The 53432-nt window shown below is 39.7% G+C and carries 44 protein-coding genes, 1 rRNA gene and 1 pseudogene; 12 read left to right on the forward strand and 34 right to left on the reverse strand.

Annotated elements, in window-relative coordinates; genetic code table 11:
• The 13 genes from J2S07_RS17070 to J2S07_RS17130 all read right to left on the reverse strand — a co-directional run.
• Positions 1 to 77 (reverse strand): 16S ribosomal RNA (locus J2S07_RS17070); the annotation flags it as partial.
• 376 nt (positions 78 to 453) lie between these two features.
• Positions 454 to 3582: an MMPL family transporter gene (locus J2S07_RS17075; protein WP_307151617.1), complete on the reverse strand. Its 3129-nt coding sequence runs from the start codon at positions 3580 to 3582 to the stop codon at positions 454 to 456.
• 21 nt (positions 3583 to 3603) lie between these two features.
• The gene (locus J2S07_RS17080; RefSeq protein ID WP_307151618.1) at positions 3604 to 4059 is read right to left on the reverse strand and encodes a MarR family winged helix-turn-helix transcriptional regulator; all 456 of its coding nucleotides are present in this window, start codon (positions 4057 to 4059) and stop codon (positions 3604 to 3606) included.
• Positions 4060 to 4217: 158 nt separating this feature from the next.
• Positions 4218 to 5585 carry an MATE family efflux transporter gene (locus tag J2S07_RS17085; RefSeq protein WP_307151619.1) on the reverse strand — a complete coding sequence of 456 codons (1368 nt, stop codon included), beginning with the start codon at positions 5583 to 5585 and terminating at the stop codon, positions 4218 to 4220.
• 141 nt (positions 5586 to 5726) lie between these two features.
• The gene (gene pssA / locus J2S07_RS17090; RefSeq protein ID WP_307151660.1) at positions 5727 to 6422 is read right to left on the reverse strand and encodes a CDP-diacylglycerol--serine O-phosphatidyltransferase; all 696 of its coding nucleotides are present in this window, start codon (positions 6420 to 6422) and stop codon (positions 5727 to 5729) included.
• 39 nt (positions 6423 to 6461) lie between these two features.
• The gene (locus J2S07_RS17095; RefSeq protein WP_307151620.1) at positions 6462 to 7016 is read right to left on the reverse strand and encodes a shikimate kinase; all 555 of its coding nucleotides are present in this window, start codon (positions 7014 to 7016) and stop codon (positions 6462 to 6464) included.
• A gap of 122 nt (positions 7017 to 7138) precedes the next feature.
• A complete protein-coding gene (locus J2S07_RS17100) occupies positions 7139 to 8620 on the reverse strand; it encodes a methyl-accepting chemotaxis protein (RefSeq protein WP_307151621.1) in 1482 nt (493 codons plus the stop codon).
• Positions 8595 to 9113: a PDC sensor domain-containing protein gene (locus J2S07_RS17105; protein WP_307151622.1), complete on the reverse strand. Its 519-nt coding sequence runs from the start codon at positions 9111 to 9113 to the stop codon at positions 8595 to 8597. The genes J2S07_RS17100 and J2S07_RS17105 overlap by 26 nt, the downstream gene beginning before the upstream one ends.
• Positions 9114 to 9151: 38 nt before the next feature.
• Positions 9152 to 10990 (reverse strand): putative bifunctional diguanylate cyclase/phosphodiesterase, encoded by a 1839-nt coding sequence (locus J2S07_RS17110; protein ID WP_307151623.1) that lies wholly within the window; start codon positions 10988 to 10990, stop codon positions 9152 to 9154.
• A 232-nt stretch (positions 10991 to 11222) separates the two neighbouring features.
• Complete coding sequence (locus J2S07_RS17115) at positions 11223 to 12329, reverse strand: GerAB/ArcD/ProY family transporter (protein ID WP_307151624.1); 1107 nt, start codon at positions 12327 to 12329, stop codon at positions 11223 to 11225.
• Positions 12326 to 12550 (reverse strand): hypothetical protein, encoded by a 225-nt coding sequence (locus J2S07_RS17120; RefSeq protein ID WP_307151625.1) that lies wholly within the window; start codon positions 12548 to 12550, stop codon positions 12326 to 12328. Before J2S07_RS17120 ends, J2S07_RS17115 begins: the two co-directional genes overlap by 4 nt.
• 1 nt (position 12551) lies before the next feature.
• Positions 12552 to 13700, reverse strand: coding sequence for a Ger(x)C family spore germination protein (locus J2S07_RS17125; RefSeq protein WP_307151626.1), 1149 nt, complete (start codon positions 13698 to 13700; stop codon positions 12552 to 12554).
• Positions 13701 to 13749: 49 nt separating this feature from the next.
• Positions 13750 to 15291 carry a spore germination protein gene (locus tag J2S07_RS17130; RefSeq protein ID WP_307151627.1) on the reverse strand — a complete coding sequence of 514 codons (1542 nt, stop codon included), beginning with the start codon at positions 15289 to 15291 and terminating at the stop codon, positions 13750 to 13752.
• 161 nt (positions 15292 to 15452) lie between these two features.
• Here J2S07_RS17130 and J2S07_RS17135 point away from each other — a divergent pair.
• Both J2S07_RS17135 and J2S07_RS17140 read left to right on the forward strand, forming a co-directional pair.
• Positions 15453 to 15830 (forward strand): annotated as a pseudogene (locus J2S07_RS17135) (formate/nitrite transporter family protein); the annotation flags it as partial.
• A gap of 41 nt (positions 15831 to 15871) precedes the next feature.
• Positions 15872 to 16060 carry an alpha/beta-type small acid-soluble spore protein gene (locus J2S07_RS17140; protein ID WP_307151628.1) on the forward strand — a complete coding sequence of 63 codons (189 nt, stop codon included), beginning with the start codon at positions 15872 to 15874 and terminating at the stop codon, positions 16058 to 16060.
• Positions 16061 to 16116: 56 nt separating this feature from the next.
• On the opposite strand, the gene J2S07_RS17145 is transcribed toward J2S07_RS17140, so the two are convergent.
• Positions 16117 to 18276, reverse strand: coding sequence for a peptidoglycan D,D-transpeptidase FtsI family protein (locus J2S07_RS17145; protein ID WP_307151629.1), 2160 nt, complete (start codon positions 18274 to 18276; stop codon positions 16117 to 16119).
• A 218-nt stretch (positions 18277 to 18494) separates the two neighbouring features.
• On the opposite strand from J2S07_RS17145, the gene pxpB reads away from it, so the two are divergent.
• The 4 genes from pxpB (at position 18495) to J2S07_RS17165 (ending at position 23070) form a co-directional block, all read left to right on the forward strand.
• A complete protein-coding gene (pxpB, locus tag J2S07_RS17150) occupies positions 18495 to 19193 on the forward strand; it encodes a 5-oxoprolinase subunit PxpB (protein WP_307151630.1) in 699 nt (232 codons plus the stop codon).
• Complete coding sequence (locus J2S07_RS17155) at positions 19177 to 20145, forward strand: 5-oxoprolinase subunit C family protein (RefSeq protein ID WP_307151631.1); 969 nt, start codon at positions 19177 to 19179, stop codon at positions 20143 to 20145. Before pxpB ends, J2S07_RS17155 begins: the two co-directional genes overlap by 17 nt.
• Positions 20146 to 20156: 11 nt before the next feature.
• Positions 20157 to 20924, forward strand: coding sequence for a LamB/YcsF family protein (locus J2S07_RS17160; RefSeq protein WP_307151632.1), 768 nt, complete (start codon positions 20157 to 20159; stop codon positions 20922 to 20924).
• Between the two features lie 76 nt (positions 20925 to 21000).
• Complete coding sequence (locus J2S07_RS17165) at positions 21001 to 23070, forward strand: metallophosphoesterase family protein (RefSeq protein ID WP_307151633.1); 2070 nt, start codon at positions 21001 to 21003, stop codon at positions 23068 to 23070.
• 59 nt (positions 23071 to 23129) lie between these two features.
• On the opposite strand, the gene J2S07_RS17170 is transcribed toward J2S07_RS17165, so the two are convergent.
• The 5 genes from J2S07_RS17170 to J2S07_RS17190 all read right to left on the reverse strand — a co-directional run bounded on the left by J2S07_RS17170 (position 23130) and on the right by J2S07_RS17190 (position 31403).
• Complete coding sequence (locus J2S07_RS17170; RefSeq protein WP_307151634.1) at positions 23130 to 24377, reverse strand: glutamate-5-semialdehyde dehydrogenase; 1248 nt, start codon at positions 24375 to 24377, stop codon at positions 23130 to 23132.
• Complete coding sequence (proB, locus tag J2S07_RS17175; protein ID WP_307151635.1) at positions 24370 to 25494, reverse strand: glutamate 5-kinase; 1125 nt, start codon at positions 25492 to 25494, stop codon at positions 24370 to 24372. Before proB ends, J2S07_RS17170 begins: the two co-directional genes overlap by 8 nt.
• A gap of 317 nt (positions 25495 to 25811) precedes the next feature.
• Positions 25812 to 27272, reverse strand: coding sequence for an aspartate ammonia-lyase (gene aspA, locus J2S07_RS17180; RefSeq protein WP_307151636.1), 1461 nt, complete (start codon positions 27270 to 27272; stop codon positions 25812 to 25814).
• A gap of 37 nt (positions 27273 to 27309) precedes the next feature.
• Positions 27310 to 29028, reverse strand: coding sequence for an ABC transporter ATP-binding protein (locus J2S07_RS17185; protein WP_307151637.1), 1719 nt, complete (start codon positions 29026 to 29028; stop codon positions 27310 to 27312).
• 194 nt (positions 29029 to 29222) lie between these two features.
• Positions 29223 to 31403, reverse strand: a complete 2181-nt coding sequence (locus J2S07_RS17190; protein WP_307151638.1) for a beta-propeller domain-containing protein — start codon at positions 31401 to 31403, stop codon at positions 29223 to 29225.
• A gap of 160 nt (positions 31404 to 31563) precedes the next feature.
• Between J2S07_RS17190 and J2S07_RS17195 the strand changes: the two genes are divergently transcribed.
• The 4 genes from J2S07_RS17195 (at position 31564) to J2S07_RS17210 (ending at position 34687) form a co-directional block, all read left to right on the forward strand.
• Positions 31564 to 32025, forward strand: coding sequence for a DinB family protein (locus J2S07_RS17195; protein WP_307151639.1), 462 nt, complete (start codon positions 31564 to 31566; stop codon positions 32023 to 32025).
• A gap of 98 nt (positions 32026 to 32123) precedes the next feature.
• Entirely contained in the window at positions 32124 to 32804 is a 681-nt protein-coding gene (locus J2S07_RS17200) for a response regulator transcription factor (protein ID WP_307151640.1), read from the forward strand.
• A complete protein-coding gene (locus J2S07_RS17205) occupies positions 32801 to 34180 on the forward strand; it encodes a sensor histidine kinase (RefSeq protein WP_307151641.1) in 1380 nt (459 codons plus the stop codon). Before J2S07_RS17200 ends, J2S07_RS17205 begins: the two co-directional genes overlap by 4 nt.
• A 108-nt stretch (positions 34181 to 34288) precedes the next feature.
• Entirely contained in the window at positions 34289 to 34687 is a 399-nt protein-coding gene (locus J2S07_RS17210; protein ID WP_307151642.1) for a hypothetical protein, read from the forward strand.
• Here J2S07_RS17210 and J2S07_RS17215 read toward each other — a convergent pair.
• Positions 34682 to 35836, reverse strand: coding sequence for an acyl-CoA dehydrogenase family protein (locus tag J2S07_RS17215; protein WP_307151643.1), 1155 nt, complete (start codon positions 35834 to 35836; stop codon positions 34682 to 34684). The two genes, J2S07_RS17210 and J2S07_RS17215, sit on opposite strands and share 6 nt — an antisense overlap.
• A 205-nt stretch (positions 35837 to 36041) precedes the next feature.
• Between J2S07_RS17215 and J2S07_RS17220 the strand changes: the two genes are divergently transcribed.
• Both J2S07_RS17220 and aroD read left to right on the forward strand, forming a co-directional pair.
• Positions 36042 to 36176 carry a YjcZ family sporulation protein gene (locus tag J2S07_RS17220; RefSeq protein WP_370872875.1) on the forward strand — a complete coding sequence of 45 codons (135 nt, stop codon included), beginning with the start codon at positions 36042 to 36044 and terminating at the stop codon, positions 36174 to 36176.
• Between the two features lie 189 nt (positions 36177 to 36365).
• Positions 36366 to 37112: a type I 3-dehydroquinate dehydratase gene (gene aroD / locus J2S07_RS17225; protein ID WP_307151645.1), complete on the forward strand. Its 747-nt coding sequence runs from the start codon at positions 36366 to 36368 to the stop codon at positions 37110 to 37112.
• A gap of 40 nt (positions 37113 to 37152) precedes the next feature.
• On the opposite strand, the gene J2S07_RS17230 is transcribed toward aroD, so the two are convergent.
• The 14 genes from J2S07_RS17230 to J2S07_RS17295 form a co-directional block, all read right to left on the reverse strand.
• The gene (locus J2S07_RS17230) at positions 37153 to 38235 is read right to left on the reverse strand and encodes an AI-2E family transporter (RefSeq protein WP_307151646.1); all 1083 of its coding nucleotides are present in this window, start codon (positions 38233 to 38235) and stop codon (positions 37153 to 37155) included.
• Between the two features lie 328 nt (positions 38236 to 38563).
• Positions 38564 to 39346 carry an HAD family hydrolase gene (locus J2S07_RS17235; protein ID WP_307151647.1) on the reverse strand — a complete coding sequence of 261 codons (783 nt, stop codon included), beginning with the start codon at positions 39344 to 39346 and terminating at the stop codon, positions 38564 to 38566.
• A gap of 447 nt (positions 39347 to 39793) precedes the next feature.
• Positions 39794 to 40696 (reverse strand): shikimate dehydrogenase, encoded by a 903-nt coding sequence (locus J2S07_RS17240; protein ID WP_307151648.1) that lies wholly within the window; start codon positions 40694 to 40696, stop codon positions 39794 to 39796.
• Between the two features lie 105 nt (positions 40697 to 40801).
• The gene (locus J2S07_RS17245; RefSeq protein WP_307151649.1) at positions 40802 to 41866 is read right to left on the reverse strand and encodes a Gfo/Idh/MocA family protein; all 1065 of its coding nucleotides are present in this window, start codon (positions 41864 to 41866) and stop codon (positions 40802 to 40804) included.
• Between the two features lie 15 nt (positions 41867 to 41881).
• The gene (locus J2S07_RS17250) at positions 41882 to 42691 is read right to left on the reverse strand and encodes a sugar phosphate isomerase/epimerase family protein (protein ID WP_307151650.1); all 810 of its coding nucleotides are present in this window, start codon (positions 42689 to 42691) and stop codon (positions 41882 to 41884) included.
• Between the two features lie 39 nt (positions 42692 to 42730).
• A complete protein-coding gene (locus tag J2S07_RS17255) occupies positions 42731 to 43450 on the reverse strand; it encodes a DUF554 domain-containing protein (RefSeq protein WP_307151651.1) in 720 nt (239 codons plus the stop codon).
• 255 nt (positions 43451 to 43705) lie between these two features.
• Positions 43706 to 45223 carry a tripartite tricarboxylate transporter permease gene (locus tag J2S07_RS17260; RefSeq protein WP_307151652.1) on the reverse strand — a complete coding sequence of 506 codons (1518 nt, stop codon included), beginning with the start codon at positions 45221 to 45223 and terminating at the stop codon, positions 43706 to 43708.
• A 78-nt stretch (positions 45224 to 45301) separates the two neighbouring features.
• The gene (locus J2S07_RS17265) at positions 45302 to 45796 is read right to left on the reverse strand and encodes a tripartite tricarboxylate transporter TctB family protein (protein WP_307151653.1); all 495 of its coding nucleotides are present in this window, start codon (positions 45794 to 45796) and stop codon (positions 45302 to 45304) included.
• A gap of 65 nt (positions 45797 to 45861) precedes the next feature.
• Positions 45862 to 46920, reverse strand: coding sequence for a Bug family tripartite tricarboxylate transporter substrate binding protein (locus tag J2S07_RS17270; protein ID WP_307151654.1), 1059 nt, complete (start codon positions 46918 to 46920; stop codon positions 45862 to 45864).
• A gap of 106 nt (positions 46921 to 47026) precedes the next feature.
• Positions 47027 to 47806, reverse strand: a complete 780-nt coding sequence (locus J2S07_RS17275; protein WP_307151655.1) for an SDR family NAD(P)-dependent oxidoreductase — start codon at positions 47804 to 47806, stop codon at positions 47027 to 47029.
• 32 nt (positions 47807 to 47838) lie between these two features.
• Positions 47839 to 48828: a Gfo/Idh/MocA family protein gene (locus J2S07_RS17280; protein WP_307151656.1), complete on the reverse strand. Its 990-nt coding sequence runs from the start codon at positions 48826 to 48828 to the stop codon at positions 47839 to 47841.
• 113 nt (positions 48829 to 48941) lie between these two features.
• Positions 48942 to 50708, reverse strand: coding sequence for a thiamine pyrophosphate-binding protein (locus J2S07_RS17285; RefSeq protein WP_307151657.1), 1767 nt, complete (start codon positions 50706 to 50708; stop codon positions 48942 to 48944).
• Between the two features lie 138 nt (positions 50709 to 50846).
• Entirely contained in the window at positions 50847 to 51632 is a 786-nt protein-coding gene (locus J2S07_RS17290; RefSeq protein ID WP_307151658.1) for an enoyl-CoA hydratase/isomerase family protein, read from the reverse strand.
• A 269-nt stretch (positions 51633 to 51901) separates the two neighbouring features.
• The gene (locus J2S07_RS17295) at positions 51902 to 53326 is read right to left on the reverse strand and encodes an aldehyde dehydrogenase family protein (protein WP_307151659.1); all 1425 of its coding nucleotides are present in this window, start codon (positions 53324 to 53326) and stop codon (positions 51902 to 51904) included.
• Positions 53327 to 53432: the final 106 nt, after the last annotated feature.

Consider the following 53432-nt stretch of genomic DNA (forward strand, 5'->3'; position numbering starts at 1 on the left):
CAAAGATATCGCTCGACTTGCATGTATTAGGCACGCCGCCAGCGTTCGTCCTGAGCCAGGATCAAACTCTCCAATAAAGAGTTGATATAGCTCATTAATAAAAAATTAACGTTGGCATGTTTTGGTTCATACCAAAACAAAATAATTGTTGACGTATGATTTGTTTAGTTTTCAAAGAGCAAATTACCCTTAATTCATTATTCAATGGATAATATCAATATCGCATCAGCGACATTTATAATAATAACAGTTTTATAGAATACCGTCAACCCTTTTTTACTATTTTCTTTGTGAATAACAAATTATTATTATGAAACCCTAATGAGAATTAATATATTAATATAGTTAATCGCAATCGTCAATACCTCCCTGACGATACTTAAGGTTCTCATTAAGCTTACTTTTTCGAACAAAAAAATGCAGGCAACCCATCGCTGCCTGCATTTTTTAACATTAAGCTCTCTTAAACGGCCACCAATTTGCTGCACCAAAATTTTTAACCATAACTGGAATAAATAATGGTAACACAACGAAAGCATAAAGGAATAACCCAACAATGACAATCGAAGCGATTTGGAGCAGGGATAGCATACCTGATGGCATCATTGCTGCAAAGGTTCCACCAAGAATAACAGCGGCAGAAATAATGACTGTGCCCATTTTTTTCATCGCCATGAACATCGCTTGAGCTATCATTAGATCCTTATATTCATTGAAACGATCCATTAGGAAAATACTATAATCTACTCCCAAGGCTACAAGGATAACAAAGGAGAAGAACGGCACGGCCCAGCTGATTCCCCCATAGCCGAGAATATTGACGAAAATCACTTCGTTAATGGCCATCGTTGTAAAATAAGTTAAAATTAATGAGCCAATAATATAGATTGGCATAATGAGAGAGCGGAACAAGAATACAAGTATAATAGAAATCCCTATAAGCATGAGCACAACCGTGCGGGAATAATCTTGAGAAGACATTGTGTCCAGGTCTGCGTTGGTACTTGTAATCCCACCAACTGCGACAACGGCATTTTCTAGCTTCGTCTCCTTTGTCGCTCTTTCAACGGCATTCTTAATGTCATCTACTTTCGCAATCGCCTCATTCGAATATGGATTTGTTTCAAAAATCACATCAAACGTCATAACCTTCCGATCCTTAGACATGTATACGTCTAAAACTTCAGCAAAATCTTCGCTTTCTAATACTTCAGAAGGTAGATAAAAACCGCTAGTACCTTCTGCTTTAGACAGTCCAGCTAAATACTCCTGAGCAGAGCCTAAACCATCTGATACCTGATTCAAGCCGTCCGCACTTTGCTCTAATCCATCTGTTAACTGCGAGAGCTGGCCGCCAATATCACCAAAGCCGTCAAGAAGCTGCTTATGTCCTTCGTTCACACCAGTTAATCCATCTGTTAGCTTTGGCACATTGCTGACAATTTGTCCTTGACCATTGGCTAATTGATTCAGCCCTGCCTGTTGCTTCTCAATGCCCTGTATTAACTGCTCCAAGCCAGCTCCGAGTTCTTTGCCCCCCTGTTGAAGGGCAAAATCAAACCCAGCATTCGCCTTTGTCATCCCGTCATTGATTCCCGCAATCCCATTATTTAATTGCTTCAACGAATCAACTAGGCCCGGTTGCGCATTTGGAACACCATGAAGAATGCCATTGATTGTTCCTTTTAAAATTTGGTACTGCTGATCTCCTGCAAGCTCAGCATAATTTGTATCAAGGTGGTTAAACAAAGCGCCTGTTGAATCTGATAAACCAGAAATTCCCTTGCCGATCTGCTGATAGCCTGCACTTAATTCAGACAACTTCTGCCCCATGAACTGATAATTACTTAATAAATCAGTTCTATATTTGGTTAAAAGCTGTTCAGCACCCGCTTTCGCCTGCTCCAATCCTTTTTTGATTTCTGTTGAGCCAGCTGAACCCTGACGAATGCCATCTTCAATTTTCGCAAGGTTTGTTTGCACTTCGGTTAAGCCCGTTTGTAGCTTACTGGTCCCTGTGATTAATTCATTAATGCCGTCAGTTGCGCTTTTTAATCCAGGTTCAGATTTCGATAATTCACTGCTTGCTTCCTGTAGTCCATCACTGATTTTCGTTAAGCCATCCTTCCCTTCACCTAAACCACTTTCAAGGGTTTCGGCCTGTTTGGCAACTAAAAAGTCTTCAATTGGCTCCCCTGTAGGTCTTGTAACTGAACGAACAGTATCAACTAAATCAACCTTATCAAGCTCTTCACTGATTTTTTCCGCTAAGGCAATATATTCGACGGAATCCATTTTTTCATCATTCTTTAAAACGACTTGCGTTGGCATCGCTTCTCCAGGACTAAAGCTATCTGCGATTGCATTAAAGGCCTTTATGGATCCAACATTTCCACTAATTTCATCTAACGAATCATAGGAAAGTTCCCCATCATAAGTGATTAAGAAAGGGACACAAATGGCTGCTACAACAAGTAGAGATACGAATGGACGACTCAAGGAGAATTTTCCAAAAAGAGTCCACAGCTTACTGTCTCCATGCTCGCCCTTGCTCTTTGATGGCCAAAATAGTTTCTGCCCTAAAACAGCCATAAAGAACGGCACAATCGTAAATAAAGCAACTAGTAAAAGCGCAACCCCAACGGCAACTGCAGCTGCAGATTGATATAAGATGAATTGTGATAAACCGATCGCAGCGAAGCCGATCATGACAGCAATTCCACTAAATAAAACGGTACGTCCTGCATTCCGATACGTTTCAACGATCGCCTCAGCCACCGTTTCTTTTTGTGTCAATTCCTCTTTAAAACGGCTTAATAGAAGGATACAATAGTCCGTACCGATCCCGAATAACACAGCCACAAGGAAAATCTGTGTATATGTAGAGATTGGGAAATCAAATTGATCGACTAAAAACGAAACAATCGATTGCGATCCTAAGTACGTAAACCCAACTGTTACCAGTGGAACGAGTGGTGCAACAAAGGAACGGAATACAAGAAGTAAGACGACGAGGATGAAAACAACAGTAATCCCCTCGGTTTTCTTAAGTCCTTCCTGAGAGCTTAACACCAAATCTTCATTAATAAGCCATTCGCTTGTATAAGCATGCTCCACCTTAACATCCTTTATCGCACCATACAGCTGGTCGCGTAGCTCTGTGCCCTCTCGACCATTCCAGTCAATCGTAATAGAGGCTAGGATGGCCTTGCCATTCTTTGAAACAAGCTGATTCTCTAGATTTTTTTCATTAAAATGGGTAAGAATTTCGGTAATTCCAAGCTCATCCTTTTTCTCCTCAAGAAGTCGAATCGCTCTCTCGGCTTCCTTAACCTCAGAAGATGTTAGCTTCTCCTTGCTATGAAAAACTAATGCGACCTGTGTATCGTCTCCCCCGCCTTCATCCTTCTGAACATCCCTCATAATCTTGCCGGCAAGAGAAGAAGAATATTCATCAGGAACGGTGATTTGCCCTTTTTCACGAACGAGATCCCCCATATTCGGTGCAAGGACAAACATTGTGGCAACAATGACAATCCATGCCAGGAGGACAACCCATTTACGTTTAATAATAAAATTCACTGTTCATTCCCCCAGTTGATATTATTTCTGTTCTTTTAGTTCAATCAACACCTTATTTAACTTCTCGAAGGAGTCGATGAATTGATTAATTTCTTGCTGATCAAACTTTGTAATGAATTGCCTGACCAAATGATGAATTCTTTCTTCCGTATTTTTAAAATATTGTGTTCCTTTTTCCGTTAGCGTCAAATAGACGACCCGTCGATCATTTTCATCACGGGTACGCTGAATAAACCCTTTTTCCCATAATCTTGTAATAATCGCCGTTATGGCACTCTTATTCACTTCAAACACTTCGGCTAATTCCGTAGAAGTACAGGAACCAACTCGATTAATATATCTTAGGATGTAGTGCTGATCAGGAGTTAAATCGCTTCCTATTTGTGCGGTAATCATTGCCTCTGCTTTCTTCGTTACGGAAAAGGACACATCGATGTACCGATTGACCAAATTCTCCACTGTTTGTTCTGTCAACATGTATTCACCTCGCAGCAATTAATTTCATTGTGAAACTGTTCAATTATTTAACTATCTACGACATTAAGTATAATCACAGAAGAAATTGGTGTCAATAAAAACTATTTCAATCTTTAAAAAGAAAACAAGACCAAGAAGATCCCCTGGCCTTGTTTCATTTAACCTACCTTTTCCATTACACTTTGAAACTTTCTTTTTTGAATATAAATCAGTCTTGCTGATAAGGCTACTCCAGCCGCTAGTAAACCAATCGTGAGTCCGATCCAGTAGCCTCTTGCACCGAGATTTGCAAAATGGGCTAGCAGATAGCCGATCGGCAAGCAAACAAGCCAGTATGCAATTAGGGTAATGACGAAGGCGATATTCACATCCTTATACCCCCGTAGTGCTGACTGGGCGGTTGCTTGAACTGCATCAGATATTTGAAAAAACAAAGCATAAATTAAGAAATGTGCTGTCATATTCAAGACAGCCGTCTCGTTTGAATAAAATGCAGCCACATCATAACGGAAGATAATGACTAACGTTCCAGTTATCAATGCAATTAAGACGGATAGAGCAATTCCTAACCAACTGTATACTTGTGCATCCCGATTTCTTTTTGCCCCTACCTCAAACCCTACTAGAACGGTAAGTGCCATAGACATACTCAGCGGAATCATGTATAGGAAGGAAACGATATTAAGAGCTGATTGATAGGCAGCGATCGTCGTTACATCGAATCGACTAATAAGAATGGTGACGACGGCGAACATACTTGTCTCAAAGAAAATCGAAAGTCCCATCGGAACCCCTATTTTCAGAATTTCGGTACATTTCTGCAATGAAAAAGCTCTAAAGCTTGAAAGCTGCACTGTTTTTGAAAACGGCTCCTGGGTGCGAATGACGATGATCGTCATAATCAAGATGAGCCAAAAGGTGCAAGCAGTTGCATAGCCACCTCCAGCCCCACCAAGCTCTGGAAAAATCCATTTCCCGTAAATCAGCATATAGTTAAGAACAAGGTTGACGGGTAAGACAGATAGTAAAAGGAACATCACAACCCGTGTTTTTCCAAGACCGTAAATAAAGGATCGCAGGGCATTAAAGACAAATAAAGGGATAATCCCGATGCTGAGCCCTACTAAATAATCATGGGCAACGCCCTCTACACCCGCATCCAAGTCCATCATGGCAAGCAGCGGCTTCAAAAAGAAAAATCCCACAATTAAAACGATAAGGGCAAGAAATACCGCTAAATAAACCCCATGGGCAACGACCGAGGAAATCTCCTTATGCTCCTGCTTCCCAAAATGCTGGGCCACGATTGGTGAAATTGCGAGGAGAATTCCACTTAAACCTGTAAAAATCGGGTTCCAAATGGATGAACCAATTGCGACGCCTGCCAAATCTACCGAGCTATATTTGCCCGACATAATGGTGTTAAAAAAGACCATAGAAAACATTCCGAGCTGTGTAATAAGGATCGGAATTAACATAATAAATATTTGCGTAATTTTCTCTCTAAGCGTAAAAGTTTGATTCATAATGGTTCTCCCGTTTTCTATTTTTAAACCTAACGACCATTATAACAAAAGATCCCGCTTGAGAGGGATCTTTGCTTAAGAAAGGTTGAACTTCAGTTGCAGAAGACGATCATAGGTCTTCCCTTCAACTATTGTTTACCGTCACGCTTCATGCTCCTTCTTATGTTTTTTTACGAAGCGATAGGCCAAATAAGCGATGTAAAGTGGTACCGCAATATAAATTAAATAAGGAAATTCGTTATATGTACCTTTATAAATAACAAATACTAGACAACCAAGAAAAATAGTTACAATCGTTCCGTATTTCGGAAGTGGAACTTCCTTCAGACTCGGAATTCGAATTCGACTGACCATTAAGAAGCAAAGCGCCGTGTAGACTACTGTAGTAATAATGTTTGGGAGATAGCTTCCAAACAGGGTTAAGAGTGCCAAGATTCCCCCTGCTGCTGTAATAGGGACCCCGACGAAATAGTGCAAGGAAGACTTTGTTGAGCTAATATTAAATCTTGCCAAACGATAGGCGCCAAAAAGAGGGAACAGACCTGCTACTATAAGGCCCAGCAACTCGAAATGATAAAAATAGGTATAGTACACGAGAAAGGATGGAGCAATCCCGAAAGTGACAATGTCCGCCAATGAATCCAATTCTTTTCCTAGTGTACTGTCTGCTTTTAGCATTCTCGCCAAGCGCCCATCCATACTATCGAGCATCATCCCAATCAAAATTAGAATAGCCGCATTATTGTATTGACCGTTTGCTGCAAACCCAATCGACAAAAATCCGCAGTAAAGGTTTCCGAGTGTAAAAGCATTGGGAATGGATTTAATTATTCGTATTTTCAAAGATGATATCACCCCTTGATAAATTTAAAGCTGTTATCGTGGGTCATATAAGTCCCACGCCAGCTTAATGGAATCCACGATATAAGCAGCTGCTTCCTCAATTTCCAGTTCATCTGTAGCTAGTCTCGAATGATGAAGAGCGTAGATTTCTTGCCTTTGATAAAATAACTCCTCAATTTCTTCGATCGTGCGATTTTGTAATACCGGTCGGCTATCAATGATTAAATCAATCCTATCCTTCCATGATTCCCATGAAAGATCGAGAAAAAACACAATGCATTTTTCTAGGCAGATCTCTCTTATTTCTTTTTGGAGAAAAGCGCCTCCTCCGACAGAGATAATATTTAGCCTTTGATTACACAGCTTCGTGATCAGTTCCTTTTCTCTCCTACGGAATTCATTTTCTCCTAGCTGCTTAAAAATTTCGGTTACTGGCATGCCGTATTCTTTTTCAATTTCAACATCGACATCAACGAAATCACGATAAAGTTTTTTGGCAACAAGGCTTCCAATTGTAGTTTTCCCTACTCCCATAAAACCAATAAATACTACACTCTTTTCCCTTAAAGGTATTTCACGATTTTGCATTTCCTACACTCCTCAAACTCATCCCGATCAATAGCCAATAATCTTCATTATAAAGATAACTTTTTAAAAATACTAGAAAAAAAAAGAGCTGCTTATGGAAACAGCCCTAATGAAGATCTTTATTAATGAATTTTGAATTGATTGATCATTTCCTGAAGCTCATGACTTAGCTTTGATAGCTCTACCGCATCATTAGATATATGGACAGCGCTTGCAGCCTGCTGTTCACTAGCGGCGCTTACCTGTTCTGCCCCAGCAGAGGATTCCTCTGTAACGGCAGAAATACTGCTCATATCCTCTGAAATCCCCGCACTAATTTCATCTAACTCCTGAATTGAAGCATTCATCTTTGTCGTTTGTTCCGATACCATGATCACATTGTCTGAAATTCGATTGAATGCTTCACCAGATTCAATCACCTTTGCCATTCCATCCTCAACAACATCCAGACCTTGTTCAATAGACCTAACGGCGCGATGGCTTTCAGATTGTGTTTCACGGATCATTGTGGCAATTTGATCTGCAGATGTACTTGTTTCGGTCGCTAGCTTTCTCACTTCCTCAGCTACCACGGCAAAGCCTTTACCAGCATCCCCGGCACGTGCCGCTTCAATCGAAGCATTCAGTGCAAGCAAATTCGTTTGCTCCGCAATACTGGTGATCATGTTAATAACGTTGCCAATTTCCGAAGAGCGTTTGTCTACCAATTTGATGATCTCTGCCGTATTTTGGACCTGTTGATTCGCTTCCCGGATTGTATTAATGGCTTCGTTGATCAAATGCCCTCCTTTTTCCGATAGGTCTTTACTTTCGAGCGAGGTGTGATTGACCTCATGCGCAAACTGACTCAGCTCTTTCAATGTTTCACTCATATGCTGAACCTTATCCGTCACACTTGTAACAGAGTTGACGATATCGGTTGTACCAGTTGCCAGCTCATTGATCGCTGTAGCCACTTGTTCTGCGGATAATTTGGTTTCTTCACTGGATTCCACCAAAGTAGCCGAAGAATTCCTAACATGTTCTGAAACAGTATTTATTTTAAGAAGAATATTCTGCATCCCCTCGATCATCGCATTAAAATTCTGTCCGAGCAGTCCAACTTCATCCTTACTCTGATGTTCGACCTTTAAGGTCAAATCCCCTTGTGCAACTGAAGAGGTAAGATTGCTCATTTTTTGAATCGGACGAACAAGTCTAGACGAGAAGATAATCACAATAATGACAGCAATAACCAAGACAACCCCCGCCGTCACAAAGGAAAGAATGGCAAGATAGGATAGCTTGCTCGTCGCTTCCTTGACAGGTGCGGTAATGTAGAGCACCCAATCTGTACTCTCAAGTTTCTTATAGAAATTAAACTTCTCAATCCCATCAAATGTATAACGGATCATTCCTGTTTCGCCTTTTTGTGCCTGTTCATGGGCTGTTACCATAGCTGGAATATTTAAATCCTTGATATTTGTTTGGAGGACCATATCTTTTTGCGGATGTCCAATGGTTAAGCCGTCCCCCTGTGTAATAAAGGCATAGCCCGTTTCTCCAACCTTGACATCAGCGACAATGTCCTGAAGACTATCAATTGGAAAAGTGCCCCCGAGCATTCCGAACGTCTGACCGTTGGTATCCTTCAGTGCAACTGCAAAAAACAATAACCGCGGTATTATCGACTTTACTAATTAACGGATCGGAAATTTCCCATTCACTGCCGGACATGATGCTTTGAAAATAATCCCGGTCTGAAACATCTGCATCGGCATCTGCCGAGGTCATTGCTTTCCCATTTTTATCAGCTACATATACGAGTGAATACTCTGGAAGCTCAGCAGCGATTCGAGCAATAAATTGCTTTTGCTGGGCTGGATCTTGGCTAAGCAAGTCAGAACTAAAAGAAAAACCCTTCAACTTTTCTATTTGCACCTTCAATGCGTCGTCAAGCCCTTGCTGGGTCTTCTCTAACTCTGCGTAAGAGATGTCCCTAAAATCTGCCTCGAGAAATTCCTTTGCTTTGTTATGGTTAAGGTATGAGACCACCACCAAGCCAATACAGATAATTGGAATGATAACAACTAATAATTTTGTCTTAATACTGTTCATATTTCTCCCCCAAAAAATAAAAAATTAAGTCTTAGTTGTCAGTCTCCGTTGATTCGCCTTACAATTTTTTCAAATTCTTGCTTTGGTACCGGTCGGCTAACATAATAGCCCTGTACCTCATTGCAGCCTAATTCTCTCAGTAATTCGATAACCTCCTTCGTTTCCGTTCCTTCTGCCACCACCCTTAAATTTAATTCATGGGATAGATAAATCATCGCCCTTACGATAGCAATTTCTTCTTGATTCTCTGCTATCTCCTGGATAAAGGAACGGTCAATTTTTAAAGATGAAATCGGGAATTTCCTTAAATAATTTAAAGAGGAGTACCCAATCCCAAAATCATCAATTGCAACAAACACACCCATATTTCTTAGCTTGGTTAGGCTATTTATGCACTCATCGATATTGTCAATGAAGCTGCTTTCTGTGATTTCGATTTCTAGCAGCTCAGGAGCAAGGCCTGTTTTCTTCAAAGTGTCTTCGACCAGGCTAACAAAATTAGGAAGCCGGAAATGGAGAGCAGAAATGTTCACAGCAATCCGTAAAGGGTCCGTCAAACGAGCGTCATTCCATTCCTTGTTTTGTCTGCGGGCCTGTTCGAGCACCCATTCATCAATCTTAATAATCAACCCTGTCTCTTCAGCAATGGGGATAAATTTATCTGGTTGAACATTGCCTAAGATTGGGTTTTTCCATCGTAGCAACGTTTCCATCGACTTAATTCTCTCACTAGAGAAATCCATTTTCGGCTGAAAATAGATTTCAAATTCATTTTTCTCAATTGCCTGCCGCAAATGTTGCTCGATCGTTAAAGCTTCCCTGTGATGTTCATTCATCCATGCCTCATAAACCTGGTACGTGTTTCTTCCATTGGATTTGGCCACAAACATCGCTGTATCTGCATTTTTTAGAAGGGTATCAAAATCCTGACCATGTTCTGGAAAAATGCTAATGCCGATACTAGGGGTGGTAAAAATTTGATAAGAATTGGCTAGGACAAATACCTCTTCAAATACTGATAAAAGTTCTTCTGACACTTCCTCCATTCCATCCTTCGTACAGCCGGGGAATACAAGAATAAATTCATCACCAGCAAATCGATAAATTCTTCCACGAGAACCGATTCTTTCCTTTAATCGTATGGCTACTTCTTGAATGAGCATATCGCCGATCGTATGCCCTAAAGAATCATTAATTTGCTTAAAGCGATCTAAATCCAAAAACACTACGGCAAAATCTTGACCTACCTGCGATGAATGAGTAATTAATTTCGTCATATCTTCGTTGAACATTCTTTTGTTCGGCAAATTGGTCAAGCTATCATGGTAGGCCATGAATTTGATTTCCTCTTGAGCACTATTGTTAAGCGCTTCAACCAGTTTTTCCTGAGCAACCTTCCCTTCTGTAATATCCGTTCGTAAGGAGATGTACAACGAAGGCTTACCCCGATCATCCAAAATTGGCAGGATCGTTGTTTTTACCCAATAATTGCTCCCATCCTTTGCCCTATTCTTGACCTCCCCCTCCCAGACTTCTCCATGTGCAATCGTTCTCCACATTTCCTTGAAAAAATCCTTCTCATGATATCCAGAATTCACAATTCGATGATTTTGTCCCAATAATTCACTACGGCTATACTTCGAAATTTCACAAAATTTCTCATTTACATACACAATGCAGCCACGCTGATCCGTAATGCCAATGATGATAGAGGCATCAATTGCTTTACTTAGCATCGAGTAATGCTGCTCAAACTTCGATAGCTGTTTAATGTTTTTTTCTAATTCCAAAAAGACTTCTTTATCAGTTGTTTTGTCCAATAGATTGTGAAGAGAATCTAAAGTAGGGGTGAAGTCATTCTTTAAGAATATGTTCATTTTCGTACCTCACTCTGTTGCTCCAACCTTTATTACCATAGGTATAAATACCTATGGGTTCGACAAAAAAATAACTCTTTCTACATTATCAGATACATTCTACAAGATTCCTAGATTGTTATATATAGGAGATTGTTTAAAAATGTGACATTTTTAACAACTTTTCTTATCTTTATGAAAGGTCCTTAAAAACAAACTCCTCCCAGCCCGTATGGTGGAAGGAGTTTTTGTTTTAAGCTTTGACATTTTTTCGATCTTTTGATCCTTTCCCAGACCCAGTCTGTTTTCGCTTAATCCATAGAAATTGCGCGAAAATAATCACCTCTAACAAAAGACCAAGAGTCGGCCAGGTAATAAAGGCAAATTCAAGACCTTCAATATTATCCTTAAATAAATGCATGCATAAAGCAAGTAAGAGGCCCAATGGAAGAAGCGTAAATTTCAGCTCCCTGCCAATGATCGTATTCGAACATTTTTGAATCGCATAGAGTACAAGTGCTAGCTTGCAAAAAACGGTTGGCAGCCATAATAATACGATCACTAAATCAAGGCGGTCCAAAAAATCCGTTAGATGAATTTGTTGAACGACAAGAAAATTCGGATAGGTTGACTCCTTCGCTACCCCAACTCCAAGAACGGTGATATCTAATAAGGAAGAAATGAAGAAGATGGCAAAAAACATACTGATTCCTTTGATGGTCGCTTTCTTGATCTTCTTAAACGGCTTGACGTAATTTAATAGGAAGAACATAACGATCATTTCACCAATACTGGCCCCCATTAAATACATTGATTTCCCTATTTCCCTGACTGAGCCAACTCCTCCAACAGGTAAGAGATTTCCTAGCTGGATTTCGTTTAACAGTATAGGAGGAAGGCCTAAGACTGTTAGAAAAATGATAAAGAAATGAACCACTGTTATTCTTGCGATAACTTCTATTCCCGAATTACTAATATAGATCAAACATAGAATAATGAGGATAGAAATGATATCTAATGGTGTCTTCGGAAGAAGCACACTACTGATAAAATAAATAATCGAGTTAAAATCCCTAATGAATACAAAGAAAAAAAATACAAACAAGCTTCCTGCAAAGTTCTTTTGAATCCAGGAAAGCGACTTGTCATCAAAAATCCCCTCTACCTTTGAGAGATTGTTTTCATTCCCAATGAAGATGGGGATAAGGAGCAAATTTAGACAAAAGGACAGTAATACGACGATCCAGATATTTTGCTTTGATAATTGAATCAGTACTTGTGGCTGAGTGATCAATGTGCTCGAAAAAATAAAATTACCGACTAGCATAGAGAATTGAAAAGGGGATATATGCTGTTTCATACTTTGATCACAAATTTCGTAATTTCTCCAACCGCATGATTAAACCATTTAATTGGGACATGAATCGGCACTGGCAAAATATTGAGAATTGCCATCGCCCCCGTTATGGCAGAGAAAAGATATACCCAATTTTTTTCTTTTTTGTCTGCATCTTTAAGGTCCTTTTGAATGGCAACTAGGTATATTCCCAAAATGATCATGACGATGAATAGTGTTAGCATTCTAATCCTCCCTAATCGATCTAAAATTAATCCTTTCGATTTCTCCCGTTACCTCGGTGGAAACTTTGATTTCCTTCAATAGCTCTCTCCAGCGCGATTCTAAATGTTTCACCCAAAACTCATTATCATAGCGGGAAACTTCCAATCCTAATCCAAAAGGATCCACACCTTCTGCTTTAGCATGATTCAACAATGAACTGACCTGCTGTTCAACCTCCTTTTCCATTTTTCTTGTGACCTTTTTGTATTCCTGAAGATTTTCGAGCTTCACTTTTGGCTCGTTTTGTTGTAATGATGTACTGACGTTTATTTTTACAGTAAATTCAGGTAGATTATTTTTTATCTTGTAATTCGTTTTTAATTTATAGTTCAGCACCTTCACATTGATTTCTGAGTCCTCCTCAATAGGAATAACGAAGGTCTTGTTTTTCATCTTTTTTAACAGCCAGAAAACTCCAAGGGTTTCTTTCCCCTTTGTAATAAATTTTAGCTGATCATCCTCAAATATCCCTACATCACCCATTTGTATTTCTTTTCTTTTATCCTTTCCATTATTTTCTGTATCAACTGGTTTCACAATCGGAAGAACTGGGTCCTTGCCAGGTTTGTAAATATCATCCAGTGCGTTTCTTACGTCCACATGGATGCTTGACAAAGCCATTTCTCTTATCGCTTCAGTTGGGAATTGCTCCAAATGTGGGGAAGAGGTAAGGACGTCGAGTGCCTCCCCTTCTGCAAGCACTAAAAGAGTCGACAGTCTTGAAGCGGGTGTCTCAAGGATCGCATCAAGGGACGGTTTCATTCCTCCTTCTGCAAGCTCTCTCCCGACAACAAAAACCCTCCGGTGAGCATAGAACTGTTCTCTTGACATCCTCCCTTGAAGCCTTTCATAGGCTTCTCCCACATTTCTTCCCGTATCCGAGTCTACATAATAGGGTTTATTACCACTCGTTCCACCCCCACCACCACTAGCAGAGCTCAATGCACTAGGAAGCGGAATCACAAAGGCAACGCGAAACTTATTTTCTGCCTCTTTGTCAATTCCTGTTGAAGTAATAAAGGCCAAATCGTTAATCTCTTTTCGATCCCAACAGCCCGTGAGAAGTAGGATAACAAGCAGTAGAATCGAGCCACTTCTAAAATGCCTCACCCTCACACGCTCCTTTGCAATAGCCAATCTCAGTGGAAAAATAACTTTTTTACCCATTTTTGTTCGCAGATGGTTTAAGATTCTCTGTTTGGCGGGAGAAATCTTCAATAATGGTTTGTGTCGGACGTTGATCCATCGCCCACCAAGGAACACGAACAAAGACATCTTTGAACTCTTTCCAGTTAAGTGGGGCCACAGGCCAGAAATATGGCACCCCAAATGAGCGAAGCTTGCTCAAATGGGTGACAAGCAATAGAGAGCCAATACAAATACCTAGCAAACCAAATGTGCCAGCTAATATCATCATTGGGAATCGCAACAGTCTTATTGAAATCGCCATATTAAATTTTGGAATCGCAAATGAAGAAATACCTGTCATCGACACAACGATTACCATTGGTGCTGATACAATCCCAGCCTCAACTGCTGCCGTTCCGATAACAAGCGCTCCTAATATACTCACTGCCTGCCCTATGACTTTCGGTAATCTTAATCCAGCTTCTCTAAGTGCCTCAAATGCCAGCTCCATAATGATGGCCTCTACAAAGGCTGGAAATGGAATCGCCTCCCTGCTAGCCGCTATACTGAACAAGAGATTGGTTGGAATCATTTCTTGATGATAGGTCGAAACCGCAATGTAAAAGGAAGGAAGAATTAATGCGAGATACAACAAAATCATTCGCAATATGCGAATAAAAATAACTAAGTGAAAGCGATGGTAATAATCCTCATTCGCCTGTAAAAGTTGCCAAAAGGTTGTTGGAAGTACTAAAGTAAAAGGACTCCCATTCGTAAGAATCGCGACCCTTCCTTCTAGAAGATTCCCGACAACCGTATCAGGCCTTTCTGTATTTTGTATTTGCGGAAATAAGCTCCAAGGATCATCCTCAATAAATTCCTCGATATACCCGCTTTCAAGGATCCCATCTATTTTAATACGGTCTATTCGATCCTTGACCTCCTGTATTAAACCAGAGGAAGCCAAATTCTCCATATACATGATTCCAACTAATGTTCTCGTTTCTGTACCAATCTCTTTCGTGACCAATTTCAGATGGGGGGATCTGAGTTTCTGCCGTATCAAGGCAATATTGACCGCAATGTTTTCCACAAAGCCTTCCCTTGGGCCGCGGACAGTTGACTCCGTTTCAGGCTCTGCTACCGTTCTTCTTTCCCCGCCTTTTGCATTAAGAACGATTGCTTTTTCCACCCCATCAACAAGAAGAACTGTGTTTCCATCTAACACCTGCTTGACGATGGCCTCTATTTTGTCAGCTTCGACGACGTCGCTAATCGATACTATTTTTTCTTCAATGATTTCAGTTGTAAGAGAGCCTTGTTTTGTCTCTGCGAGGAGCTCATGGATTGCACTCAATTGAATACTTGTTTCATCAATCATACCATCGACAAAAATTAGGTAGGCTTTTTGTTCCCCTACTTTTAAAGAACGGAATTTAATATCAGAGCAGTCCTGAAAGATTTTTTTCAAAATATCAATATTCGTTTCGACATTTTCTTGAACTGGCTTGTCATTCTTATCCTGTATGTCAATCTTCTCAATTAATTTCCTGGGTTTTTTTACCTTTCTCACGATGACCGCCCTCCATTTGCTTATCTTGTCCAGTATTTGGAATTTTATGAAGGGATCTTCAAAGAAGGTAGGTAAGAATAAATTATCCAATTTATGAAAACAGTAAGTCTTGAATAACTTTTTATCAAACGAATGAACTTAGCTAGAATTGGTGGGTAAATATGGAGGTTAAACCGTTATTAGAGGTTGAAAAATTAGCATTAAAAAAGGTGAGCATATTTCAGGAAAATCCAATCCATTATATATTAAGAGCCGCTTTAGCCAGTATGTTCATTGGCTTTGGAGTCATTGTCGCCTTTAAAACGGGCGGTTATTTCTATAACGAGCATTCTCCTGTCGCTTACCCAATGGCCGCATTTACCTTTGGAGCTGCCATCATCTTAATCGCTTATGGTGGGGGAGATTTATTTACAGGGGATACCTTTTATTTCTCCTTTACTGCATTACGAAAAAAAATGACCTGGTCACAGGTAGGTACTCTTTTAACCCTTAGCTATATTGGTAACATTATCGGAGCAGCCGTTTTTGCTTTTATTATTTAAATCAATAATTGCTCACTACATGCAAGGGAGTGTTGTACATGAGCAGGAACAAACTTTTGGTACCTGGTTCAGAAAATGTTCTCGACCAAATGAAGGAAGAAATCGCCAATGAGTTTGGAGTACAGCTTGGTGCAGATACGACCGCGCGTGCAAATGGTTCGGTTGGGGGAGAAATGACAAAACGACTCGTCCAGCTAGGTGAACAATATTTAAAAAAGAACCAATAGCTTCAAAAGGCCTCCAAAAGATTTCGACTTTTGGAGGCCCTTTTTTTGAGCTTAACCTATTCCTGTTCTTGTTGTTGACTTTGTTCTTGATCTTCATCTATTTGTGACGAAGCATGCCCGTTGAGTTTCAACTCTTCTCTCGTTTTCTTTAGTTCAAAATAAGTATCGAGGACTCTTTCGCCAATACTCAAAGCTGCTTTATGAGACGCTTTCCCAGTGTAAGCCCATGGAACAATGACGGACATCGCCACCTCTGGATCCTTATATGGTGCATAGCCGACAAAGCTTAAATTGGTGACCGATGGTGGTTCTTTGTATTGTGAGCGTTTTGGTCCATCATAAAAGGCCTCAGCAGTTCCAGTCTTACCAGCAGGTAGATAGTCCTTATTGGCAAAAAATTTACTAGCGGTTCCTGATGTTACAACCTCACGAAAACCCCTTTGAACGGTTTCTATCCAGCCCTTCTCTAAATCAAGACGATTGAGGATTTGCGGTTCAATTTCAGCAAACACCGGACCGAGCTGTTCCTTATCTAAAGTTGGCTCGCGAATTTCCTTAACAAGGTGAGCCTGAATCCGATTTCCTCCATTGGCAATAGTGGAAACATATTGAGCTAGCTGCATCGGTGTATATGTATCATACTGTCCGATTGAGAAAAACAAAAGTTGTCCAGGAACTGTTGATTCACCCTTGAACCCTATTTGTTCGTTTGGCAAATCAATGCCTGTTCTCGTTCCAAGCCCAAATTGACTAAACGAATCACGGAATGTATTAAAAGCAGACGATTTAATACGTAGGGGCTGATTATATACATACTTTCCCCCACCGATACGAATCGCTGTTTCAAACATAAAGACGTTCGAGGAAACTCGAAGAGCACCCACCGGATTCAATGTTCCAAGATTGTTGCTATGGGAGCCCATTTGTGGTGTATCCTTAATTTTCAGTGGACGGTCTGTGATATACGTATTCGGTGTGATCACTCCCTGCTGAAAACCAGTTAATATCGTCGCTCCTTTTACAGATGAGCCCACATTATAGGAGGTGGTAATCGTTCCTGCTGCAAAATCCTGCATTTCTGTTTTTCCGGTTTCTTCGTTCTTCGCAAGCAACTTTCCTGCCATCGTTAGAACCTCTCCCGTATTTGGATCCATTAGCACGACAAACGCTCGATCCAAAAAGCCTGTTCCGCCCCCTCTTTTTGCTTTAAGCAATTCCTCTTCAATAATCTTTTCCACTGATAGCTGAAGGTCCATATCAACCGTCAATACGAGGTCTTTTCCACTCTGACCATTTGAGATCACTTCTGTCTTCAAAATATTACCAGCCTTATCTGTAATATTTTTGACCTTCATCTTTTTCCCCTGAAGGACCTCCTCGTATTGAGCCTCTAGATAGCTTTTTCCCACACGATCATTTCGACTATAATCCCGAGATAAAAAGTACTCTAATTTCTCCGCTGGAATTCCTTCTTTTGTATCAGTAACCTTTCCAATAATCGTTCTTAATGTCTTATCAAACGCATAGGTCCTTTCCCAATCTGTCGTCGTATCGACCCCGGGAAGATATTCTAGATTTTCGCTGACCACTGCGAATTCCTCATCGGTTACCCCCTCATTCTTAACAATTTGTGGGGTTAAGGCATAGCCACTCTTAAAAGCGACAAAAATGCTCAAAATCTCCAAGTCTTGTTCAGTTAACTCTTGCAAGTCTGCCTCTGTAATACGTTCGAGCTTCAACTTATAGATTTTCTGATCATATTCCTTGCGGTCAGACTTATCCTTCAGCTTTTCTTTAATCTTCTCCCTCTCTTCGTCGGGCACCTTTTTATCCCCACGTTCAGGATTCCTAATTAGCCAATAGTCCTTTTGATCGCGTTCGCTAATCTTTCTTGGTTCCATTTCTATTAAAAGTGCGAGCCGTTCCGCCACCTCAAGCATTTCCTTCGTACTGACGCCATAATTCGTATATGTAATCGCATTCTTCGGAATATTATCCACGATTAGCTGTCCATTTCGATCAAACATTCGGCCGCGCGGAACAGAGTGGCTGACGACCACATCTTCCGTTTTCTCTACTTCCCTTTTATAGGTCTCTCCTTGTACAATTTGTACAACACCAAGCCTTAGAACCAATAGAGAAAACATTAGAAATACCGCAAAAAAAATAATATTAACACGAAATGGGACATGCGATTTTTTCTTTTCCGGTTGCATGTCTATCCCCCTCTTTCTCCACATCTGCCTATCTATTAGACTGTTTTCTAATGGGAATGGTTTCTATTTTTTAATAAATTTTCTAAATATGAAATTTCTTATTTTCATAATATAATAGTTCTGAATATTTTTGAAGCGAACACCTCGCAAAACTAAACAATGAAAGCAACAACTGGTCACGAAATACCCTTTAAGGAATAGAAAAGGAGTTGCCTGAGATGGATTACCATTTACATCCTTTGGGCGAACGAGGAATTCTAATAGAATTCGGCTCACAAATTGATCCGAAAATTCAACAACAGGTTCAACTTGTTTCCTCATTTCTTGAGAAAAATCAGCCTGAATGGATGATCGAATACATACCTGCTTTTGCGACGATTACCATTCTTTATCGCGTTACGACCCTCACATATCATAAGGTATGCCAAGAGGTCGTGAGCTTACTGGAACATATAAACCCAGCAAATCCCCATCAGCAGCGTGTTGTCCAAATCCCCGTCTGTTATGGAGGGGAACTAGGTCCCGATTTGGATTTTGTCGCAACACATAATCAGCTTACGGCGGACGAGGTTATTCATATACACACTTCGTGTAGCTATCTTGTATATATGATTGGTTTCGCACCTGGATTCCCCTACCTGGGGGGAATGTCAGAAAAAATTGCTGCTCCTAGAAAACAGTCGCCACGATTAAGGATACCTGCTGGGTCTGTTGGAATCGCTGGCATGCAAACGGGGATTTATCCAATCGAAACTCCAGGGGGATGGCAGCTGATCGGAAGAACCCCTGTAGAGCTCTTTCAGCCAAATAGAGAAGAGCCATGTTTGTTAAAACCCGGTGACAGGATTCGTTTTTACCCGATATCCTTTCAGGAATATCACGAATGGGGGCAAAAGCATCATGATTTCAATTCTTAAACCTGGGCTCTTGACAACCATTCAAGACCTTGGGCGGTATGGATATCAAAAGGATGGGGTCGTTGTAGGTGGAGCGATGGACACTTACTCCCACCGTGTAGCCAACATTTTGGTGGGGAACGATGAAAATGCCCCTACAATCGAAATGACTTTAATAGGCGCAACCATTCAATTTTCTCGTGATTCACTTATCGCCATTACCGGTGGGAATCTCTCTCCAACCATTGACAACAAAAGGCTCCCGATGTGGCGACCGATTCTGATTCGAAAAAACCAAATTCTAAGTTTTGGTGAATGTATAGACGGTTGTCGAGCCTACTTAAGCCTTGCTGGAGGAATTTGGATTCCAAAGGTATTGGGCAGTGCCTCTACCTATGCCCGCGCAAAAATGGGGGGATGGCATGGGCGGCCATTGGAAGCAGAGGATCAAATTCCGCTTGGTGACCTGCAGGGGTTGTCTAAGAAAATCATGGAAGTGGTCCATTCAGAAGGGAATCCAAAATGGAGTGTTCCAGCTCAAAATATGACCCCCTTCATTCGCATGATTAAAGGTAGAGAGTTCCACGCATTCACAAGAGAGAGCCAAAATCTGCTCTTTAATTCTGAATTTCAAATCACACCTGCCTCCGATCGAATGGGCTATCGCCTATCCGGTCCCGCTCTGCTCCTTAAGGAGAAAAAGGAGATGCTTTCAGAGGCAGTTGATTTTGGCACGATCCAAGTGACATCAGATGGGAAGCCAGTCATCCTCCTTGCGGATCGGCAAACAACTGGGGGTTATCCAAAGATTGCCCATGTGATTTCTGCCGATCTACCCATTCTTGCTCAAATGAAGCCTGGTGATAGGATTCGCTTTAGGGAGGTTGCCTTAGAAGAGGCTCAAGCGTTGCTGCGAGAACAAGAAAGATATTTTTCCATTCTCAAAAGGTTGATAGAACTAAAATTTAGATAGGAGTAGAACCGATGAATGTAGTAGACTTAAATTGTGATATTGGTGAGGGCTTTGGACCTTATCGAATTGGAAATGATGCGGAGCTCATGAACTTCGTGACAAGCGTAAATATTGCCTGCGGCTTTCATGGCGGGGATCCGCGCATCATGCGAGAAACGGTACAGCTCGCATTGGAGAAAAATATCGGGATTGGCGCCCACCCGGGATTACCAGATTTGAATGGATTCGGCAGAAGGGAAATGAATATTTCTCCGCAGGAGGCTTACGATCTAGTGATCTATCAAATTGGTGCGCTTGATGGATTTGTCAGATCTGAAGGCGGAAAGCTTCAGCATGTGAAGCCCCATGGAGCTCTTTATAATATGGCTGCCAAAAATGGGGCCATCGCAAAAGCAATAGCAGAAGCCGTCTACAAAATTGAGCCAGAACTAATCTTATTTGGATTGTCGGGAAGTGAGCTCATTGGCGCAGGTCAAAAAATTGGCCTTCGAACTGGGAGAGAGGTTTTTGCCGATCGCACTTATTGTGAGGATGGTTCACTAACACCAAGAAGTGAGGCGAACTCCCTGATTCACGATGCAGCCGAGGCGGTCAAGCAAGTAACCCGAATGGTGACCGAAGGAACGGTGAAATCAATACAAGGTGTTGACATCGAGATAAAAGCTGAAACGATTTGCCTGCATGGGGACGGACATCAAGCGGTGTTTTTTGCAAAAAGGGTAGTCGAGGGATTAACCTTAGCGGGAATTAATTTGAAAAGTGCCGGTCATTTTCTATAAGATAACGCCCGCACACAAGCCTTTACCTACATGAATATACTATCACAACCCGATTTTATTGGAGCTGTGATAAACAATGAAATTACCGAAACTTTTAGCAGGGCCGATCGTTCGCCGTGTTGAGCAGAAGCAGGCTTTCATTTGGATCGCAACTAGTATGCCTTACGAGGTTGAAGCAGAGCTATTTGTAGTCAAGGATTCTAACGGGAAGGCAAGCTATGAATACCATCCACTTATAGTCAGCACCGACGCGAATAGGGTTTCGCTCGGTGAGAGCCTACACATCTATTTAATAAGAATAAAACCTCAGCAGGATTCATTCCCGCTTGAAGAACTAATCGGCTACAATCTTCGTTTGATGAATAACACTGAATCATGGGACCTTGAAAGTCTAGACCTACTATCAGACAAAAACCCATTAGCGATTGTCTATAGAGGGTTAAAATACCCAACCTTTTTCCTATCGGACTTGAACGAAAAGCTTCTCTTTGGTTCATGTCGGAAGCTCCATGGAAAAGGAAAGGATGCCCTTGCAAGTGGGGATATAAAATTGAACGAAACCTACTTTGATTTAAAGGAAAGACCTGGAGCATTATTCTTAGTTGGCGATCAAATCTATGCAGACGATGTCGGGGATCCAATCTTTCCGTTCCTATTTCGTCTAGGCAAGTTATTGATCGGCAAGGAAGAACATTTGGAGGAGATAGATGAACGTTTGAAAGCTGCTGACCTGCAAAAGGCATTACGCCAGGTCCGCGGCCGGAAAACAATTATGGAGAAGCTATGCAAATTTACCTCAAGCAAATCCCATAACCATTTGATTTCCTTTGGAGAGTACAGTGCCATGTACCTTCTTAGCTTAAGTCCGGAAATCTGGGGCCCAGAAAATGAAGATTTCCAAACGATGGAAGAGCTGATTTCAAAAGGAGTGTATCATTTTATCTTTCCCGAAAAACCTGGCTATGAGGATGAATTTGCCACAGAACTCATTGAGAATCAAAAACGATATGAGGAGCAGCTTGAAGCCATTCAAAGTTTCCGGCAAACCCTACCCCAAGTCCGTAGATTGCTTGCAAATATCCCTACTTATATGATGTTCGATGACCATGATATAACCGATGATTTTAATATTTCCTTTGAGTGGAAGAAAGACGTAGAAGAAAGACCTCTTGGACGACATGTAATTGCGAATGGTCTAGCGGTGTACTGGGCCTTTCAGGGATGGGGAAATGCTCCAGACCAATACAATCATGCTTTTCTTGAAAAAATGAAAAGTTACTTTCGATTCTTTGATGTTCAGTCAATTCAATACGATGAATGGCAAAATACGCTTCTCCAATTTGAACAGTGGTCATTTGTTTCACCCACAAAGCCAAAAGCCTTATTTCTCGATACACGCACGAAAAGAGCATACCCTCAACAACAAATAGGAAAGAGTATAAAAGAACTCCATGCTGCACCACAGCTCATCGATCAGGATGGCTGGAAGACTTTATCCGATCAGTTAGTTAAAAGTGGCTGGAAAAGTGGCTCCCCACTGATTCTCGTTTCACCCGCCCCCTTTTATGGGATCAGGCTAATTGAAGCCTTCTTATACCAATACGTACTCCCGTTAAAAATACTACGATTACCCGTACAAACTAGATTTGATTTAGAGGCTTGGCATTTTAATGGAAAAGGATATCATGAATTCCACGAGCAAATTTCAAAATGGAACCCATCGAGCTGCATCATTCTGTCAGGTGATGCCCATATGGCCTCAAGCGTGGAAACCATTATAGCTTTCCCAAATGAGGAGCAACGGAAGCTCCAACAGTTCACATCTAGTCCGATGAAAAATGACAGCTTTAGCATACTAACGGCAATGATTCTAAAAGGGATTCTTAGACTACACTCGCTGATATATGACCATAATCACCTTCACCGGAGTTGTAATGATTCCTATCACTTAATGTATGGGAAAAATCCAGATAAAGAAGAATCTTGTTTGTGGAAGGAGTCCATTCACTATCTTTCCCTTCCGAGTGGGTCCATTATTGAGACGGACAACAATTTAGGGATGCTCAGGATAGTCAATGACGAGGCAAAGGTCAACTTGCTACAATGGCGAAATTCTAAACTAGATGAAAAGAGCTTTAAGAGATAAAAACAAAAAGGTAGATGTCCAAATTCCCTATGCTCACTGACATCTACCTTTCATTTATTTTACTCCCTAACCTGTCCATCACCAAAAATAAAAAACTTACTGCTGGTTAATGCATTCAGACCCATTGGACCTCTTGCGTGAAGCTTTTGCGTACTAATGCCAATTTCAGCACCATAACCAAATTCAAAACCATCGGTAAATCTTGTCGAGGCATTATGATAAACGGCGGCTGCATCCACCTTCATCATGTAGAGCTCTGCATTTGCTTTATCTTCTGTCACAATCGCCTCCGAGTGTTTGGTCCCGTAAATATTAACATGTTCGATCGCTTCTTCAACATCTCCAACGACCTTCACACTCACCTTAAAAGCCAAATATTCCGTCGACCAATCTTCTTCTGTTGCTGCCTTTGCCTCTCCAAATGAACGAACTACCTTGTCATCACCGTATATTTCAACTCCTCGCTCGCTCAACTCCTGGAGAAGCTCTACACCGTATTGATTGAACCAATTTTCATGGATTAGGACCGTCTCAATCGCATTGCAAACAGATGGACGTTGGATTTTCCCGTTGAGCACAATTTGCTTGGCCATTTCATACTGCGCCGTCTCATCTACGAACACATGGCAATTACCCGCCCCGGTTTCGAGCACAGGGACCGTAGATTCACGAACGACGGTCTCGATTAGATTCTTTCCGCCTCTTGGGATCAAGACGTCTAAATATTGATTTAAGGTAAAGAGCTCCTTCGCTGTTTCCCTGCTCGTATCCTCAATCAACTGCACGGCATCTTGAGGAATCGCCGTCCCAGCAAGGGCTCGATGGATCGTTTGAACCAATGCCTTGTTGGAATAATAGGCGGATGAGCTCCCTCGTAAAATCACTGCATTTCCTGTTTTCAAGGACAAGGTTGCAGCATCAACGGTCACATTTGGTCTTGCCTCGTAGATCATGCCGACAACCCCAAGAGGAACACGCTGCTTTTGAATGAGCAGGCCATTGTCCTTTTGGATCCTTTCGAGCGTCTCTCCAATTGGGTCCGTCAAATCAACAAGCAAACGGATAGCTTCGGCCATATCCTCAATCCGCTTTTCATTTAACATAATCCGATCGAGGATCGCCGCTGAAAGTCCATTCGCCTTGCCAGCATCCAAATCCTTCTGATTTTCCAAGATGAGAACTTCCTTATCCTCCATTAATTGTGCAGCAATTTTCTCAAGGGTCCTGTTCTTCTCCTCTGTTGTGATCCCTACGAGAGATGCACTCGCTGCTTTGGCCCTCTGACCTTTCAAAACGACTTCACACATCCTTATCTCCTCCTTCATATAATTGCACCCATTGATTGCGGTGAATGACTTCATTTGTGAAAAAGACCCTTTCTCGCTCCAGCTCTTCTCTTCTTTTTCCCATCAGTTTTCTTATCTCGTCAGCTGAGTAGAGAACCTCCCCTCTTCCAAGCAGTCCTCTTCTGCCAAATACCTCCACAACATCCCCTTTTTCAAATACGCCGTCAACTCCGAAAATCCCTGCTGGCAGTAAGCTACTCCCCTTCGTTAGCAGTGCAGTCTCCGCTCCTTCATCGACAAAAAGCTTGCCCGACACGGATGAATGAAGGGAAATCCACTGTTTCTGGTTCTTGACAGAGGTGAGAAATTGTTTGCCAATATATGTTCCATCCCCATCGCCTTGCAAAATTTGGAGGATTTTTATTCGTCCCTGTCCTCGACCGATAAACACTTTAACACCCAAGGACAGTGCTGTTTTTGCAGCGATTAACTTCGATTTCATTCCACCGGTACCAACACTTGACCCTGCACCAGAGGCAAAGCTGAGCATTTCTTCGGTAATGTCATCTAAAATATCCAACCTTTTAGCAGATGGGTTAACTCGTGGATTGCTGTCGTATAATCCGTTAATATCTGTTAAAATGATGAGCTGGTCTGCATGCATGAGTCCGCTGACTAATGCGGAAAGCATGTCATTATCCCCGAAGGTCAGCTCTTCAACTGAAACCGTATCATTCTCATTAATGATTGGTAAAACTCCTCTAGACAGTAGCTCCGAGATCGTGGAGTAAGCATTTCGGTAGCGATCCTTCTTAGAAAAATCATTTCTTGTTAAAAGGATTTGAGCTGGGAATATTCCGTATGGCTCAAGCTCCTTCATATAGGATTGAATTAAAAGACTTTGCCCAACTGCGGCAGCAGCCTGCTTCCCTTTTAATGTAACTGGACGGACTGGATATCCAAGCTTTGTAAAACCGGCAGCTACTGCCCCTGACGAGACGAGGATCAGCTCGTGCCCAGCCTCTCTTGCTGCAACGATCGCTTCAATGTGGTCATTAAATTTCGCCTTATCAATTTCTCCCTTTGCATTCGTTAAAGAGCTACTTCCGATTTTGACAACGATCCGCTTTTTATCCATACAAGAAACCTCCAATACTAAAAAAAGCCCTTCTCGTCCTAGAAATAAGGACGAAAAGGGCTTGCTTTCCGTGGTACCACCTTGCTTGAATGTCGAAACATTCCACTTAACCTTCTAACGCTAAGGATGCGCCTATGTTTGCATAGGACTCCTGAAGGTAGGTTCGGCAAGCTTCCTGTGATGGAGTCTCCCAGCAGCTGACCCCACTCTCTGACACTTCCGTCATGCGTACTAGTCCTTCAGGTTACGTTCAATATTTTAATCTATTATGCTAATGGCTCAAAGATTTGTCAAGACAATCCTTCGAGCCATCCTCTTTAGACTAATTTCAGTTCCTTCATTTCCGTTTGTTTTTTCTTAAGAAGCTCCTTCCCAGCAATTCCAGGTTTGGTCATTTCTAGCGGATGGAGAATCGTATCTAGTTCCTCCCTAGATAGAATGCCTTTCTCGAGTACAATGTCACGAACCGAGCGATTCGTTAAAATTGCTTCCCTCGCTACCTGTGCTGCTGTTTCATAGCCAACATGGGGATTAATCGCGGTAATAATTCCTACACTATTATTCACGTATTCTTCCATTCTCTCCTTGTTGGCCGTAATTCCACTCAAGCAATACTCGCGGAATACTGTAAAGACATTGGTCATAATCTTAATCGATTGGAGCAAATTATACACAATAACCGGCTCCATAACGTTTAATTCAAATTGACCAGCCTCACAGGCCATGCTAATGGTTAAGTCATTTCCAGCCACCTGAAAGGCACTTTGATTAAGAACCTCAGCCATGACAGGATTGACCTTCCCTGGCATAATCGATGAGCCAGGCTGACGTGCAGGAAGATTAATTTCACCGAAGCCGCATCTTGGACCAGAGGTCATCATTCTTAAATCATTGGCAACCTTGGACATATTAAGCATACAAATTTTCAGCGCAGAGGAAACCTCCAAATAGCAATCGGTATTTTGTGTTCCATCAACGAGATTTCTTGTTCCTTTAATAGGATAGCCGCTTAGCTCAGCTAAATATTCATCTGCTTTTTTAATATATTCTGGGTCGGCATTAATTCCTGTTCCTACCGCTGTGGCACCCATATTCACTTCATACAGACTATCCCTCGTCGTACTAATTCTCTTAATATCTCTCTTCAGCACTCTCGCATAGGCTTCAAATTCCTGACCAAGACGAATCGGAACGGCGTCCTGAAGATGGGTCCGCCCCATCTTAATCATTCCATCAAACTCCACTGCTTTGTTCAAAAACTCTTGATGAAGCTCATCCATCACTTGAAGTAATTGATTGAGAGTAGCTAAGGTTGCTAAATGGATCGCTGTAGGAAAAGCATCATTCGTTGATTGTGCCATATTCACATGACTATTCGGACTAATGATGGCGTAATTTCCTTTTTCCTCTCCCAATAATTCCAATGCTCGATTCGCAATAACCTCATTTGCGTTCATATTGATCGACGTACCCGCTCCACCTTGAATCGGATCCACGATGAATTGATCATGTAATTTCCCTGCCAAAATTTCGTCGGCAGCAGTAACGACGGCATCCTTAATTCTTTCATCCAGCTGCCCTACTTCATAGTTTGCAAGAGCAGCAGCCTTTTTGACTGTCGCCATTGCCAATATTAAAGATTGATCTATTTGATAACCGGTAATTGGGAAATTCTCAATCGCACGCATCGTTTGAATGCCATAATAAGCATCCGCTGGAATCTTTTTCTCTCCTAAAAAATCCTTTTCAATTCGATAGTTTTGCGTGTTATCCAACAATTTTGTCAGCTCCTAGTTATTTTTCATACATATATTTTTAGCTTTGCTGGTATTGAACCTGGTGCAGGTTTGCAAATATACCCCCACGGCGGATCAACTCATCGTGTCTACCCTCCTCTGCAATTCCATCCTCCGTCACAACGACAATGCGATCGGCGTTTCGAATTGTAGCGAGTCGATGAGCAATAATTAAGGTTGTTCGATTCCGAGCTAGCTCATTCAAAGCATTTTGAATAATAAGCTCGGTCTCCGTATCGAGTGCCGATGTCGCTTCATCAAGGATCAAGATCGGAGGATTCTTCAAGAACATGCGGGCAATCGCAATTCTTTGCTTCTGTCCACCAGAAAGCTTCAAGCCACGTTCGCCAATTTCTGTTTCGTAGCCATCCGGAAGAGAATGAATGAAATCCTCAAGATGGGCTCTTCTAGCCGCCTCTTTAATTTCTTCATCGGTAGCGTCTAGCTTTCCATAAGCGATATTTTCTCGTAATGTGCCGGTAAAAAGGAAAACATCCTGCTGCACGATTCCAATATTCGAACGAAGGGAGTGCTTTGTCATCTCGCGAATATCAAAGCCATCAATCTTAATGCTTCCCTGATCAACATCATAGAAGCGTGGAATCAAGGAACAGATCGTTGTTTTTCCAGCACCCGATGGACCGACGAAAGCAACCGTTTCGCCTGCATGAATATCGAGATTAATTCCTTCTAGCACTTTTTTGCTTTTATCATAAGCAAAATGGACATCCTTAAAGGCAATATCCCCACGCAGTGCTCCTACTTCAATGGCATCCTTTCGATCCTGAACCTCTGGAATAGAATCTAACAGCTCGGTAAAGCGCTTAAAGCCTGCCATTCCCTTTGGATACAGCTCCATGAGGGCACTAATTTTATCAATTGGTTTAAAAAGAACATTAACATAAAGGACAAACCCGACAAGCTCTCCGTATGAGAGGTCTCCTTTAAAGCTAAGCCAAGCCCCATACACAAGAACAATCAGCACAAATAACCGGGTCATCATGTACATGCCAGATGAAGTATAGGACATAATTTTATAGGCTGCTAGTTTGGCGATGCGGAATCTCTGATTATTCGAAGTAAATCTTGAGATTTCATATTTTTCATTCGTAAAGGACTGGACAACTCGTACACCAGATACGGAATCTTCCACCCTTGCGTTAATATCCGCAATCTCCCCATACATCCTTTTCCAAGCCTTATTCATATGAATATTGCAATAGGTAATCAACCAGACAAGAAAAGGCACAACGAGGAATGTAACTAGCGCAAGCTTGACGTTAATAGTGAGCATAATCCAGAAGGCTCCAACGAACGTCATCACGGCAATAAAGGCATCCTCTGGACCATGGTGAGCTAATTCTCCGATATCAAAAAGATCATTAGTGACACGGCTCATAATATGACCCGTCTTCGTATTATCAAAGAAACGGAAGGATTGCTTTTGGACATGCTGAAACAGCTGCTGCCTCATATCCGTTTCAATATTGATTCCGAGCATATGCCCCCAATAGTTGACAATATATTGTAAGAACATACTTATAAAATATAGAGCGAGAAGCCCAATGCTGACTGAAACGATCATCGACCAGTTCTCATCAGGCAGCAGATCATCGATGAACCATTGGACCGCAAGAGGAAAGGCAAGCTCAAGCAGAGCAACAATGATCGCGCTAAAAAAATCGATCGTAAATAACTTTTTATGTGGTTTGTAGTAGGACATAAATCTGCGAATCATCTTCTAAAAAATCCCTTCTGACAACAATTTATAGTTTTAGGAATAAAATGGTCCCCTTTCCAATTAGCAATTGTTATGAAACAGCCATTTTAAAACATTTCCATGCTACTAAACTATATCATATCTGTGATTAGGAAAATTGTAAATGCAAGCGTATGCAAAAAAAATAGCCAATCATGATGATTGGCCGTAAGTTACTTAATTAAGGAAAGTTCTCCAACTAATTCATAATTTTTCAGCGAGTGGGCTGAGATTTTTGAATTAGACAAAACGTATAAAGTATTGTCCACATAGAGCAGGCGCTGAATTTCGTTCTCCCATTCCTCGTATAATGTTTTCCCTTTCATGTGGGAAATCTTGGACTTAAGGGTGAAGCCATCCTTTAAATCTAAGTTATAAATATAGGCCCCTTGAAATTCAAATTTCGAGTCAAAGTTATCTCCTTCGACGCTTTGATAGACATTTATCGGAAAGGCAAAGAGCTTCTTTTTCTTATCAAATAACATTGCTTTGTGATCGTAATTCAGTGGTGAATAGGTGCCTCTTCCACCGATGATTTCCGTAAACATTTCCTTAGGATTTTTCATATCCGTGATATCGAATATGGAAAGCTTGACACCTTCTGTCAAGATTAATGGCTCCTTTGAATCTTTAGACGCTACTGACTTCGTATGATGACCGAAGCCGATTAGATGATTTTCATCATAGGGATGCAAATAGTTGCTGAACCCTGGAATCTTTAACTCGCCCAGTACCTTTGGCGCTTCTGGGTTCGCCGCATCAATCACAAACAACGGGTCCGTCTCTCTAAAGGTCACAATGTATATGCGATCGCCCATGAATCTGGCCGAGTAAATTCTTTCGCCACGTGCAAGGTCTTCAATTGAACTAACGAGCTTTAAATTCTTGTCATAAATAAATAGATGATTAGCAGATGGTTTTTCCTCATCCCACATATTTCCTTTTGTTACCGCTACCCGGAAATAACCGTTATGCTCATCCATCGAGAATTGATTCAGAATTCGCCCTTCTAGATCAGTTGAGCTGTCAAACTCGACTTTAAGACCGTCAATCGAGAATTTATAAACGGTTGTATTTTCAGTTCCTACTTCACCGTCGGCAAGCGCTCGAATCCCCCAGTCCTGCACAGCCAAATACAAATTCTCTTTTGACATATACATTTGATTACCGCTCCCAAGGTAGGTAGTTATTTTCGCATCCTGGGAAGATTTCTCAAGATCAAATGCGGCGATCATCGTATAATTTGCCTCTTTTGAATCGGGAAAATATTGAATATTATCATAGTCAATGGCGATTTTTTCCTCACTGACATTGCTATCCGAATATCTCGGTCTTAAATCGACATCATCAATCTCTCTCATTATCCAGTATTGTGGATATTGGTTGGTAACTAAATAAACCTTGCTATCGATTTTCCGAGATGAAACCATATGTCCTTCAAGGGAAATACTTCTTTCTTCTTTCGGGTTGTTTGGGTCTGTTATATCGTAAACAATTGCTTTTGTTGAATCATTCACAGGCAAAATTTTCATTTCATCCTTCTTGCTGCTATCTTTCTTTATCTCCTCATAGCTGTGTCCAAGAACGAGGAGTTTATTTTCATGCAGAAAAAGTTGAAATGGATAGAAGGTGTTGGAATAGGAAATCTGCTTTAAGAGCTTCATATTTTTCCCATTCTCGACATCAATGATATTTATCTTTCCGTCCACCACTTGATAAATATGGGTGCCATTTGTTTTGACGATATCTGACTCGTCGACACCCTGCACCTGAATATTTGTCTCTGAATATTCTTGGGACTCCGCCTTATTATTACTTGACCCGGCACTATCCTTCGATTCCTCCACAGAGGTCCCGCTTCTTGCTGTAAAAAAATTTCCACGTTTTTCTTCCTTCATAACCTCATCGAAATAGCTATTCAGATTTTCCTTGGAACCAACAACTGGCAATTTTTCTTTTACAACAAACTTGATTTCCTGAGCTGTACGAAGAGCTCTCCCGTGTACAGACTTAATCTCCTTACTAAGATGAAGCTTATAGTACCTTTTCGATAGATCATAGCCGTCTTTTGGTGGGGTGATCAAAATCGTTTTATGATCCGTACTTAATGACACGTTAACATCGATTTTTTTTCCTTGATCATCAAGAACGTATACGGTCTCTTCATTTACCGTCTTTTCATCAATCTCCTTTGAAAAGGTTAGCTTCCAAGTCTTATGATTCATTACAACGGACTGTCCATTCAATTGATTAAGACCAGTTTCTAGCTTTAATTCAGAAACAAATAAATAGGTTGCAACCGCCATCAATAATACAAAGACTCCAACGAGACTCAGCCACTTCATTTTCATCATGAACCACCTCTTTTCTTTACTTTTCCTTTCTTTCTTGATTTGACTGTTGATACGGAAGTAAAGTTACAGTTTGGTTACAAAATTGTATCAAGTCTTAAATTTGTGATAAAAGGTTGTTTGTTTTAAAATGAAAGGGACAAAGTAAAGGAGAAGTTGTGTTATGTCGAAAGCAGAGCAGTTTCTACCCAATTTCTTGTCACACCGTGAGGTTACAAAAGAACTTGCTAGTAAAATTGGAGAAGAGGATTACAACTTTAAGCCTACTGAAACATCCATGAGCGCCAAAACATTGGTGACCCATATGCTTCATTCTTTTTATAATTTTGCGACTATTGTGAAGACCGGGAACCCTTCCGCCATGGTAAGAAAATTGGAGGATACGGAAACAAACTTGTCGGAGCTAGCCGATAAGTATACAACCTTAACGATCGAAACGATCAAATCCATTACAGATGAAGAATTGGCACGTGAAATCGATATGACAAAGTTTCTCGGCATCAAATGTACAGGACGCCAATTACTAAGACTAGCGTTAGACCACGAGATCAATCACAAAGGAAACCTATTTGTTTATGTCAGAATGCTCGGGCACACCGATCTGCCGATGTTTGTCAAAAAGTAAAATACTTTCCCTTCATAGTAAAATCAATAACCGCCTTGAGAGCCAGGGCGGTTATTTTCACTAGGTTTATTGAGAAAATTTTCACACTGGAGCATGCGATGACAAAGATATTAGTTGTAGATGATGATTTACATATTTTAGAGCTGGTCGGTATCCACTTATCCAATGCAGGGTATCAGGTCTATAAGGCAAAGGATGGGGTCGATGCCTTAAACATTCTAAGCAGTGAATCCTGTGATTTAGCTGTTGTTGATGTGATGATGCCTTTTATGGATGGATATTCCTTAACGAAGGAAATTCGACAAAAATACGATATTCCGATCATCCTACTTACCGCTAAAAGCCAAATCGAAGACAAGGAGCAGGGATATCTATCGGGTACAGATGATTATCTCGTCAAGCCCTTTGAACCAAAGGAGTTGCTTTTTCGCATCAAAGCATTGTTAAGACGTTATGATTTAGAAACAGACGAATCCATTGTCCGATTCGGCAAAACAACCATTAACAAAAAAAGCTATGAGGTAGAAATTGGTAACCGGACCCTTCTCATCCCATTAAAAGAGTTCGAGCTGCTCTATTTTTTGGCGGCTCATCCATTTCAGGTTTTTTCAAGAGAGCAATTGATCGAGCGGATCTGGGGAATCGATTATGAAGGAGACGAACGAACGGTTGATGTCCATATCAAAAGACTGAGAGAGCGTTTTTCATCCATTACAGATGACTTTCAAATCAAAACGATACGTGGTGTAGGGTATTTGCTGGAGGCACGCCAAAAATGAAGTCACTCTATACAAAATTTGTAGTGATTACAATTGGAATTATGGTAATCAGCGGCATAATTGGTTTTATCATTTCCAACACTTATTATCAGCACAAGTTAAAGCCCTATAACGATGAAAAAAATACGAAAATTGCCTTGAATATCGCAGAATTTATAGAGGCACACCCTGAAATTAATCTTCATGAGTACTTCGAACATTTATCATCCATTGGATATCAATTCTACTTATTGGATGACTTTGAAAGAGAAGCTTTCTTTGGCCAACCATTTAGAGATGACACGCTCTCGTCCTCTGCCAAAAAACAAGTCTTGAACGGGGAGATTTATCACGGCATTCTTTATTTCCCACAAGAAACCTTTGTAACAGGCTTCTTCGCTAATGAATTACGAAATACTATTGGTGTCCCTTTTTCCCATCAAGGAAAAAACTATGCGCTATTTCTAAGGCCTGATATTAAGCTACTCTTTAATGAGATGCATCTCCTATTCGGCTGGTTGCTAATCTTAATGATTGCCCTAAGCATCATTCTGGTTGTGATTAGCACGAAATATTTAGTTAAACCAATTTCACAGCTAACAAAGGCAACAAAATCCCTATCTCAAGGAAAATTCAATGTGGACTTAGAGATCAATCGGCGTGACGAGGTAGGTGAGCTCTCGGAAAGCTTCCTAAAAATGGCAAGAAAGCTTGAACAAATGGATGAGATAAGAAAAGAGTTCATCTCAAACATTTCTCATGACATCCAATCCCCCCTGTCCAATATTAAGGGGTACACCAATCTGTTGGAAAATGAGAAACTTCCTCCTGAAGATAGAGACCATTACATATCGATCATCAATAATGAGATTAGAAGATTATCCTCATTAACAAAACAGCTGTTGCTTCTTGCCTCGTTAGATCGAAACGAAGATATTGTGAAAAAGAAGAGATTTAATGTGGGTCTACAGGTTAAAGAATTAATTCGTGTCTATCAATGGTTGATTAGTGAAAAAGGGATAACACTTGGTTACTCCTTGCCTGAAATCGAGTTGACTGGTGATCCAGAGCTCCTAAACACCGTGTGGGACAACCTGTTAACGAACGCGATTAAATACAATCAACCAAATGGTAGAATCGAAATTTCCATTGAAAAGAGCGGAAAATCAGTTATCCTAACCTTTGCAGATACAGGTATTGGTTTGGATGCAAAAGAGAGAGAAAGAGTGTTTGAACCCTTTTATCGCGCAGATACAGCCCGCACACGGACCATTGAAGGGACAGGGCTTGGTCTTTCTATCGCTGCGACCATCGTCCGACTACACGATGGCCTTATTATTGTTCATAGTAAGGAAGGCGAGGGGACTACCTTTACGGTCGAGCTGCCTATCTCCTAAAAAATGATAGCCATTATTTAAGAAAAAGCCGATTTGTAAACTTTTATTCATCCTCCGTTCATATTCCTCTTTTACATTATGTATATACATATAATTGGAGGGATTGAAGTGAATAAAAATAGTCTGCTTTTATTGAGATTTGCAAGCTTGTTTGGCGTGATTGGTGCGATTCTTGGAGCCCATATGGCAGGGTCTGGCTCCTATCTCTTCCGGCCGGTTCATGCCCATATTTTAGTTGTTGGGTGGTTAAGTCTTTTCGCATGGGCTGTCTATTATAAGCTTTTCCAGACTACACAGACAGTCATGACGAAAATTCATGTTTGGAGTGCGATCCTCGGCTCTTGCGGATTAACCATCGGAATGTGGTTGTATATGGTAAAGCCATTCGACCTTCCCGAAGCCTTCACGTTGTCTTTCTATATCGCTGGTGGAGTTGCACTACTAATTAGCTTTATTGTGTTCTTCTTGATGACCCTATTTTATAGGGAGGAAGCTGCTGACCTATAAACGGTCAGCAGCGATTGCTTTTTTTGCAAGTAATTGGATGGTCATGTCATCCATTGGTGGATTGTGAAGCCCTGCTCTCACATCACGATAATAGCGTTGGAGTGGATTCTTCTGCGAAAGGCTTCGTGCTCCCACAATCCTCATAGCCAAATCCACAACCTGAATAGCTTTATTTGTAACAGAATGTTTCACTGCCCCAAGCAAAGGACCGAGTAGTGCTCTTTCATCTTCTGGTGAAGAATCCCACTCTTTTGCAACAGAATAAAGGAAATGCTTTGCTTCCAATAGAAGTAGCTCCATTTCTCCAATCCTTTGTTGGACAGTTGGAATGTCTAGAATGGTGCCTTCAATACTATTTGGCGAATAGCTTTTCGCAAACTCTATTGCGTACTTCTGTGCAGCTGTAGCTATTCCTAGATAGCAGGCAGGAATATGAAGGAGCCAGCCGTTTGCACCCTTTTTTCCTGGAAGGAAGCGCTCAACATAATCCTTATCACTTACCAGCACATCCTTAAGCACGAGATCATGGCTCCCCGTCCCTCTCATCGCTATACTATCCCATGTTTCCTCGATCTCCACCCCAGCAAGCGACCGATGTACAAGGAAATTCCCTACCTCATCACGCTCTGGAACAGAAGCACTTACGATAAAATAATCCAGCATCGGCGACATCGTTGTAAACGTTTTTCTTCCGTTAAGAAGCCAGCCATCTTGAACTTTTGCGGCGGTCGTCGTCGGTTTGCCACCCCTAGTGGGACTTCCTGTCTGGGGTTCACTGGCTGCTCCATTTAATAGAGCACCCTTCTTGACATCCTCGATCACTTTTTCAAAAACTGTTTCATCCCATAGCTTCTTCTCATCAAGATTCTTAATGATCCCCATATGCCATCCAATCGACAAGGCGGTCGCACCATCTCCCATTGCGATTTGTTCCTGCAATCGAACGAGTTCATATAAAGATATTTCTGCCCCGCCATATCTTTTTGGTACTGTTAGCAGGGTATAACCGGTTTCGATTAACTCCTTAATGTTTTCATAAGGAAACGAACCTTCTTCATCCACCTGCGCTGCTCTCTTCAAAAATCCCTCTGATAATTTACTCATTAACTTTAGTTTTTCATCAATTGTTTTCGTGTCTTGGAATTTCAATGGACTAACCTCACTTATCAAAACCAACTAATTTTATAGGAATTCTTTCCTCTTTATTATGGATCAATTGAGTTACTTTCACAATCTTTTCGTCCAAAGATGATTTTCTATCATTAATTGGGCTATTTTCGTAATTTACTTGTCCAATCCCCTTCATCATCTTTTCATATGATGTAGGGACAACAATGATTGAGACATCATTATGTTGTTTAGATATTCAACTGGAGGTGATCGAATGAGCTACCAAGGTGGAGGATACGGCGGCGGAATGGGCTTTGCTTTAATCGTTGTTCTGTTCATTTTGTTGATTATCGTTGGAGCAAGTTACATGGGCTACTAATCTAATATTCGCCATCACCAGTTTGCTTGAGCGCCTTTTTTGGCGCTCTTTTGAATTGATTTAGCCATTTTGATTTAATGCGTTAAATTGGTAAAAACAATATAGATTTTGGCTAGTAACAATGATATGATTTTAGATAATTATTTTATGAGATTTTAACACTTTAATTTAGAGAGAAGAGGGCCAATGATGTTTCAAAGCAAATTAAGAAAAGAATATCCTTACTTGTGTACACCCATCGTTGGAACAACTAGTGAGGAATTACTGGATGAGTTAGAAATAGTCAAAGAAAAAGGACCGGACATGATTGAATGGAGAGTCGATTACTTTCAAGAAATACAGGATTTCGAAAGGGTTGCTGAGGTAGCAAATGCCATAAAGAAAGTAACCCCTGGGACCCCACTGCTTTTTACGATTCGTTCGGTCGCTGAAGGTGGAAATCCGACACCGCTGTCTCCAGCTGAAATCGTAGGGCTCCTTTCCTACATATGTAAACATAGCTGCATCGATATCATAGATTATGAGATAGCGAATCCTGAAGAAGATACCCTTCATTTAAGAAAGGTATCCCGAGAATGTGGAAAGTCATTGATTTTGTCCTATCATGACTTCACTAAAACCCCTTCCGAAGATCAGCTCCTTCAAATATTAAAAAAAGCGGAATCATTAGAAGCCGATATTGCGAAAATTGCTGTTATGCCAAATTCATATTCAGATGTCATTCGCCTGTTAGACATAACAGAACAAGCAAATAGATTAATAAAAATTCCCGTTGCCACCATGTCAATGAACGGACTTGGTACAGTAAGCAGAATGATCGGTTGGATTTTTGGCTCTGCAATTGTTTTTACAGTTGGTGCTAAAAGTTCAGCACCTGGACAAGTACCGATTGAGAAAGTGCGTGAGATCATCAAGACGATTAAAGAATATCAGTAACAAAAACCGATCAAGCATAGCAAGATCGGTTTTTCTTTTGCTATTTACTTTTATACAACTTAACCAAGTTCACCACCAGCACCTTCACAATCGAATAGGCCGGGATAACAAAGATAACACCAATAAGTCCTGCGAGATTTCCCGCTGTTAAAATTAAAACGATAATGGTTAATGGGTGGATATTCAATGATTTTCCCATAATGTTTGGGGAAATGATATTTCCTTCGATTTGCTGCGCAACTAACATGATGATCCCCACATAGAGAACCATAACGGGATCTTGGAATAGCGCAACAAGAATGGCGGGAATGACGGCGATATAAGGCCCTAGGAACGGAATGACATTCGTAAACATTCCAAACACTGCCAACACTAACGAATAATTTAGTCCAATGATGAGGTAGCCGATATATAGCAATATTCCCACGATAAGACTGACAATCATTTGTCCTTGAATGTAAGTGGCAATCGTTTTGTCTATATCCTTTAATATATGAAGAACATTCTCCCGTCTAGCTGTCGGAAAGAACTTCGTAACACTTGGTGCAAATCGCCCGCTATCCTTCAACATGTAAAAGAGAATGAACGGAACAAGAACGAGACCAAACAAAGTATTTATAAAACCGCCGATCACACCAAATACACTTAGAATGCCACTTGCGATATTACCGACATTATTTTGAATGCGCGCCTCGATATCTTCACTTGCTGTTAAGATAGCATCCTGAACGAAATCTGGGAAGGCACTCCGATTTTCTTGTATGTATTTCACCCAATCGATAACCGTTGAAACCATCGCCGGGAGATTGTCAATAAAGGTTTCGAGCTGATCATTGATCGCAGGGGCAACAAGCTTGACAATTCCATATCCGAATAAAATAATCGCAGCATAGGCAGCAAGAATCGCAATCCATCTAGGGGTTTTTCTCTTTTCTAAAAATGTCACCAGAGGGCGACATAAGTAATACAAAATACCCGCTACCACAAATGGTAGAAAGATGGTTTGAATTAAAACGACCACGGGTACTAATAGAAATTGATTTTTATTCAGCAAAAAAACAATGAGCAAAAATAATATGATGGCCACCATGACCTTGAACCATCTTTTTTCCGTAAAAGTCATCAACATCCACATCCTAAACCTGTCCAAATTTTTCCTCTCTTGAATATAGCAAGCTTTTCAGGAAAAATCCATTAAATTTAAAAGGATGTTCACACGTTCTTCAATTATAAAGATAAATGATTCCAGAAAAATAAAGTCTTGCCCAGATTCAATGAACCATGACACAATAATCCAAAAAGGGAGCATGTTATAGACAAACAAGCTCCCCTTTAATCTTAATTTAGCAACTTTTCTTCTTATGCATCACTCCCATCCAAATTTTTCATTGTCATAAGAATAAAAGTTTATGTTTGGAAAAGATACGCTTCCCTTTGTATTCACTTTTAATCTAGGTGATATTTTTGCAAAACTTATTTAGGAAAAATACAATTCCATCATCTTCATTTGATAAAGTAATACAATTTGCATTTTTCTTAACAATAGGTAGTGCATTTGCCATTGCAACTCCAACACCTGCATTTTTCAGTAACTCTATATCATTCATGCCATCTCCAAATGCCACAACTTCACTTTTTGCTATATTAAAATATTTGAGTTGTTTCTGTATACTCTTCCATTTCGATACACATCTAGCCGTTACTTCGAACCAACTTCCCCAGTTTGACACTTTTAGAACTGGACCTAGTTGATGATATATACACTGGGCTGTCTCACAGTCTTTGAAATGTATTTTTATTTTCAAAACCGGCTCATCTTCAATTGGAAATACCTTCGGCTCTTCAACCGGCCAGTTTCTTTCAATTTCTTTTCCTATTAAATTGATTATTTGATAATTTGCTCGATAGGTTTGACAAACCATTGCGATAGCGCTATTAATTACCACACTCTTTACAGTCGACACTAGACTTGATGAAATAGGTGAATAGTCCAGAACCCTATTTGTGAGTCTATCGTACACAAGTGCCCCGTTCAAACAAGTAAGAGGTGTATCAAGCTCCAGTTCTTGGTGAATTGAAACAGTTGTACTGACAGGTCTTCCGGTAGCCAAGAAAACTTTTACTCCATCTTCCATCATATTGAAAAGACATTCTTTTATATATTTTGATATAGTACCATCCCTGTTTAATAATGTACCATCTAGATCAAGTACAATCGCCTTAACTTTCAACATGTTTTGTTCTTCCTGTCCTCTCATATATTGTTAGAATCCTGCCTTAATAATGTTTTGTAGAATGACTAGCCTTGATGCCATTTATCCAACATTTTCATAGAATTATTATTTTATTAAATCTTCCATTAAGTTATTCCTATAAATAGGCAGATAGAGATAGATAGAGTCTAGCCGATTCTTTCCCGTATCCTGCAAATCACTTTACTTCACCAATCGTTAATAAAAGTTACCTATACCTTTCCTGTCTTTAATATTTAGATGGTAAGGTTAGGAATTCGATACTACCAAAGCGTTCAATCCCTTTGCATGCAGAGATTTGCTATTAGTCAAAACCAAGTTACTATGTAAATAAATGTGTCAAGTTTCTTTTTTGTTTGTCTAAAACCACTAGCGAGGTGAAACCCTTTTTGATAACAGGATTTAATTAAGTATGTTCCAAACAGCCTGCTAAGCTTTATTATCAGATAAGCTCATTTCAAACAAATCTTTACGGATTAATTCTATGGGCATAGCTTTTTCAGTCCAAATTTCAAATGCCAACGCACCTTGCCAAAGCATCATCCCAAGACCATTAACTATTTTACAACCATTTTGTTCTGCTAACTGAAGTAATTTGGTTTTTACAGGTTGATATACTGTATCGGTTACTATTAAATTTGGACGTAACCAAGTGCCATCAGGAATTGGACATTCATCTACATGTGGTACCATACCTATCTTAGTAGAATTAGTTAAAATATCACTATTCTCAATTTCTTTTCTTAACATATCATAATCTTGAATATCATATAAACTACACTTACAATCAACTTCCATTTTATTAATAACTTCAACTGTATGCTCAGCTTTAGACCAAAAATCATCTTTACGGTTAAATATGGAAATTCCTTTAAGGCCATTCATTGCTGCTTGAATCGCTATAGCGGTAGCTGCTCCCCCTGCACCTAATAAAGTCATTGTTCTTCCTTTCAGTTGTATTCCTACTTCATTTAGACTTTTTACAAATCCCATTCCATCCGTATTATGTCCAATTAATCTACCTTGAGTATTAACTACAGTGTTTACTGAACCTATCAAAGAGGCAGATGTGGATAGTTCATCCAAAAGCGTAAGAATATTTGTCTTATATGGCATTGTTACATTAAATCCAATAAGTCCTAAACCTCTTAATCCACGTATTACATCCTTCAACTGATCATTTTCTACGTTGAATGCTAGATATGCATAATCCAGTCCTAAGTTTTCAAATGCTAAATTATACATTCTCGGAGAATAACTATGAGATACTGGCGAACCCAATAGTGCAATTAATTTTGTTTTACCGGATATTCTTTCAAATAGACTATTCATATGTAATCCTCCACCATGTCAAAATATTGAAGTAAACAATTATTATTTCTTTTTAAGTAGGATCGGACACGGTTCTTAGGTTTTTGACCTTGATAACTTATATCTTTATATCGTACTAGTTGGAGTTTTTTTTGCGTTAACTTCAATTTTCTGCCTACTATCCGCCGATAATTGAATCGCATTAATCACTTTTAAAGTTTCTAAGGCATCTTCACCCGTTACAAATGGTTCAGCATCTCCTCTTATTATTGAAGCAAAATGAAGAAGCTCGGCAGTCATAGGATCATTATCTTCAACCTCTAATTTTTCTACTTTTAACGGGTGATCCCATCCAAAGTGTTCTTCATCATATGTATACAAAGTAAGACTTGGAAATGAGATACTTCCCTTTGTACCAAATATTTGATAGCAATCAGCATCAGAATGTGAATACTTAGGATTCTCATTTGTCGTTAATTCGTATGACCAAGGTGAAGGAACCCCATCAGAAAGAAAATAATTCGCAATTGGACCTTCTCTTGTTTCCAATAAGACAGAAGCAGAGTCCTCAACTGGATTTTGTCTTATATTATTTCTTTTCACCGCATAAACACTTTGAATTGTTAGGCCTGTGACAAACCTTAAAACATCAATATCATGGATACCGTTAATTAATAATGGCCCACCACTTTGCGTTAATCTCCATTTTTCCGAGAAGTAAGGACGATCCTTTGCTAGTACGAACATCATATTTACCCCAACAGTTTGCCCTATCTTATTTGATGATACGATCTCTCTTAATTTTGTAAGTTTACTAGAAAAACGCCTATGATGTCCTACTAACAGACTTACGTTGTTTTCCTTGCAAATCTTTATGATTGCTTCTCCATCTTCAACTGTATGGGCAATCGGCTTTTCAACTAAAACATGAAGTTTTTTTCTAGCAGCTAATTCTACAGCTTCCCGATGTAAAGCATTTGGCAATGTTATTATGATCCCATCCAGTTTACAATTTTCAATAAGAGCCTTGTAATCTGTGTAGAGAGGTACATTTAATTCTTTTGCTCTTATTTGTGCTAATTCATCATTTCCTGCAACTGCCACAAGCTCGATATCTGGGATATTAATCGCATCTTTAGCAAATTTATATCCTTGATTCATACCTAGTACTGCTATTCTTATATTCTTCATATCCACACCTCTCTATTAATTTTTTTCGAGATAGTCTTTTGCGGTTCTTAAACACTCTTTTACATAATCCAATTTACTCATTTCTCGTGAACGTTTAGCATGCGGTATTTCCAAAGAGTATGGGATTTCTGGCAATTTATTTAGAATATCGGAAATAGGAATTCCACCTTCTCCTAAATAAAACCGTTCTTCACGTGCGGTATGAATAAGTTCTTCCTTAGTAGTAGGAATTTCACCTGGTGCATCACATACGTGTGCATAATGGAACCATTTTGATGGCAGTGCATCTAATTCTTCAAGTTGGACCTTAGAGCGGTGAAAATGCAATGTATCAACTAGAATTCCTGCATTATCTTGTTTTACCGTATTAACAATATCTGCTGCTTCCTTGAGGGTTTTTACGTTGTACCAAGGAAGAAATTCTAAATCAATGGTTAATCCGTATGGCTTTGCCAATTCGCAAATTTCCGAAAAACAATCAAGGGTAAAACTACGATCGTTCGTTAGTACTGTTGTTAGAACGTGACGTCCTCCTAGTTCTGCCGCAACTTCAAAAGCAGGCTCATATATTTTCGGATTTACCTGATCATAGATACGAACCATTTCAATATCTAAAAGTTTCACACCTGTTTTCAGAAGCGCCGCTTTTGTTTCCCTTAACAATCCTTTATTTTCAGCTAAAGGATACTGGGGCTCGTCTACGGTACCAAGGGCAATTGGTCGAAAGCTCACAAAATCATAGCCTGCCTCAGCAGCAATATAAGTCATTTCAGCGGGTGAACATTCAAGTAAAGTAAGGTGAGCAAGAGAAAATTGAGTTGCCATTAATAGAAACCTCCTTCTTGTCTTCCATTCTAAGGTTCATTATCCTAAAAAAATATTCCAGATTGCTGATATTGGCATAACGATTAAGAGTGCCGGTAACATATTAGCTATTGGAAACGATTTGATTCCACTAATTCGAAGACCAGTAGCAATCATAATAATCCCACCCACTGCGGAAAAGTCTCCTATCATAAAAGATGCAGTAAAGGGCATGATGGATCCTGCACAAAAGTATAAAGTAATCATAATAAGGAATTGAGGTATGGCAACAATCATGACTATATATCCTAAGGAGGTTGCAAAAATTGTTGCCGTAAACAAATCAAGAAATGATTTTGATATCAACAAGGATGTATCCCCAGTCATCCCCTCATTTAATGAACCAAATATACCGGTGCCACTTGCAGAAAATAAAACGACGATTCCGACGAATTTTTCCATATAATCAGGGCTCAAATGAGTAGTATCTCTTTTGGAAAAAAGTCTTTCTATTGGCTTTTGAACCTTATTGGCACACCATTCAATTCCTTTTTCTAAGTTTATTAATTCACCTAATGCACTTCCAACTATTAGGGATAAGATGACAGGTGGCAAGGAATCTATTCTTGTAATGGAGCTGATCCCCATTCCTATTGAGGCTACCCCAAATGTTAAGGGCATGGCACTACATAATTTTTTAGGAATCCTATTTTGAAGGAGAGCACCTAAGTAACCTCCTGAAATAATTGCTAGTGAATTTATTATAGGTCCAATTGGCATAAATAAGCTCCTCTATTCAAAACCAAAAATAAATCATATATTAGAATCGTTGGTTCAACGATAATTTAACAACGATGACAAGACAGAACCAAATCTCCCAAACATAATAGCAAAACCGAAGTAGAATGGATTGTTCCTTAATATCTTTGCTGTGATCATGGCAGAAATATTGATAGGGCTGAACCAAACAGCTGTGAGCCCCGTTGTTATCTTTAAATTACTTAAAAGCTGAGCAAGCTCACTCAACTTAAAAGATTAGGCCGCTTTTCCCTTTGTAATTGTTGACCTAAGTTTGAACATCATATTTTTATAGAATGGTGTAGAGGCAAAAATAGAAAACACCACAGCAAGTGTTAATACAAAGCTGATTGGATGCGTTACTAAACTTGCAAGAAATCCGACTAAACCTTCTTCAGAAATAATCGAACGACGGAAATGTGTATCGAGCATTGGTCCAAGAATTATCCCAAGTACCATCGGACCAGATTGGAAATTATAGAGTTTCATAAAATAACCAAGAACCCCAAATCCAATCATCCAATAGACTTCGGTAATACTATAATTTACAGCATAAGCACCTAAAATGGTTAAAAATCCAATGATCGGTAGTAAGATATGTCTAGGAACAAGAGTGATTTTCGTAAATTGTCTTACGGCGGAGAGTCCCCAAATAAAAACAAAAATCATGGAAAGGAAGCCAGCTCCTACTATTACATAGAATAAATCAGGGGTCGTAACCATAAGCATTGGACCTGGTTGTAATCCATGAATCATAAACGCTCCAAGCATAACAGCGGTAACAGCGTCACCAGGAATACCTAGTGTCATCATTGGGATCATCGTTCCACCAGTTGCAGACATATTTGCCGTATCTGGAGCTAATACTCCTTCATATGCTCCTTTTCCAAATGGTCTTGTTGGTTTCTTAACTGATTTTTTAGCATGATCGTAAGCCATAATAGCTGCGATCTCAGGACCTGCCCCTGGAAGTGCACCGATAAGTACACCGATAATAGCCGACCTCAATGTTAATGGTAAGAACTTCAAAATATAGTTAAGAGGAGGTAGTAACTTTCCTACATTATTTGAAACTGCTTTTTTAGCTACTTCACGAAACTGAAACAAAACCTCTGAGAAACCAAATAATCCAAGTAACGCAGCTAGATAATAAATACCACCTTTAAGTTCAAAAAGGCCAAGAGTAAATCTCTCCTCTCCTGTCATGAGATCAATACCAACTAATCCCACAATAACTCCTATCCCAGCCGAGAAAACAGACCTAGCCATTGAACCTTGCCCTAAGCTTCCAACTAACAGCAAACCTAACACCATCAGTAAAAAGTAATCTCTTGAAGCAAAACTTAAAGCAAAATCAGCTAGTAATGGTGATGCAAGTGCAAAAACAATAATACCTAATGTACCACCAATACAAGAGTATATTGTTGCAATTCCGATTGCTCTTCCTGCTTCTCCTTGTTGAGCAAGCGGGTATCCATCAAAGGTCGTAGCAAGTGAAGCCACCGAACCAGGAATGTTCATAAGAATGGCCGTTCTAGACCCCCCATAAATCCCACTAACATAGGCACTTACCATAAATACAATGGCTGCCGTTGTATCCCATGAATAAGTCAATGAAACAAGTAAAGTTACCCCCATTGTTACTGAAAGACCTGGAAGTGCACCTACGATGAATCCAAAAAGTGTACCAACGGCAACGATTAATAATAAATCCCATTGTATAAAGGGTTGCAATATATATTGTAAGTTTTCCATACTTTCCCCCCTGTTTAATTAATCAACCTTTAAGTAGATAAATAAGGTGTTCGCTCTGAATAGCGACCGTCTTCTTTCTTATACTGGAAAAACAATTTTAAAAACGTAAACAAATGAATAATAGATAATTGCACTTGTTACGATAGATGTAATGAAAACCTTTAAGATGCCTTCTCTCTTTATTAAAATCATAGCAATAATTAGGAAAACTATTGACAATATCAAAAAGTTTACGTAATTCATCAAGAATGCAAAGACAAGTGACAGAACCACAAAAAGAGCCATTTGCATATATACAACTTTTTTTGATATTCCCCCAAAAGTCCCATCATTCACCTCGGGTATTTCATTATCTGGGTCAGCTAAATGTTGCCTAGAAGCCTGTGATTTGATCATTTCTTCCTTCCAAATAATAATGGTACAAAGAATCAACACTAGTGAGATAATAGCAGGAAGAAAAGCACCAGAAGATGGATCAAACACACTTTGCTCCTTTATATTAAGAGACTGTATAAGAATAAATAGACTAATGACAAGTAAGAGGATTGGTAAACCATGTTTTGATAATTTCATATATAATGTCCTTTCTTTCTTTAGTAGAGAATAAAGGGGAGGAAATCCCCTTTATTCTTATGATTCTATTTTTCTGGTTTAGGGATATCTAAGACTTCAGGACTTTTCTTTGTTATCCCAGCATCATGTAATAACCAGAGTGTCTTAGAAGCCCAGTCTGTAATAAATTCTTCTGCCTCCTGACCAGAGATACTTAAAGGCACATATTGACTATTTGCTAAGAAATCTTTAAATTCTTGAACTTCTGATGCTTCTTTAAATTTTTCAATTAAGTATTGTTTGATTTCATCTGGTGTGTCTTTCTTAACAAATACACCAGAGAATGGACCCCATGGTAAATATTTTTCCATTTCAGGGATAGCCTCTGTCACAGGAGGAACATCTGGTAAATTATCAATGGGCTCGTCATGAACTATTGCTAAAAATTTAAGCTTTCCACCTTCAACATTTTCAATTCCCATTGCAACACTCGAGATAAATGCATCCACATGTCCTCCAAGGACAGCTGTTAAGGCAGGACCATCTCCATCAAATGGAATCATATTAAATTCAGCACCTGTTGTTTCTCTTAACATAGTGGCAACGATTTGTGATTGACTTCCACTTGAACCTAGGGTTAAACTAATTTTCCCTGGATTTTCCTTGGCATCATTAATTAAGTCCTCTAGGGTGTTGTACTTTGAGTCTGCTTTTACAGCAATAGCACTGTAAGTACGTCCAAAAATATTGATAGCTTCAAAATCTTTGTAACTTCTTTCATTAATATCAAATACAGGGAGTATTGTTAGGTTTGTTTCAGCAGCGAACAATAATGTATGCCCATCCGCCTTTGAGTCATAAACATCCTGTGTCCCTATTCCACCAGATGCACCTGGTTTATTGACCATAATAATAGATTTTCCAATTTTTTGCTCTGCTGCAGCTGCTGCTGCACGTGCCATGGAATCAGTAGGTCCTCCAGCTCCAAAAGGTATAACCCCTGTAATGTTTTTAGTAGGGAAATTAATACTCTTTTCTTTGCCTTCACCATTACTTTTAATTGAACCGCATGCGGTTGCAATCATGAGCATAAATAAGGCTACTAAAGTGAAAATTACTCGAAAAACACTTCTATTTTTTAACATTCCTCTTCCCCCTTAAATTTTCTACTATTAATTTTATGAAATACTTATAAAATGGTAATTATTCAGAATTCAAGATCCATAATTTCAAGAATTGCTAGATTAACGGTTATGCCAATATGCCTTTTGAATCTATTTTTGGCATTGTTGTTACTGAGTAGCCACCGTCCAATTTAATCGAGTCTCCATTGATGTATGCTGCATCAGGCGTAGTTAAGAAATATACAATATTGGCCACCTCATCCGGCATCCCTAATCTTCCCATTGGGATAATACTCTCTCTTTTTCTACGTTCTTCTTCATTTTTAATCATATGGGAAATCATCGGTGTTTCAATGAATCCAGGGCATATAGCATTTGCTCTTATGTTCTTCCCCGCCCATTCAAGTGCTGTTTGTTGTGTTAACATAAGGACAGCTGCCTTGCTTGCACTGTATGCTGCTTTTTTTGGTGAAGGAGCCAACCCAGCCATAGACGCAATGTTAACAATGGATCCACCACCATTAACTAACATCACTCCACCAAATACTTGTGTACAAATAAGCGTGCCTGTCAAATTGACATCGATAATTTTACGCCATTCTTCTATTTCAACTTCCTCAATCGAATTAATAGAAGAAAGAATACCAGCACAATTGACTAATACATCAATTTTTCCAAAATGAGACAGGACGGTGTCACGGGCTTTTTCTACATCAGATTTATTTGTAATATCGCATTCGAGTAAAAGCGATTCTGGTGAGAAATCTTCTATGCTACGTTCCATATTGCTCATTTTTAGATCTAGGAGTACAAGTTTTGCTCCTTCTCTATGAAAACGCCTAACAATACTATTGCCAATCCCCCCACTAGCCCCTGTAATAACGACAACTTGTTGGCTATTACTCATATACATCACTTTCCTTACCCAGAAATAAAGGATTAATTCAATTGCAATTTCGTACCGTGGCTTGCTGATTCATAAATTGCTTCTATTACCTTCATATTCTTAATAGACTCTTCAGGTCCATACCATAATGTTTTACCTGTGAGAATACAGTCTACAAAGTGTATTACTTGTTCTGTATATTCATCAAGTTGGAATTCGAAAACATCCATTATCTCCTTTGCATCCTTTTGAATAACTAAACTAGGGTGTCTAAATGGCCATGAAATTTTAATGCTTCCTTTTGTGCCTGTCACTTCAACAACCTGTTTATGAGTGCTTTCGATTGAACTTGAAAACTGTGCTAGTCGATCACCAGGAAAACGCATTACAACTGAGCTTGTTAAATCAACGATATTATCTGGAGCAAATTTCGAAATCGCATGAACTTCAGTTGGTTCCTCTCCCATAATAAATCGAATGGCATTGATGCAGTATGAACCCACATCATAAAGCGACCCACCACCCATATTTGGATTTAAACGAATATCATTTGGATTTTCAACTGAAATTGAATAATGTGCGTTAACATTTCTGATTTCCCCAATATGTGAAGAATCTAAAATCTCTCTAAGACGATGCCATTGCGGGTGACAGCGAAAGGCAAAAGCTTCCATAAAGAGAACATCGCTCTTTTCACATACGGCTACCATTTCTTCTGCTTCTTCAACATTAAGTGCCACAGGCTTTTCACAAAGGACATGCTTCCCAGCTTTAGCAGCTTTAATTGTCCACTCCTTATGCATATTGTTCGGCAAAGGTATGTAGATTGCGTCAATCTCTGGATCATCTATTACCTCTTGATAGCTTCCATAAACACGATGGATTCCAAAATTTTCAGCTACGAGCTTGGCCTTTTCAATATCTCTACTTCCAATAGCTAGCAACTCTGAATTCCTTTCTGCCCTAATGGCAGGAAGCAATCTCTCTTTTGCACATCTGGCTGTGCTCAGAATACCCCATTTAACTTTTTGACTTACCTTCAATTCATGTCCTCCTTTTCTAATGAGATAAATAGCTTAATTGGTTCTCACTTAGATTTATTTAAAAGTAGAGCTAAGAGATTGATTCTTATCCCTGCTATTACATGCTTTAAAGATTAATTTATGGAAACTACTGCGTGTGATTTTTTTTCATTTGGCGAATAAATATCCATTATGTTCCAATGCCCTCCTGTTGGAGTTGGAACATTCACCATTGATACATCAATAACAAATGGTTTCTTAGATGCCACTGCTTTCTCTAATGTAGGTTTAAAATCTTCTGCAGATTCAATTTTTACACCTTCCACACCGAATGCACGGGCAATTGCAGCAAAATCTGGAGAATATGGTTTTCCATCTTTATAGAAAATGGTTCCAAATGTAGTGTCAAAATGTGCTTTTTCAAGTCCAGCAATGACCCCATAAGAGCTGTTATTCATAATGATCCAAATGACAGGAATATTTTCCTCAGCTGCTGTGGCAAGTACAGCTGGATTTTGACCAAAGCCCCCATCACCAACTAAAGAAACTACTACTCTATCAGGTTTAGCAACCTTTACTCCTAATGCTGCAGGAGAACCGAACCCCATTGTTGCAAATCCACCAGGAGTAAGAACAGTTCCGGCTTCATAAATAGGAAATCTTTGAGCAACACCATTCTTATTCCAACCCACATCTGTTGTAATATAAGCATCCTTTGGTAATACTTCGCGAGTTTCTTGTAGGATTCGTTCTGGTCTCATTGGGAAACAGTTGTTTTTAATATGTTCTTGGTTACTTTGAATAAACGCCTCCTTGTTTGCCGCGATTTCCTTTTCTAATGTTGGATTTTGGACAGGAACTGGAACCATTTCTTTTGCTACCTTATTCAGAACTTTCAATGATTGCTTTAAGTCTGCAACTATTCCGATTTCAACAGGATAGTTTCTTCCAATCTCTTGTGGATCAATATCGATATGAATCAACTTTGTTGGAGGGAAATTGAAAGTGTACTCTTCCTCCCAGGAACTGGAATCCGCTTCACCAAAACTAGTTCCTAATGCAAAAATATAATCTGCATTACGGACTTTTTCATTTGTAAACTTTGAACCCCAGAAACCAACAAGTCCCATAGCCAAAGGATGGTCATCGGAAACAGCACCCTTACCCATCATCGTATTAACAACGGGAATTCCCATGTGGTCTACTAGATCTCTTAATTCCCCTGAAGCGTCTGCTAACATAATGCCTCCACCTACTAAGAAGAGTGGATTTTCAGCATTTTTAAGAGTCTTTATAATCTTTACGGCGGTCTCTTGATCTATCGATGGTTTATGTAGTTTTGGATTATGGTAGGTTAATCGTTCGAATAATCTCACATCAATCTCTTTTGAGAAGATATCCATTGGAACTGATACTAACACCGGTCCAGGCCTTCCATTTTCCGCCAGTTGAAAAGCTTTCTCAATGATTTCTGGGAACAAATCTGGTCTCTCTACCCTCCATGCGCGTTTTACTATTGGACGTAGGATTTCATATTGAGAAGCATCCGAATATAGATTTACTTCTTGAAAAGCGTTTCTACCGTAATAATGTGAAGGAGCATCACCGGCAATAATAACTATCGGTACATTATCTAAAGCAGCGGTTCCTATTGCAGTAATGGTATTTGTTAATCCAGGACCGATGTGACTTAATACAACGGATGCCTGTTTTGTTACCCGTGCATAACCATCAGCCATATGTGCTGCAATTTGTTCATGACGAGTATTGATAAATTTAATGGTGCTGTTTTCTAACTGAGAGAGGAAGGCTATATTCGTATGACCACAAAGTCCAAAAATATGTTGAACCCCTTTACCCTCTAAATACTTCACTAGTTGTTTCGAAATTAATTTTTTCATCCACATCCAACCTCCTTAACACATATGCAAAATGTTCTACAATATTAAATGGAAAAAGTTATATAGACAACGCTTACATTTCAATATTTAATATCCCTTTATTTTCAGTATTTGTAGTGGTCGTTATGACCAACGCCCCTAATGTCCTGAAAATTCAGGAATACGTTTTTCTAAAAAAGCGTTAATTCCTTCTTTATGATCATGAGTTGCTCTCAAGATCGTTTGAATTTCATTTTCCTTTGCTAGTATTTCCTCGAGTTTTGTATTAGAGAAGTTATTAATTAATAACTTTGAGTAAACAAGTGCTTGAAAAGGACCATTGCTAATTTCCTTTGCTAGTTCCATCGCTCGGTTATTTAGTTGACCCTTTGCGACAATTTCGATGCTAAACCCATAGTTCAAAGCTTCTTCAACTGTTAATTTAATCCCGTTCCAAATCCACTGTTTCGCTCTCCATTCACCTACAATTTTAGGAAGGTAATAATGAATGCCCAAGTCTGGTATTAATCCTACGTTCTTAAATGAAAGAATAAGCTTTGTACCTTCCTCAGCAACAATAAGATCTGATGCCAGAGCTAAACTGAAACCCGCACCTGCAGCATAGCCATGTATAGAACTTATAATAACCTTTGGCATTCTTCGTAGTCTTTCAATTATGATTGAAGACAGTTCCATATTTCTCTTGATGGCCACTGGATCATACTCTTTCATGTTTGCCATCCCTTTAACATCACCACCGGCACAAAATGCCCTACCCTTTCCAGCAATAATTACAACTTTTATATCTGGGTCTGTTTCAATTTCATTAAGCACTTTTAAGAATTGCTGTTTTAATTTAGTGCTTAATGAGTTTAAATTGTTAGGTTCATTAAGATATATGGTAGCTATTTCTTTCTGCTGTTCAAAAAGAATCCTGTCATTCATTTATTTCCCCCCTTTATAAAAATAGTGATAAAAGCTCTTATTTTATTATTACACACTGAATATTTGCAATTTTCGTGCCAAAATAAAACACTTAAAAAAAGATGTATTGTCATTTTACTGTTCAGATACTAAACATTCTGTTGTTAACCTTGTAATTATTACAAACGCGCAATATACTTAGGCAGATCTTAATCGGCTTTCATTACCAAAAAAGAGAGTGATAAAAGCTCTAAGTACTAAAACCTTTATCACTCGGTCTAGACAAATGATTAGTTATTAATTTGGTATACAATCATTTTTGTTTCTGTCATATCTTCGATGGCATAGCGTGGACCCTCACGTCCAATTCCACTGTTTTTAACGCCACCATATGGCCAATGATCGAGTCTAAAATTCGATGTACCATTTATCACAACCCCACCAACATCTAAGGATTGTGCAAATTTATAGGCCAAATCCATTTGATTGGTAAAGATTCCTGCTTGAAGACCAAATTCTGAATTATTTGTTGCCTCGATTGCTTCATCGATAGTTTCATAGGGAATAATACTAGCAATAGGACCAAAAACTTCATCACAAACCACTTTGCTTCTGTGTGGTGGATTTAATAATAGGGTAGGATGAACGATAGCATTCTCTCTTTTTGCACCGCAAAGAACCTCCGCACCCATACTAACCGCTTCATCAACCCAATCAATCATACGCTGTGCATTATTTTCATCAACCATACTTCCCACATCGGTATCAAGCAACAATGGATCGCCAACCTTAAGAGCCTGAACTTCCTCTCTCATAAGATTTACAAAATCATTCAACACTGATTTTTGTACATAAATTCTCTGTACTGATATGCAGCTTTGTCCTGAATTACTAAATGCGGTTCTTGCACACATTTTAGCTGCTTTTACTAAATTAGCATCGTGATGAACAACAGTTGCAGCATTACCTCCTAGCTCTAGTAGAACTTTCTTAATGCCAGCTAACTTGCAAATATTTTTACTCGCTACAAGTCCTCCAGTAAACGAAATAACATTTACGCGATCATCTTTTACAATTTGCTGCACCGCATCTCTTCTACCTAAAACCATATTAATAGATGTTTTCGGGAATCCTGCTTCCATTAGTAATTTGACGAATTCAGTTGCAACTAATGTAGTTGGAGTTGCTGGTTTAAAAATTATGCTGTTTCCGGCAGCAAATGCAGGGCCAATTTTATGAGCAACTAAATTTAACGGTGCATTAAAAGGTGTAATCGCTGCCACGACACCAACTGGAACTTTAAAAGTTACTGCTATTGCTTTTGAACCACGAGATGAAACATCACCAGGCAGTGTTTCACCAATTAACCTTTTTGCCTCTTCTGCTGATAATTCTAAGGTTTCGACTGAACGAGCAACTTCATCGAGTGTAAAACGCATTGGTTTTCCTAGTTCAAGAGAAATAATTTTTGCAAACTTCTCTTTTTGTTGGTCTAAAAGAGTCGCAGCCTTCTTTAAGATAGCAGCTCTTTCGTGTGAAGGAATTTTTGCAATTTCCTTTTTTGTAGCGAATGCGGATGAAATAGCCCTTTCTACATCTACTTCAGTGGCTTGAAACTGTTCACCAATTATTTCTTTCGTGTACGGGTTATAAACAGGTAAAGAATTTTCATCATTGCAGACCCATTCACCATTAACATAGGATTGTGCTTTCATTTATAAACCTCCCTCGTATAGTAAGTTTAGAATCCTCTTTCGAGGTAATTTCCAGTTCGTTTATTGCTCTTTGATAACTTCATAGATGGTAGTTCAGATAGTGGGG

Origin of the sequence: Anoxybacillus andreesenii (assembly GCF_030813005.1) — a bacterium.
In the GTDB taxonomy this organism is placed as follows: domain Bacteria; phylum Bacillota; class Bacilli; order Bacillales; family Cytobacillaceae; genus Robertmurraya; species Robertmurraya andreesenii.

Excerpts from the sequence above, each read along its gene's own strand:
- J2S07_RS17080 (WP_307151618.1), bottom strand. The coding sequence starts at position 4,059 with ATGTTGACAGAACAAACAGTGGAGAATTTGGTCAATCGGTACATCGAT.
- J2S07_RS17085 (WP_307151619.1), bottom strand. The coding sequence starts at position 5,585 with ATGAATCAAACTTTTACGCTTAGAGAGAAAATTACGCAAATATTTATT.
- J2S07_RS17095 (WP_307151620.1), bottom strand. The coding sequence starts at position 7,016 with ATGCAAAATCGTGAAATACCTTTAAGGGAAAAGAGTGTAGTATTTATT.
- J2S07_RS17100 (WP_307151621.1), bottom strand. The coding sequence starts at position 8,620 with ATGCTCGGGGGCACTTTTCCAATTGATAGTCTTCAGGACATTGTCGCT.
- J2S07_RS17105 (WP_307151622.1), bottom strand. The coding sequence starts at position 9,113 with ATGAACAGTATTAAGACAAAATTATTAGTTGTTATCATTCCAATTATC.
- J2S07_RS17110 (WP_307151623.1), bottom strand. The coding sequence starts at position 10,990 with ATGAACATATTCTTAAAGAATGACTTCACCCCTACTTTAGATTCTCTT.
- J2S07_RS17115 (WP_307151624.1), bottom strand. The coding sequence starts at position 12,329 with ATGAAACAGCATATATCCCCTTTTCAATTCTCTATGCTAGTCGGTAAT.
- J2S07_RS17120 (WP_307151625.1), bottom strand. The coding sequence starts at position 12,550 with ATGCTAACACTATTCATCGTCATGATCATTTTGGGAATATACCTAGTT.
- J2S07_RS17140 (WP_307151628.1), top strand. The coding sequence starts at position 15,872 with ATGAGCAGGAACAAACTTTTGGTACCTGGTTCAGAAAATGTTCTCGAC.
- J2S07_RS17145 (WP_307151629.1), bottom strand. The coding sequence starts at position 18,276 with ATGCAACCGGAAAAGAAAAAATCGCATGTCCCATTTCGTGTTAATATT.
- pxpB (WP_307151630.1), top strand. The coding sequence starts at position 18,495 with ATGGATTACCATTTACATCCTTTGGGCGAACGAGGAATTCTAATAGAA.
- J2S07_RS17155 (WP_307151631.1), top strand. The coding sequence starts at position 19,177 with ATGATTTCAATTCTTAAACCTGGGCTCTTGACAACCATTCAAGACCTT.
- J2S07_RS17160 (WP_307151632.1), top strand. The coding sequence starts at position 20,157 with ATGAATGTAGTAGACTTAAATTGTGATATTGGTGAGGGCTTTGGACCT.
- J2S07_RS17165 (WP_307151633.1), top strand. The coding sequence starts at position 21,001 with ATGAAATTACCGAAACTTTTAGCAGGGCCGATCGTTCGCCGTGTTGAG.
- J2S07_RS17170 (WP_307151634.1), bottom strand. The coding sequence starts at position 24,377 with ATGTGTGAAGTCGTTTTGAAAGGTCAGAGGGCCAAAGCAGCGAGTGCA.
- proB (WP_307151635.1), bottom strand. The coding sequence starts at position 25,494 with ATGGATAAAAAGCGGATCGTTGTCAAAATCGGAAGTAGCTCTTTAACG.
- J2S07_RS17185 (WP_307151637.1), bottom strand. The coding sequence starts at position 29,028 with ATGATTCGCAGATTTATGTCCTACTACAAACCACATAAAAAGTTATTT.
- J2S07_RS17190 (WP_307151638.1), bottom strand. The coding sequence starts at position 31,403 with ATGATGAAAATGAAGTGGCTGAGTCTCGTTGGAGTCTTTGTATTATTG.
- J2S07_RS17195 (WP_307151639.1), top strand. The coding sequence starts at position 31,564 with ATGTCGAAAGCAGAGCAGTTTCTACCCAATTTCTTGTCACACCGTGAG.
- J2S07_RS17200 (WP_307151640.1), top strand. The coding sequence starts at position 32,124 with ATGACAAAGATATTAGTTGTAGATGATGATTTACATATTTTAGAGCTG.
- J2S07_RS17205 (WP_307151641.1), top strand. The coding sequence starts at position 32,801 with ATGAAGTCACTCTATACAAAATTTGTAGTGATTACAATTGGAATTATG.
- aroD (WP_307151645.1), top strand. The coding sequence starts at position 36,366 with ATGTTTCAAAGCAAATTAAGAAAAGAATATCCTTACTTGTGTACACCC.
- J2S07_RS17230 (WP_307151646.1), bottom strand. The coding sequence starts at position 38,235 with ATGACTTTTACGGAAAAAAGATGGTTCAAGGTCATGGTGGCCATCATA.
- J2S07_RS17235 (WP_307151647.1), bottom strand. The coding sequence starts at position 39,346 with ATGTTGAAAGTTAAGGCGATTGTACTTGATCTAGATGGTACATTATTA.
- J2S07_RS17240 (WP_307151648.1), bottom strand. The coding sequence starts at position 40,696 with ATGAATAGTCTATTTGAAAGAATATCCGGTAAAACAAAATTAATTGCA.
- J2S07_RS17245 (WP_307151649.1), bottom strand. The coding sequence starts at position 41,866 with ATGAAGAATATAAGAATAGCAGTACTAGGTATGAATCAAGGATATAAA.
- J2S07_RS17250 (WP_307151650.1), bottom strand. The coding sequence starts at position 42,691 with ATGGCAACTCAATTTTCTCTTGCTCACCTTACTTTACTTGAATGTTCA.
- J2S07_RS17255 (WP_307151651.1), bottom strand. The coding sequence starts at position 43,450 with ATGCCAATTGGACCTATAATAAATTCACTAGCAATTATTTCAGGAGGT.
- J2S07_RS17260 (WP_307151652.1), bottom strand. The coding sequence starts at position 45,223 with ATGGAAAACTTACAATATATATTGCAACCCTTTATACAATGGGATTTA.
- J2S07_RS17265 (WP_307151653.1), bottom strand. The coding sequence starts at position 45,796 with ATGAAATTATCAAAACATGGTTTACCAATCCTCTTACTTGTCATTAGT.
- J2S07_RS17270 (WP_307151654.1), bottom strand. The coding sequence starts at position 46,920 with ATGTTAAAAAATAGAAGTGTTTTTCGAGTAATTTTCACTTTAGTAGCC.
- J2S07_RS17275 (WP_307151655.1), bottom strand. The coding sequence starts at position 47,806 with ATGAGTAATAGCCAACAAGTTGTCGTTATTACAGGGGCTAGTGGGGGG.
- J2S07_RS17285 (WP_307151657.1), bottom strand. The coding sequence starts at position 50,708 with ATGAAAAAATTAATTTCGAAACAACTAGTGAAGTATTTAGAGGGTAAA.
- J2S07_RS17290 (WP_307151658.1), bottom strand. The coding sequence starts at position 51,632 with ATGAATGACAGGATTCTTTTTGAACAGCAGAAAGAAATAGCTACCATA.
- J2S07_RS17295 (WP_307151659.1), bottom strand. The coding sequence starts at position 53,326 with ATGAAAGCACAATCCTATGTTAATGGTGAATGGGTCTGCAATGATGAA.